This window comes from Vibrio sp. B1REV9 (assembly GCF_905175395.2).
GTDB lineage: Bacteria > Pseudomonadota > Gammaproteobacteria > Enterobacterales > Vibrionaceae > Vibrio > Vibrio alfacsensis.
The window spans coordinates 173,014-230,684 of the sequence record NZ_HG992746.1 but is presented as its reverse complement, the minus strand read 5'-3'; the positions used below and the strand labels follow the sequence as shown (position 1 = coordinate 230,684).

The following is a 57,671-nucleotide window of genomic DNA, read 5'->3' as shown; positions in this document are numbered from 1 at the left end:
CGTAAACGTCGTTGGTTGTGGTTATGCTTGGTGGTTTATGGCCCAGAAAAGCCGTCGTTTTTCATCTGGTCTTATTGAAGCTGAGAAAAAACAATGGCTAATGGACACTCTACTTAGTGTCGCTGTTACTGTAGGTTTTGTCGCGGCATGGTTAATATCACTTACGCCTTATGCGCACTACGCGGTCTACGCTGACCCAATGATGATGCTATTGATGGGCTTCTACTTTCTAAAAGTACCGTTTGATATGCTTGTGAGTGCACTACGTGAGCTACTGATGATGACGCCAAGCAAAGAGCTTTGTCAGAGCGTAGGTAACGATGTACTTGAAATAGAAAAAGTGACAGAACACCAATTAAAGTTGGCAGGTGTCACTAAAGTTGGTCAAGAGCTTCGAGTGAATGTCGATGTTCATGTGGATGACGATACGCTTCAATTAGATACACTCGAACAAACTCGTAAACAGCTAACTAAACGTCTATCGAAGCACAGGTTCAAACTTCAATTAAACTTAAACGTTGCTTACTAGAGTCCATCAAGCGCTGTGGGATGTTTAAGAGCCATAAGAAGCTCAAAAGCAGTAAGAACCCTAAGCTCAGAAAAGCCTCAAGATCAACGAAAACCTGAAGCTCAGCAAGAATCGACAAGCTCCGCAAACAACAAAGAAACAACGAGAAAATGAGAACTCAAATAAAAAGCGCCCTGCATCACTCATTAGCAGGGCGCTTTTTTGTATCGGCAAAACACAAAATCATTACTTCGATGGTTGACGTTTTTCTCTCGTGACTAACCAGCACATAAGAGAGCCAAGCGTCACCATAACTACCCCTTGCCAAAAACTGTGGCTTAACGTCACACCAAGAATGATTGAAGAAAACAGCGCAGAAAAAATAGGTGTGAAGTACGACAAGGTGGCAAGAAACACCATGTTCCCCCCAACAATCGCGATATTCCACAAGCCATAGCCGCCTGCCATTAATACTGCAGCAGAAAACAAGTAACCCATTGCAGCCCAACTAAACGTCATTGGAGGCTCATCGGCAAATGCATACTTGACCCATAGAGAAACCGCGGTAGCAATAAAGAACAAAGTAATCGCGTTGTGTTTGGATTGTTGCCTTTGCGTCAAATTACAATATACGGCCCAGATGACTGCTCCAGCAAAAGCCATAAAGTACACCAAAGGATTGCTGCTAACGTTATCTATTAACTGGCTGGGTGATAAACCACTATCGCCACTCACTGTCCAAGCGACCCCGACAAACGCGAGCGTAACGGCTGGATAAAGTAACCAATGAGGTTTCTTGTTACTTCCTAACACGGCAAACAATACCGTCAAGGCAGGCCACAAATAATTGACGATTGAAACTTCTATCGCTTGAGAGCGTGAGTGGGAATAGCCTAATGCAAGTGCGAGAAAAATTTCGTAACAGGCAAACATCGCTCCGCCAAGTAATAAGTACTTAGGCGAAAAATAAGAGAGCTTTGGAATACCCACGACAATCAACAAGAACAGAGAGCTAAGTGAGTAAAGTAAAGCGGCCCCACCAACAGGCCCTAAACTTTCCGTAACGAGCCTTGCGATGCCAAGTAAACAGCTCCAAAAAAGGATGGCTACACAGCCATAAAGAGTGAAACGAAACTGTACGGATTGCATTTTAGCTATGTGACCTACTACTCAAGGATACGATCGAGAGAGCAAGCTTACCTCAAAAATGATCAGCTTCAACGAAGTGTTTTTCCAAATTCGGTATAAAGGAGCCCCTATTGAGCGGTTGGAGTTGAATATGAAGCATTTTCTACCATCGAGCGTCATGCTGACACCTTTTGTTGTACGCTACTATGATGAAGACGACGAAAGTGAAAACCTTGAAACACATTCGGAACAACAAAACTTAGACAATAATGATCAATCTAAGGACAGCGCTGAGTAAGGGATTCAATCATGAAAAAAATCGCAGTTATACTAAGTGGCACTGGTGTTTATGACGGCACTGAAATTCACGAAGCCGTACTCGCCCTATATGCCATTGAAAGAGCAGGAGCAACATGGCACTGCTTTGCTCCTAACATAAACCAACTCCACGTTATCAACCATAAAACCGGCGAAGAAATGGATGAAACACGTAACGTTTTAGTCGAATCGGCACGTATTGCTCGTGGTAACATCGACGATGTTGCGAAGTTGAATGTCGACGAATACGATGCTCTGCTACTTCCTGGTGGCTTTGGGGTAGCCAAAAACCTTACCGACTTTGCCATCGCAGGCGCAGAGTGCTCAATCAATACTCACGTGGCTCAGGCATGCCGCGCATTTGCACAAGCCAACAAACCGGCTGGCTATTTGTGTATTGCACCGACCATTATCCCTATGATTTATGACCAAGGCGTAAAAGGCACCATAGGTAACGATGAAGCCACGGCCGCAGCATTTGATCGAATGGGTGGTGAACACATTGATTGCCAAGTTGATGAAGTCCACTTTGATGAGAATCATAAGGTCCTTTCCACTCCAGCTTATATGTTAGCGGAAAATATCTCACAAGCAGCGTCAGGCATCGATAAATTGGTCAATAAGTTGGTCGAAATAGCATAAAAAGAAAACGTTTGCTTACAACACATTACACCCATCCCCATTGATAGATAACATATTAATGGGGATTTTTTATACTTTAGTATAACTGAGACAAAAACCTCACAAATTCCGCCAATTTCTGCAATCGTTTACGTGTTAAATAAATTATTTGCGCTAAGTTAATTAGGTGTTGCACCAACTCATTGTGCAACAAGACTACCATCACACTTTCCGGCTTAACGCTACTCCTTAGGGGGTAAACTTGTTCTAGATCAAACAAAATCAAGAACAGGGTATGCGAGAGTTAATGACAGATTAAGAAAGATTATTAAAAATAACGACGGAGCAATCCAATATGACAAGTGCATTTTTTATCCCTACTGTAAACCTAATGGGCGCTGGTTGTTTGAAAGACGCAACAGACAGCATCCAATCTCAAGGCTTTAAAAAAGGTTTGATTGTTACGGATAAGATTCTTAACCAAATCGGCGTAGTAAAACAGGTTCAAGATCTCCTCACAGAACGCGGCGTAGCAACCGTTGTGTTCGATGGCACTCAACCAAACCCAACGATCAGTAACGTAAATGACGGTTTAGCACTGCTTAAAGATAACGGCTGTGACTTCGTGATCTCGCTAGGCGGCGGTTCTCCACACGACTGTGCAAAAGGCATCGCGCTTGTTGCTTCTAACGGCGGTAAAATCGGTGATTACGAGGGCGTAGATCAGTCTGCCAAACCAATGATGCCACTTATCGCAATCAACACGACTGCAGGTACAGCATCTGAAATGACTCGTTTCTGCATCATCACTGACGAAGAGCGTCACATTAAGATGGCTATCGTGGATAAGCACACAACGCCACTTATCTCTGTAAACGACCCTGAGCTTATGCTTGCAAAACCTGCTTCACTAACAGCAGCAACAGGTATGGATGCACTGACGCACGCCGTGGAAGCATACGTATCTATCGCGGCAACGCCAATCACTGATGCCGTTGCAATCAAAGCGATTGAACTTATCCAAGCACACCTACGCACAGCAGTGAAAAACGGTGAAGATCTAGAAGCTCGTGAGCAAATGGCATACGCGCAGTTCATGGCTGGTATGGCGTTCAACAACGCATCTCTAGGTTACGTACACGCAATGGCGCACCAACTCGGTGGGTTTTACGACCTGCCACACGGTGTTTGTAACGCGATTCTTCTGCCTCACGTGCAACGTTACAACGCACAAGTATGCCCTGAGCGTCTACGCGACGTAGCGAAAGCGATGGGCGTAAACGTTGAGGGAATGTCAGCAGAAGACGGCGCAGCTGCGGCTATCGACGCTATCGTCGAACTAGCAAAAGATGTAGGTATCCCATCAGGCATCAAAGAGCTTGGTGCGAAGCTAGAAGACATCCCAACACTAGCAGACAACGCACTAAAAGATGCTTGTGGTTTCACTAACCCTAAACAAGCAACGCACGAAGAAATCTCGAAGATTTTCGAAGAAGCAATGTAAGCTCACTGAGCCAATACTTCTCTATTGCTTAAATTCAATCCCCGATCTCGTATCGGGGATTTTTTACATTCTTATACAAGTGATACCCTGCCAAACGTCCTCCTTTAGTGTAGCTTTTAGGCATTAACACGATTCATATTGGAAGGAACCATGAGAACGATTGCTGCTGCGCTACTCGCTTGTTTATCCCTTTCTGCTAATGCCGCCGAATACCGAGCGATTGAAGTGGCAAACGGATTTCAAATACCTTGGGGAATCGAGTTCATCGATGATCAACGTGTTATCGTGAATGAAAAAAATGGCACTGTGTCATTGCTCGATATCACGTCAGGAAAAGCCAAAAAACTATTTAACGTGCCGGATGTGAATAGCGGCGGGCAAGCGGGCTTATTGGATGTTGCACTCGCCCCCAATCCCGATACGCAAAAGCCACAACTCTTCTTTACCTACAGTAAACGCACCAATAAAGGCAACACTGTTGCACTAGCGACGGCGCAATTGCAAAACAATCAGCTAGTGGGTTGGAAAGACTTATTTGTTGCTGACGCTATCACGGAAACAGGTCGTCACTACGGCAGTCGTATTGCATTTGTTGACGACAAAGTCTACTTCTCTATTGGTGATCGTGGAGAGCGTGACAACGGCCAAGACACCCAAACCCATGCCGGTAGCATTCTTCGTCTTAACCTTGATGGATCTGTACCAACAGATAACCCATTCAAAGACTCGCAAGCCCGCCCTGAAATTTGGAGCTTTGGGCATCGAAACCCTCAAGGGATGTTCTATGATCAACCAACCAACCAACTTTGGTCTATTGAGCATGGACCGCGCGGTGGCGATGAAATTAACCTAATTAAGAAAGGCGCAAACTACGGATGGGCAAAAGCCTCCCATGGCAAAGAATATTGGGGGCCACTTGATGTAGGAGAAGCAAAATCTTTACCAGGAATGGTCGATCCAAAACTGGTGTATATCCCCTCTATCGCTCCTAGTAACATGATTTTATACCGAGGCGATAAATACCCTGAACTGAATGGGAAGATCTTGGCAGGCGCACTGAAGCTTGCGCACATTAATGTGGTCTCGATTGAGAATGGAAAACTCACTGAATCGAAACGCTTGATGGAAAACCTCGGGGAACGTGTCAGAGATATTACGGTGAGTCCGGATGGTTATATATATTTTTCGACAGATAGTGGAAAGATCTTTCAGCTTGGGGTCATTGAAAGCACTTCTGACAAAAAATCGTGACTTAAACCCCTTTCAAACTTTGTGATACGTGATTGATTTATTTTCGTACAAAGCAACCAAGGAGTTCTAAACTAAATTTAATTAACTTTTTGTTTTTAAAAAGATAGTTAAGTTAGATTAGAAGCTAAATTGATTACCGTTTCGATTATGTTGTACGAGGTCATTATGGTTCCATTCCGTTTGCAGCTCAAAGAAATTAAAGCTGTCGTGTTTGATTTAGACAACACCTTGGTGAGCTCTGATATGAATTTCACCGATTTACGCCACCAACTCGGTTGCCCACCAAGCGAGGACTTATTGGATTTTGTCGATGCACTCGATCATCCGCATCTCAGGGAGCATGCACATAACGTCATTTTTGACCATGAAATCTCTGATGCCGAACACTCCTCCCCTATGATTGGGTGCCATGAACTCTTAGCGCATTTGCATCAAAAAGCGATCAAGACCGCCATCGTTACACGTAATTGTCAAATCGCAACGCAACGAAAACTTGAACACAACCACATCACCGTAGAGCGTGTTATCACTCGAGAATGTTTCCCTCCAAAGCCAAACCCATTATCGCTACAAGTACTGGCTAAAGAGTGGCGCTTACTACCGCATGAAGTTCTTTATGTGGGAGATTACTTGTACGACTTGCAGACCGCATATAACGCACAAATGCCCTCTTGTCTCATTCATCATGGTCACGATTTGACATTCAATAACTCAGCTTCTTTATCGCTCGGGGAGTTAAGCGATTTGCTTGGTCATTTTCTCTCTTTAGAGCCCACATAGCAGACATACTAAAAGGGGCACCAACGTACCCCTCTGACTTATTCCCGATTGATTCGCGCTTTCCCAAACGCGCTTCTTACTTTCAACTTAACTCTGTAGGTAAGCGTTCAGCATCCACATTAGTTTTTCTTGCTCACGGATGTAATCACTCATCAATGCCGCCGTGCCCTCATCACCAGCATCACCCGCATTTTGTAAAATGTCACGCTGCTTAATGAGCAGTACGCTAAAGCCATCGACTAAGCCTTGCACACATTCCTGACCGGAAGTTGCATTTTGATGTTCTTTGATTTCACTCGATTCTAAGTATTGACTGAATGCATGCGCAGGGGTGTAACCTAACGTCAAAATACGTTCAGCAAGTTCATCAATTTTTAATTGTAGATCGGTATAAATTTCTTCAAATTTCACATGAAGTTCAAAGAACTGTTTGCCTTTAATGTTCCAGTGATAACCGCGTGTATTCATATAAAACACTTGGTAATGCGCAAGAAGTTGATTCAGTTGTTGTACAAGTTGTTCTGATTGTTGGCTGTCTAAACCAATTAGGCTTGCTTGTTTACTCATGATCTTGCTCCTAAGAGAATAAAGTTTGAATTCTTTTGCAGTGTTTGCTGCCGATGAAGTGATATTACGACTCAGCGAGAATGATGAAAATTTGGTTTTATCTATGATTAAAATAGCCAAATACAATGAGCAAAATGTAGAATATAGGAGTACAATCCAGCAAAAAGCCCAGCACTTTGTCTCAACTGTGCTGGGCTTTTGCTATTTTTCGTGCATTTATGTGGTTTTAAACGTCGCCATTTGTTGATTGAGTTCTGTCACTTGTTGCTTCACCTGTAACGATGTATCAGAGGCATGTTGACTATTGTTAGACACTTCATCAACAGATTGAGTAATGTCAGACATTAAATCGGTTATCGAATTTGTAGCATGAGATTGCTGCTCGGCGGCGGCGGCAAGTTCAGACATTTGCCCATTCAGTGAGCCGATCTCTTCTGTGGTAGACACCAAACGCGTTACGGCTTTCTCAATGTGACCCGAACCTTGCTCAGCCAATAATTGGCTCTGCTCTATTTCTTGAACCACAGAGTTTGTTGAACGCTGAATGGCATGAACAATACCGTTAATCTCAGTGGTTGATTCTGTCGTTCTGGTTGCAAGCATACGTACTTCATCAGCCACAACAGAAAAACCACGACCTTGCTCTCCAGCCCTTGCAGCTTCTATGGCCGCATTCAAAGCCAATAGATTCGTTTGTTCTGCCAGCCCCTCAATGACCTCTGTTACTCGGCCGATGGCTTCGCTTTCCCGACTTAACTGTGAAACTTGTGTATTAGCTGATTCTATTCGTCCATTCAAATCTTCCATCGTGACCTTGTTTTGCTCTAGCGCATTTCTTCCGTGTTCAAGTTCCTCTTTAGAATCCGACAACTTCTTCACCGATTGATGCGCTTGATCCAATGTGTTTCGTGCAGCCATAGCAATCTCATCCAACTGCTCACCCATTTGCACGATGCGCGCTTGTTGGTGCTCAACGTTCGATGTAGTCGCTTGGGCAGAGTCGAGCAACTCACCCATGCTGGCATCCACTTGGCGTGCTTTATCGCTTACTCCGGAGACAATGCTTGCCAATGACTCGTTCATGCGATTAATAGAAACTGTCAGATCGGCCAATTCATCAGTTCCAACGACAGCTAAAGGCGATTGAGATACATCACCTGAAGCGATCGTGCTTGCTCGCTCAGATAAATTCTTCACACGACGACCGATGGTATTACCCATGTATTTTGAAATCACAGTCGCAGATAAAAGTACCAAGCCTGCTGCAATCAACATGGTTGTGAGCACGTTCTTAATCGACTGATTGATCCCCTGACCGCTTAGGTCAGCACGATGTTGTTGTGTCGCGACTATGGTTTCTAAACTCTGCTCCAGCAAACTTGCTGCTGGCAGCAACTCATTGGCCATTAACACGTTCGATTTGTTCCATTCTGGTGACTGTCGCAATGCAATCACCTGCTCCGCGAGGGGAAAGTAGAGCTGTTGCATCTCTTTAAACAGTGACCACAACGATTTATCATTGTCCGAAAGCCTATCCAGTTTACTGTCAATTTCCGCTACAGATTGATTATGGTATTTGATGAAGTCTTGGTACTTTTCTAAATGATCTTGCTGCCCGTACAGTAAAAAATCTCGCAATGCAGAAAGCGCATTGGCTAGCGAGGTATAGCTGTCAGCATAAACTTTAAAAAGACGCTTTCTGTCACCACCAAATGGGTTCCCTGACTCCTCATTGATCAAACTTTGCAGCTGATCCAACGCCACCTCAGCAATCGGAGCCGCTTCGTTTATGAATAAATTGTGCGCGGGTAAATTCTCGTCACTGTGGCTAAATTCAAGCAACTGATTTAACGACTCTTTCACCTCATTCCATTGGCTTTGAGTCGTTTGAAAATCCTGTTCTGAGATCAAAGTCTTTAACGTAGGAAGAGATTCGTCCGTTGATGCCATAATATTACGTACATCTTTACTTAGACGAGCATTTGCCTCTTCATCGCCCCCTAGCAGCATGTAGGCTCGAATAGAAGAAAGCGAGGCTTGAACGGACTGTTGAATACCTCGACTGGTATCCACTGTCGGTAGATCAGATTTAAGTAACGAAGAGGCGTATTGCTCAACGGAGGCGACGTTGCGATACGTGAATACCGCTGATGCCATAAAAAGTACGGCTAGCAGCACAAAACTGAGCTGCAACTTCCCTGATATCGTAAGGTTCATCCATAAACTCCTAACAACGATGAGCTTCTAATATAACGACATCTGAGCAAATGTTAAGGGTATGTAGCGTGCAATGTTTAAAAACAACGAATTACTCACTTAGTCACCGCTCTTTTGTGTAATGCTCAACCTCGTAATGCCTGAGCACAATCACAGTCACAGTCAATAAGCGAACAGACTTAAGACAGAGAAAAGCTTGAAAACTTTGCTTCGATTGGTATGAAGTTCATATTGAGCTAGAAGCTGTATTTAATATTGGCAAAAACTAAAGTGGTTGGATCCTCACCAAATAAGCTATCGTCACCGCCACCAAACGCTTGAATAACCGTAAGGAGTTGCCAGTCATTCGCCAAAGAGTACGTACTCGATGCGCCTAAAAAGTAAGAATGATCATCATAATGGCTCGCAGATAACGTTAGCCGATTTAATGAAGTAAGGTCAAAACTCACATCACCATACCAAGTATGACGTGTGAAGCTTAAGGTTTTTGCATCTAATGGGAGATTTAAATAGGCCAACCCGCTATTCACATCTTGAGGTGCAGAAATATACAACCATGCCGTTCTGCCTAACCAATTCCGCTCTCCACCAAAGCTGTAATCCATTTCAAGACTTGCCACTGTCGTTTGCTTGGTGCTTTTAGTTTGTGGGGGGCTTTTGGTTTGCGGGGGGCTTTGGTTTTGAATAGTACTTTTACTTTGCGTAACGCTTTTTCCTTGATAAGTTGTGTTAACAGGGTCGAACCAACTCACTTCCCCGCGAACACCAGCTTCATATAAATCTGTCGAAAATCCCGCTCCAATTACGTAATCCAAGCGTGAACGTCCTACTAGCAATTGATAATCCCATCCTGCCTGATTTGCCAAATAACGCAGTGCTGTACTGTCTTGTCCGGAATCCTTAGCAGGAGCAAAAATTACATCAACTCCATCGGCAAAACCAAGCGATTTCGAGATGGAAACGGCATCTGTCCCTGCTCGTTCTTCATAATCGAAATCATATATGGAATAAGCGTTATAAATATCGTTGGGGTTCCAAATCGTATTCATGGACCAGTTGACACGAAAGCGCCCTGCTCTCACCCTCCATGTATCTTTGTTCCACGTCACATTCAATCGATCGAATTGCGTGTTAAGAATCACATCACCTTCTCGCCAATTTTTGCTCAAGTCGAAATATCCATTATCCAACGCTACAAGCTCTGCATACCCCGGCAAATCTAAGGCATCTCCCCATAGTGCTCGATTTCGCATTCCTACGTTTACTCGCCATTCATTAGAAAAGCGATATTCAAAATTCATGCGATTGTGAATCAGATGATCAAGCGTTTTGGACTGAGTTTTTGGCATCGCATACGTCGCCATGTATTTAACGTATCCATCGAGTTGCCAACTTTTTTTAGGCTCTAATCCCGGCACAGCAGAACGTACATTGAAAGAGAGAATCACGAGAAATAACAACACTAACGCTGTCCTAAACAGCCCAAATATTCTCAACATATTGTACGTACCCGTTGGGCTAGGCATGGTTTTTTTCAAAAGTGCTGTCAATATTCGCGAAGTCCCTCACTAATCGTCCATCCTCGAAAACGATAATACGATGAGCGCGCTTGATAACTCTCGTATCATGAGTAGAGAAAATGAAAGTAGTCCCTTCCTGTTCACTGAGCCGCTCCATAATATCGAGTAGCTCTGTCGTACTTTTAGCATCCAAGTTTGCCGTCGGCTCATCCGCCATGACAAAGCGAGGCTTTGGTGCAAGAGCCCGAGCAACAGCGACTCTTTGTTGTTGCCCTCCGGACATTTTTCCTGGCACTTTATTCATCTGCGCAGAAAGCCCAACTTGCTCCAATAATGAACTAGCACGATCGTAACACTCTCTTTCCGTTTTACCCTGTAACTGCATGACAAACTCAACGTTTTCTAATGCCGTCAATACAGGCAACAAGCTGTAGTCTTGAAAGATAAAGCCGATGTTGTCACGCCGGTAGGCTATGAGTTCTTTCTCTGACATATCAGAGACAAGGCAGCCATCTATCTCTACACTTCCAGAGCTTGGAACATCAATGCCACCAATCATGTTGAGTAAGGTCGTTTTGCCTGAGCCTGATGGCCCCATAATAGCGACAAATTCCCCTTGTTTGATTTCTAGATCGACGGACTTAACAGCATGAACGGGAAAATCACTGTCTGGATTATAGGTTTTGGTTAATTTTTCTAACTTTATTGTCATCAGATTTTCTCCGCCATGGCGTCTACGGGTTGATGCTTTAATATTTGTTGCGCTGGGTACAATGCCGCGAGCAGGCTCGCCACGATGATCGCCAGAAAAATCATCTGATATTCTGAAAGAGAGACTCGCGGGTAAAGTAACGTATCCACACCATACATACCAAGACCATCAGCAAGACCACCTAATGACAGCCCCGTAACGCCTAACACGTTGAGTAACACAACACTGCAAAGTAACCCTAACGCACAACCGGTGAGTCCCAGCAGCAACGTTTCTAAAACAATCAACATCCTTATTTTGTGTTTTTGCATTCCGACGGCCATTAAAACGCCAAATTCACGAGTACGCTCGAACACTGACATCAACATAATATTGATGATGCCCAACGTCATCGCGAGGACAAAAACCACCAGCGTGATCTGGTTTGACACTTTCATGGCATCCATCATGGTGGATAACAAGGGTTGTATTTCTGGCCATGTTCTTACAATAAGAGTATTGGAATGCTGAGATGGGAGCGCGTCTTCAACAAAGACTTTCGCTATATCTAGGGAATCACTATCGTTTGTAGTGAGAAGCATCGCGATTTCATGTGCCCCTTTGATGCCCGCAAGTTTTTCCAAATCCCCTTTTCGAACATACACATTTCCCTCATCAAAAACCGTTGATGGGGTACTGAATACACCGCGAACACGAAATGCTGCGCCCGTTACGTCACCATGAATATCAGATAAGGTGATCACCACTTTTGACCCTACTTTTAGCTTAAGGCGGTCCATGATTTTTTGAGAGACTAAAATAGGATTACGCCCCTCTTCATTTAGCCATTCACCATCCGTAATATGATCAACTAACGGCGTAATTCGTTGCTCTTGAGAAAGGTTGATGCCATTAATTCTTACCCCCCTAGAACTTCGTGCCGATGCAATCATTCCGTCAGCTAAAAACCGTGCTGACACTGCGGCGACGCCCGGCTGAACAATAAGATCATCAGATAATTCACTTGCGTTTGGAATCACCGCTTTTATCTCCGGGTTAACCAAAAACGTTTTTGATGAACTTGCAAATAACTGGTTTGCCATGCAATGGCGTTTTTAATCATGCTGTCAACTAGGCCGTTCATGAAACCCATCATTACAACCACCCCAACCAAACCAAAGACCATCGCCCCAAGCATGATTGACGTGCGCAATTTATTTCGCCATAAGTTTCGCCAAGCGAGTTTAACCAGCATGCATTCCTCCTTTTAACCCATCAACGATAGGCAAACGAAGCAGCCGTGAAATGGGGTAAAGCAGACACAACATCATAATGAATAAAACGACGAGTATTTGATCCAACAATAACACTGGGTCAACAGAGACCGGAACGATAGGATCAAAACCACTCTCCAGCATCAATTTTGCCGCATCACCCGTGATCTCAATAGGATGGAAATAGAAGTAACTTAAGACAGGAATACTTAATGCGACGCCTAACACGATTCCAATGATGGATATCAACAGAGATTCAATCGCCAATAACGTGACCAATTTCGATCTCAACATGCCTGTTGCCAACATAACGGCAAATTCTCTTTGGCGCTCCAGCGTCGTCATAAGAATGGTCGCAAACAAACCAAAACCGACCATGCCATACAAAATATATATTAGGAAAATACCGCCCGCTTTATCTAAGGCGATTTGCTGCGCCATTTCCGGAGACAAATCTTGCCAATCTCTAACCGCAACACCCTCCCCATAACTGCGCTGCAATTGATATACCGTTTCTGGCAGTGTTCGTAAACTCTCCGCATTGAGTACCCACGCGGTCACTTGATTATCGAGAGAATATAGCTGTTGGGCGATATCAATTGGCATGTACACCAACTGAGCATCCAGCTGCTGCAATGGAAATTTCATAACGCCTGCGACAAGATACAAGCCTGCCGCAGTTTGCCCGTGATATCCAACCCCATAAAGTATCAGTTCATCACCCACATCGAGTTGCAAATATTGAGCTAAACCACTTCCTATGACTACCGATGGCTTTCCCCTAACAATAAAGTTGCCTTTAATGATTTTACTGCTGATTTGGGAGTAATGGTCTTCTGCGCCAGGATCGACACCCAGCACCATGACGCCTTTTGAACGCTCACTTTTTGCCGCCAACGCGAATGACTCGATCCGCGGCAGAACATTATCAATATTGGCGTTACTTCGCGCATGGGATATAAACGCATCACTTTGCGGTAATACGTCATCAATACTTGAAGACTCATCAAAATCAGGATGCTGAAGTTGGATTAGTCCACTATAAAACTTGGCTGCGTTTTTTATGTTGGCCGTATAACTGCCCTCTTGAAAAGAGCGAGTAACCAAAGAGAGGAACAAGACCAATGCCAAAGCAGAAGCGGTCAGCAACGTACGACGTTTCTGACGCCATAAATTCCGCCAAGCCAATGTCATCAGCATCGTTATTCCTCCTATCAGCCCTGCTGTTGGCAAACTGAAAAACTGAGTTTAATCGCGTAGTGCCTGCATTTGCTGCTGACGAAAAAAAACGGTCCTCAATATCAAAATCAAACTCTGCCTCATGCGTTGTTAGTACCGTTTTATTTCCTGGCTCATCCAATGGGTACATCTCCATCCGAGTTGCCAATGCCCTGCCACCCAGTATTTTTACGTCGTATGTCGTCAGTTCATTAACGAGCTCATCGAACTCATCATAAAAATGCACTTTCCTTTGCAGATAATTAGACTTCGAAATCCAAAGCGTCACCTTACTCCAAACAACAGGGGCATCTGGCTTCGCTACGGCTTCAATTACCCACATACTACTTCCATCAAACGGCTCTTCACCGATAAGCGAGTGCTGATAATCCACAACAATAGAGGACTGATTGATCAAGTCATCATTGGTGAAGTCAGAGCCCATCCAAGATTGGCTGAGCATGGATGGTGCTATTTTTATCACCCGTTCAATGCTAGGCACCCAATTCCACATTTCTCTGTGGCGTTTCAGTGAAGCCGACCCTTTATCTTTGGCCGGTGCAGTAACCAAAACTAACGACAGTTCTGTCCCTTTAGTCCAACTTTTCATGCTCATTGAACGAGTCCAACTCGGTCGCACAATCTCCATGGTTGATTCGCTATAACTGGATTCGCCTCTCATCGCGAGGTCCGATTTTTTCACAATATCGAATGCACTCTCTGCAATTGACGAACAAGAGAACAGTGCACACAGTAAAAATGCCATTGGGGTTCGCATGGTTTTCCTTAGGCCTGGCGCCGTTGACTCGTGAAAACAACAACAAAAACATCAAGTTCATGTGAGTATAGCAATAGAGCAACAAAGCGATGGGGACTCGATCAACTTTTGACCAAGTTGAGATTGGACACCTAAGCAACCTCAGCTTGTTTCTGCGAGAATATTTTGATTTACAAGATGCGCCGCGATTTGAAGTCCTAGCGATTCTAAGTCAAATAATCGGCAACAATGCATGCGAAGAAAGACTACTTGCCCTTTGGGAACTTTCCATTTTCTTAAAACCAAAATTGAATTGTTCATTCTTAATTGTATTAATTCACATTTATGATACGACTTGTTGATACATCAAAAAATAATAAGTCCTCGCGTATATTTATGTCATAAGAATTAAAACTGGGCGTTTAATAGTCACTAAATTCTGCGTTTCACTAAAGGTAAATCCATTCAACACTTACTTAGTTCACGTAAATAAAGAGACGATATCTACTCATTTTCTCGTTCTATACAATGGTCTTACCAGCAAGCTACCAAACTGAAAATGCTAGTCAAAACCATTGAAAAACGGACAGTTTTTACTTGAATAATTCACAAACTCGTCATTTAATTGCAATTTCATCTAAAGCACACGGCTTAAAAAGTGACAATATACAAATATTTGTTCTTTGGCTGGCAATATCAGTTGACTCTGACTGTATTTAACCTAGACTCAATCTCGGCTAGAAAGAAAGTTCTTTGTTTGCACATTTCGTTGGATTACTTGTGATTCCGCCGTCCTGTGGTACGCAATAGCAATTTATTTTTCCACGCTATAAGCGCCGATAAAGGCGAAAGATTACACAAATATTAGATATTTAGGATATTAGACATGTCTAACACAGCTACTGGTACAGTTAAGTGGTTCAACGAAACTAAAGGCTTCGGTTTCATCCAACAAGAAAACGGTCCTGATGTATTCGCTCACTTCTCTGCAATCACTGGTGACGGTTTCCGTACGCTTGTTGAAGGTCAGAAAGTAGAATTCGTGATCTCTCAAGGCCAAAAAGGTCCTCAAGCAGAGCAAATCAAAGTACTTTAATTTTTAAAGAATTTGATATGATAGCCGGCTTACTAGCTGGCTATTTTTTTGCCTACAATTTACTGATATTTCTATGGCCCTTAAACCAACAATATATAAGTTTCGGATTGCTATATCCGATATGAACAACGATTACTACGATTCTAAAAATCTAACCATCGCTCAGCATCCATCCGAAAAACTGCAACGTATGCTGGCGCGTATTTTTGCATTTTGCCTTAATGCTCAACGTGATTTGGAATTCACTAAAGGTCTCTCGACGATAGAAGAACCTGACCTTTGGCACATCGAACACGATCAGAGCATTCGCGATTGGATTGAAATTGGTGAACCAGACCCGGAGCGAGTAAAAAAAGCCACACGTCTTGCGAAAAACGTTCATGTGTACGCATACAACAGCAAAGCAACCGTTTGGTGGGATAAATTTTCGACCAAATTCGCGGGACTTCCTGTTTCGGTTTCAAGCTTTGACTATGATGCGATTGATGAAATTTCAAACCACATCGATCGCGGCACGAGTTTGTCCGTGATGATAACCGGGACATCACTATTTGTTGATGTTAACGATCAACATATTGAAATCAACGTTAAGGAACTTAAAAGTCATGACTTCGCTTAGTGAACTTATCCAACAAATGGGGGTTAAGGACATTGCTTTTGTTAAGAAACATCAAGCAGCAAGGCGTCGTTGGACAAAAGAACATACTCCGTTGTTTGCCCGTGTATGTGAAAACAAGCCAGAGAAAGCCCCTGCTCTACATTTATTGGGCTTACTAACTAAATCCCATATTGAAGCTACCGCAAACTACGAGCAGAGTGCATCTTCTACTCAGCAGATGCAGCAAGTCTTGAATGAAACGTTGGGTAATGAACATGCCGATAAGTTTACTAACCAGTCTGCTGAAGATTTAATTTTCATTACACACTTATGGTTGTTCACGCAGGGCTACTTGCACATGGATTATAGTTTGGCGCATGATCATGCAGAGCAAACACAATCCACATTGAATCATGAGCTCATCATTAAGCGCATGGATATCGATGCATTCAGAACTGAATTGATGCAAAGTTTTTATATGGGCAAAGAAGCAAACCCAACAAAGAAAGTCAGCCTACTTAGCTGGTTTAAACGCTTATTTTCCTTATAAAAATCAGGGTTTTGTTCACACACAACTACTGATAGACTGAAGCAACAATGTAACAACTCGCGCCAGTCGTTACAATTTGAGGACACACTGACACATACAGTACATCAAGGGATCATTATGAAGTTTATCCGTTGGACTTTGGGAAAGATAATATTACTTCTCAACGCCATTTTTTCACCTCGTGGCATCAAACGCACCGAAGAAGCACAAAGACTAATTGATAAAAAAGCTGAACACTATTCACTTTACCAATTCGAAGCCTGCCCGTTCTGTGTCAAAGTACGTCGTGCTATGAAACGACAATCTGTAAATATTGAGCTGCGAGACGCTAAGAATGACCCAACCCACCGTGAAGCACTAGAACAAGGCGGTGGTCGAATCAAAGTCCCTTGTTTACGTATTGAAAAAGACGGTGAAGTTCAGTGGATGTATGAATCAGCAGATATCATTGGTTACATCGAAAAAGAATTTGCTTAGTCCATCGTTCTGTTTACTTGTTCGTTAGTCTAATCGCTTATCAATTAAAGCAATGAAACGTAAAGAGGCACATAATGTGCCTCTTTTTCAATCTTATTGACCTACTATCAAGGTTAGTTCCACCCGGCGGTTGCAGGCTTTGCCCGTGGATGTTGCATTCGTGCACTGCGGCATATGCTCACCAAATCCTCGAGAAAAAATACGTTGTTTCGGCAGGTTCGTTGCTAAAAGCTGTTTTTCAACCTCTTTTGCCCGATATTCTGAGAGGTTATCGTTAAAATTAGCATCACCCGTATTATCTGCATGCCCATCAATAACAACATCAACATCGGTTCGCCCAGCTAGATAATGGCCAAGGCTTCTTAGCCAACCTTGAGATTGAGGTGACAATTGAGCCGATCCCGTTTGAAAGTGCATTTGTTCTTTTAAACGAATCATTAAATGCTCACCTCTTACCGATTCATAAGCAATGTTATTTCTGCTTAAAAACATTTCTAGCGAAGTGATGCCTTGCGTCGACTCCGATGATGCGGTTGGCCTATTTACGACTCGCTTTGTGGATGGAACATATGGCGTGGTTACGTAACCCCATTCCGGGTGTCTCAACTCTGAGCTAGAACGTGGTGCGGTGTCTAACATATCCCCTACTGGAACCATATCTGAGGGAACGCTGCTACAGCCCGCTAAAATACCACATATCACCAATAACCAATGCTTCATAAGAATACCAACGTAAGCCAAATTACTACTTAAATCTCTAAACTAGTATCGGCCGCTCATGTGATTACTTTAGATCTAACGGCCAACACAATGTCACTTAAGTACTGATTTAAGCACTAATCATGCCAATTAATGTAAAGCATACTGTCTATGAGTTAAGCATAGCTAAGTCAGCTTAGGTGAAATATCACTCTAAAGCCTTAATATGTTGTCTAAACTTTCCTCTATTTGGTTACTTAAATGTAACAAGCCTTTTTAAAGGTTTTCGTTAGGTACGTTAACCGATAAACTAGGTATAAACTTTATATTCAGAGCGTTATTTATGTTCAAATCCATTTTAAAAGGTTGTGTCCTTATTGCCGCTACTATCGCCCTGTCTGCGTGTGACAACGGCAATTCTCAGCCACAACAAGGTAAACAATACGAGGTCTTGCCTGTATCTCTTCAAGAGTACAACGTTGCTCCCCTTACAGAAGCTTTCTCATTTAATTGTGGCCATTGTCGTTCAATGGAAGAGTTTGTACCTAAAATCGAATCTTTAACTGACCAAAAAGTAGAGAAACTGCACGTAACCTTTAATGAAAGCGCTCAAGTTAGTGCGATTATTTTTTATACAGCAGTCATGCAACTGGATGGCACGCCAGATAAAGCATTTATGGCCGACTTATTTGCCGCGGTTCAAATGGGTTCAGATGCGACAGAAGAAGAGCGTTTGGCCGCAGTGAATAACGCATTTAGTTCACGTAATCTTAAAAGCCCATACCAGCTAGAAAAAGATCAACAAACGAAGTTATTCGATTACCTCGACAAAGCGGAACAAATCACGACTAAAGGCCAAATCAACTCGGTACCTGCTTTCATCGTGAACGGTAAATACCAAGTGATTACTGGTGGTCATGACACGGTAGAAGCAATGGCAGACACCATTAATTATCTGCTAACACAACCAAAATAAGACAAGGAGTAATTGTGTCTAAATTTCTGTTTCCTATCATTATTTTTATTCTTGCGGGCTTTTTCATTTACCGTACTTGGACAAATCACAAAGTCGCAGATGAAAACTTTTCAAAAGGCCAACAATTCTTACTAGAAAACGGTAAAAAAGAGGGCGTAGTCACCACAGAAAGCGGTCTCCAATACTTGGTGTTAGAAAAAGGGACTGGTGATGTACACCCTACGGCAACGAGCAAAGTGAAAGTTCATTACCACGGCACACTGATCGATGGCACAGTTTTCGATAGCTCTGTAAATCGCGGTGAGCCAATCACTTTTGGCTTAAACCAAGTGATTAAAGGTTGGCAAGAAGGCCTGCAATACATGGTTGTTGGCGAGAAAATTCGTCTATTCGTTCCAAGCACACTGGGCTACGGAAAAAATGGCACAGGCCCAATCCCACCAGCAAGCGTACTGATCTTTGATGTGGAACTGTTGGATATCCAATAAACGTTGAGAAGTCCAAAGAAAAACGCCGCATCAATTGCGGCGTTTTTTGTTGTCAGCTTATATAGCGCAATGATTTACTGCCGTTGTACAGGTCCTAGTAGGCGATCAAACTTATCGTCATCTCATCTTCATACTGGCCCGCAGCAGCACCAGGCACCGCTTGGTTTTGAAAGGCCATATTGAATCGAGTCTGTTTACCTTTTCGTGTATTTAGTATCATCGGCGTATCCAGCTCTAGTTTTCGACCTTGCAAAAACGTCGAGTATGGAATTTTATGACTCGCTTTTTGAGTGTTCACCAAATGCCCATTGTTTATTGAATCTACTTCCAATCGAACTGTCGCGTTACTCAATACATAAACGTCTATCTTGCGTGTGTTCTGTTTAGTTAGATTGCCCATATCAACCGACACGCTTGTTCCCGAGACAGAAATCCAGGCATTATTAGGCGCTTCTATGCGGGCTCGAACAAATGCAGGTAAAGTGTAATCTAATGATTGAAAATGATTACGTTCAGAGGTGAGATCACCATTAGCAATGAATTCAAAATCACCTTTGTAAAAACCTGGATCCATGACTTTTCCCTGAGGAACATGAATCCAAAATGGCACTCTTTGCGAACCACGAACTGGTAAAACAAAATTACCGCTCGCATTTCGATTTAAGCTTTTCTTTTGTTCATTAAGCACAGTCGAAGTGACTTTTCCGTTTGGCCCATTGAGTACATGCTGCCAGCCATTTTTCGCGCTGATCTCAACATGCCGAACACACGTGATGAGATCTCTATCTAATGTAACATGTCCTTGAAACCAAAGAGCGTTAGGCTTGCTCGCTAATGGTTTTTGAGGCGTATTGTCGATCTCAACGCTATACGTTCCATCACAACTCTTATCAGGGTTTGGTTCAGCATTCACAAAGCCAGAAAAGCTCAATGCAATTGCTGAAATCACTGAGGCAATGGCATAAATGTTCATTCTACTTTTCATCATATCTCCCCCATCTATATTCCTAAACAAAGCTCGAATCTTCACCTTGCTATTTAGCTAATACAGATAACTTTCCGAGATTAATCAAACTCTCTTTAGAAGCAGGAATCGTCACGCTGATTGCTGGTATTCCGCTCTGAGAAATTTCCATTCGATATGTGCCAGGACGAACACCTTGAATATAGAAACGTCCTTGCTTATTCGTAAAGAAAGCGACGTCTAATTCCTCAAGAATCATTCGACCTTGAACATAGGCTAAAGGTTCACCATCGCCATCTTCAATAAATCCTGTTGCCGTATAAAATGCATCAGACCCAATATTTAAAATATGCCCTGTCGCTGAACCTGGAGATACCTCAATCTTACCGGTACCCCAGTCATACCCCAAAGGCGCATCTTCAACGTTATAATCCATCGCGTTACGAACAAACGGTTGAGAGACAGAAACAATACCATTGAACTGCGATGTGGCATTCGCCGTTGCTTTACCCTCCGAGTTTACGTCAAGGTTCGCGGTGGCTCCTTCCAGGCTTGAATGCACATTTGCCAAAACAAATGGCCCAGAGGTCACTCTTCCCCAGCCCCACTGACCATCAACCATTCCAACGGCGGTCGCTAATCGTACCGACCCTTGATACTGTTCATCATTACTCGAACGGAGCTTGTTACGAGAAACTTCGACTTCGGTTCTTAATCTGCTCGCGGTATAACTCATTTGCGCTTGTTGATTATCAATGTTCTTGTCCCTCTCTGCATCGACTCGAACACCGACATCCCCAACGTAGTTATTTGCCTCATTACTAAAATAGGCTCGACTACGCTCATCCTTGCTGTTGTAAGATAAACCTAAACGATTCGAGCTGTCTGTTGAATACCAGTTATATTCAAACGTAAACAAAAACCGCGTGTCACCATTCTCATATTGAGACGATTCTTCATATTCAGAGCCCACACCGATAGTGATTCCCCCACGACGCCAATTGAATAGTCCCGTACCACGCTTTTCGCTACTGTCTTCTTCTGTTACCCCATAACGGCCAGATAAAGATAAGTCGAGTTCACTGGTGATTTGCCAAAAGTAACTGGCTAGGATTTGAGTATGATCACTGTCTGGTTCGGATTCACCCCAAGGTTTACTGTTAAAATTATCGGAGCGCTCGATGGCAAGTCTCAAGTTAGGAGCCTGACTGTCACCACTGCCTATGATACTGTTCTCATAATCTAGTGAGGCAATCCATCCATCGCCATAATCAGAGCCACCACTCCACGAGTACCTGCCCGTCACATTTCCTACTGGCGTTCTAACGGTTGACAACGCACCCAACACCACACCATCATCCGCAACCAATCCGTTGCCGCCAATGGTTAACCAGTCGATCAGACCGTACTCAAGGTACCCTGTTCCGATCCAAGCATCCTCATAACCAACCGCTCGATCACCATATTCAATCGGGCGACCAAAGGAGACTGAATAGTCAACAAGCCCTTTTTCTAATAATGTGGCGTTATAAAATTGGGTAAACTGCAGCACTTCTTGTTTACCGGAGACATAGTTGACCACGACAGTAATATCATTGGCACCGTTATCTAAGATTAAGTTTTGTAAGTTATAACGCCCTGGATCTAACCGTCCTCCCGAAACTCTTTCACCGTTGACATACAGTTCAACTTCAGCAGACTCGAGTAATACCAATTGTTGACTACTTTGAGGGCTAATTTCTCTATCGGGTTGCAAGTCAGAGTAACGACTGCCTATTGAGATCCCACCAAGTGACAAGCTATACAGGTGACCGGATTCACCGCTCAGTACATCCCCTGCAGAAAAGCGCACCGGGACATTTGGTCGATCATGAAAAGCGACCCACTCACCTCGATAAAACTCTGTACTTTCTTCTGTTGCTTCAAGGTAATTCGCTAAAAGGAAATTTACGCCCTCGGCTCCACCGATATTTGCTTGAGATAGCCAATCTAAAGAGGAGTTCCAACTTTCACTGTCATCTTCCCAATAGTGATTGTAGGTGAGATTAAAGCTATTTAACCAACTTACATAGCCACTTTCCGTTGGTTTAAAAAGCGGGTAACCTGATGATAAATTGATATTTCTTTCATTGATAATTTCAGAGTCTAAGCTCGCTTGCAGGATCAATAACTCAGGGTTAAGTGTTATATCTACCCCTTTCGTCTTCAATGCTTCAACAGTGACAAAGTCCACCCCATTTTTTGGCGTATTTTCCTGCCACCACTTCGCGGTGATTCGTTCACCTAATACGCTATTCAATCCAGAGATAGAAACGCCAACCAGTGACATGCCATTAATTTCAACTGGCAAGTCTCCAAGTTGTGTCTCTCCATAGACCAAAGGAAGGGAGAGTCTATAAACACTCCCCCAAGCCGAAATGGAGAATAAAATCGTAATGACAATAAATACTGACCGCCACATAATCGACCTACGTTATTGAAAGGTGTGACGTTATTGAGTAAGAAGAGACTCTGCGTTGACTTTCACTTGCTGGTTTGGAACCAGATACTGCATTGGAAGCACCGATTCTAATTGCTCCCAATTCCAAACTTTCTTTTGACCATTCCATTCAACTGAGTAACTGTGTTTACTCAACTCGATGATACTTGTTCCGGTATTACTGATTAATAATTCAGGCGTATTGTCGCTATTCGTTTTCACCACACTAGTAAAGTCATCTTTTGCGCTTTGAGGTGAGACAAACACCAATGCCCCAATTCGAAATAGCATTTGAATCGCATCTTTCTCTGACTCGGATTTGAGTGGTAATTGCGTCACGATCAAACGATAAGACTCGGCGAACTGCTTCGGTGCACCAATGTATTGCACTTTAATTGTTTGGGACTTGCCTGGTGGAATTAAAATCTGAGGTGGAAAAACCATTAGGTCCTCAGTCTCAAGCAGAGTCTCTTCATTATTAAATTGGACACTACGTTTGCTGGTTGTTATCTCTAGTGGCAAAGGAACCAAAGATGTATTGGTCACTTTAAAAAACGTTGAAGTACCTCGGCCGAGATCATCAACACCTTGCACCATTGGGAAAAGCTCAAAAGCAACACTTGGATTGGCATTAAGATAATGGAGATAACGAGCAGTCTCATGATTCTCATACAGCACCTCAGATTGGGGAGACTGCTCTCCCCAATACCTTTAACGATTACATGTGGAATAGTGATACATACATTGCACCGTTGTATTCACCCCAGCGTGCGCCCGCTTGAGGGTTAGATTCAATTGTCAGTGTATGTTCACGGTTCATTTTCTTATTAATCTTATTACTAATCTTAACTTCTTTAACAATACGGGCATCTACTGTAGATACGCCTTTTTTCTTCGTTGATGTTGTTCCTTTAAAGGTGTACTTCATTGGGATTTCGTCGCCATTTGAATTCACGAAATCAAATGGGTCAACATACATTGTGCCTTTGTTACCGTACGAGTTACACCATGCTTTAAATTTGAAAGTGTGAGTATCTTTATCCTGAGCAAGGTCAAACGTAAGCTCTTTCATACTATTGTCAGCTACCATTTCACAACGTTGTGGAACTTCGCCTTTAAATTTCACATAAAAGTCAGCACGACCATCATCAGAACCTACGGTCCAATCATTTGCTACTGCACCTGCTGAAAATAGCACTGCCATTGCTGCGATACTTGCTAAACGTTTCATAATTGTTCTCCTTTACATTCGTTCCATCGGCTTCAGCCAAAGCTTAAATAAAATCTACGCTTTAAATTTAAGCGAATTTTCATTTTTGCCCATCAGTCAGGTGACTAAAGAAGCGAGGAAAAAAGGATGAGGAAAGAACATCTAAATAGTAAGTTTGAACTAGATCAAAAATATTACTCAATCATGAGTGAACTAAGCTGTGCTCGACTCTGTTTTCCTGTTTTTGATAAAATATGTGATACATGTGTTTTTACTGTACTGAGGCTAACATTAAGCTGCTCAGCAATTTCTTTATTAGAAAATCCCTGTACTAAGTACATAAAGACTTTTTGTTCTTTACTAGAAAGTTCGTACTTCAAGCCTAATACTTCCATCGAGCATGAACCTTGAATTTGATTACGAACAATATTTCTCAAAGAGTGAGACATGTCTTCTCGACTAAACCACAACTGACCAGAAGCGACCATTCTTACGGCTTTGTGTAATCGTTCAAAGGTAAAATCTGATTCCAGAATGCCGCACCACCCTAGAGATATCAATGCCTGCGCACCTTCAGAATCGATTTGCGTTGCGTTAGCGAGAATCCACCCACCGTTGCGAGACATGGGCGACACTAAATGAATAGATGGGTTTCCAAGCGTTTGTCTATCATAGATAACGATGTCATCGCTATGAAGACTCCATAAGCTATTTACGCTATTGTTAATAACAAATGAGTACTGTTTAAATGAATGCGATAAACCCGCAATAACAAGATTCGACCACTCCGTGTCTGTGGATACAACATAAACTTTATTCGTAACCATCAACCTTCCTTGTAATTTGAAAGAACAAAGGAATATAGACTATAACGAACGAGCGTTATTAATACTTTACTACTATCGAATTTTTTTTAGAATTATTTGCAATAGTGTGATCTAGCCTATCTTACGCGTAAGGATAGCCATCCTAGACCCAAATTACGTCAACTTCTTACATCAAGCACTATCCCTTTTTATATACCGTTATTTACAATTACGAATATAAAAAGCAGCAAATATAAAATTAAAAAAAGTGCCGTATTATTCACACGACACTTTATTGATAATTTTAAAATTCACGATATTGTAATGAATACGTCTACAGTGGATAGAGCACTAATTTTCCATTTTCAACCATAATACAATCCATACCCGCTGCATTAGCCGCTTGTTTACCTAATTCAGTATCTTCAAATACGACGCATTGCTCTGCACTCAAGCCTATTTGTTCAGCAGCCATTAAAAAGGTATCAGGAGATGGTTTATGGTTTTCTACATCACTGGCTGTCACTAGAGCATCTAATTTACGTAAAAGTCCAGCCTTAGCAAGTAAACGCAATGCCGTATCTCTTTGGCTTCCCGTACCTACTGCAATCTTTTTACTGCCAAGAAACTCATTTAACACATTGCCAGTACAAGGAATGATCTCTCCGTGGTGCTCCATTTCAGAGAACGTGTCCATTTTGTAACGTGACACCGTTTTCGGATCAAGAGACAGTCCATGTTCACGATTGACTTCGGTAACAATTCTAAAGCTTGGCATACCGCCAAGACTATGCAGCCAATTTTGATTAAAAGGAAAATTGAAACGCTCTGCTGTTGCATGCCATGCAGCCAAATGTGCAGGCATGGTATCAATTAACGTCCCATCCATATCAAAAATCAGGCCTTTATAGGGACTAAAATCTATCGTATTCATGTCTATTCTTCTATTTATTCAGTTCTGATGGTAATTTAGCAGCCATCGCAACAATCCTTATTGGCACTTAGTACCTATGCTCAAAATCTCGAACTCCGTCACAATTCAAGATTGGGAAATACAATTAACGCCTATCCGAGCTCAAGGAAATGGTGGACAAAACGTTAATAAGGTATCGTCTGCGATACATTTGCGCTTTGACATACATCATTCCACACTGCCGGAATTCTATAAAGAGCGTCTACTTGCACTTTCTGATAGCAGAATTACCAAAGATGGCGTGATCATTATTAAAGCACAACAGTTCAGGACACAAGAGCAAAACAAGGAAGACGCGCTCATTCGCTTACAAGCGCTAATCCAATTTGCCATCCGACAAGAAAAAGCACGCATAAAAACAAAACCAACGCGCGCTTCACAACGTCGCAGACTTGATAATAAAACTAAGCACGCGACAAAAAAACAGCAACGCCAAAAGCCGCTGTATTAGCAAACGTCAGAGCTAGTCATTGGATTCCTTATTGGGATCTCATCTCAGTCAATTATTCAGGACGCACTTATGACTATTAGGAAAAAGCTCTACTTCTTGGGAGCGATCGCTATCTTTGGCATCGTTGCCCTGTTGGGTACATCCTCACATTTTGCCAATCAAAGCCAAGAGCTAAACCATGCCATCAAGCTTGTTGGTGATTTAGAAATTCGTCTCTTAAATTTACGCCGCAATGAAAAAGACTTTTTGCTGCGCGGTGACGATAAGTACCTCGGAAAATTTGACGATAATGTCGACAAATTTCTTACCATTGAAAATGAATTAGCCGGCATACTCAATCATTATGAACTCCCTTCTAGTCGTCAATTCAAGCAAGACCTCGTTGCCTACCAAGTAGGTTTTCAAAACCTTGTTGCTGCCTATCAGCATTATGGCCTCGATAGCAAAAGTGGCCTTCAACGAGATTATGAGCAAGCCCTATCGCATGCGATAGACAATGCCAACCAGCAGCAACTACTAGCACTGGATAAGTTTGATGAACAAACAAAAGCCGGTTATGCGGATGAGAACCTAATCGAAAGCCTGAATGCACCAGCTTTGATAGCGCATGGAAAACAACTTGCCGCGCAGAAACAGCTTATTGGCATTTCATATAAGAAAGGCTTATTGGGTGAGACTCGTTCGCTTTCCCACACGGTTGAAGAACAATTTAAGTCGTTTTCTGATGCACTAAACACCGCAGCTAACGCACGCGATAAACAAAATACACTTGTTAAGCAAGGAATCACCGGAACCGTATTGCTCACTATCTTTGCTCTCATCACGCAGATCTCTCGTTCAATTAACCAAAGAGTGACGAGTTTACTGATCACCATTAAGACGATCAGCGAAAGCAACAATATGGGGCTACGTGCGGAACTAGAAGGTAAAGATGAACTGGTAGATATTGGTCACCACTTAAATGACCTATTGAATAAACTTGAGAACCTTATTCACGATACACAAGAGAAGTCATCACAACTTTCAGCGAGTACAGATAATATGCACCGTGAACTTGAGGGAGTAATGGTGCAATTTCACACGCAAGCTGATCACACATCCTCGATGGCAACGGCTGTACAACAAATGGTAGCGACCATCGGTGAGATTTCTGAAAGTACCTCTGTCGCAGTTGAAGGGGTACACCAAGCGGCAAACAACGCAGAACAAGGTCGTGCGGTTGTAGAGACCACCGTAACCAATGTGAGTCAGTTAACTGGCATTCTATCAAACAGCCAGCAATCCATTGGTTCTTTGAACGAGCATGTCGACAAGATTGGTGGGGCGGTAAACATCATCCAAGAGATTGCTGAACAAACCAACCTACTTGCATTAAACGCAGCCATTGAAGCCGCTCGAGCTGGTGAGCAAGGTCGAGGTTTTGCCGTAGTGGCTGATGAAGTTCGAGCTCTGGCAAGCAGAACCCATCAATCAACAGAAGAGATCACGCGCGTGGTGTCCGACATTCAATCACAAATGTCGATGGTCGTGTCTGATATTGACCAATGTAACAATCAAGGCCAACAAACGTTAGATGCATCTGAAAAGCTAGATGCGAGTTTGCAACAAATCATTGCTGACATGCAGACTATTCAGGGCAATTCTGAACGCATCGCCTCTGCAATTGAAGAACAAGGCATTGTGATGAATCAAGTGAGCGATTCTATTACTGAGTTAAACGTCATTTCAGAAGGCAATATGCACTCTGCTCAAGAGTGTTTACAAGAGGTGAATGCGGTCTCTGCGCAGGCTCATCAAATGGATGATGCGGTCGCTGAGTTCAAAACTCGCGACGTGTAGAACAAGTATTCACCATCGCTCAGCACCAATACAAACCTCTGAGCCCAAGTAGATAAAAGCCCGAAGCTATTATGCTTCGGGCTTTCCTTTATCTTAGGCAATACCTTTACTTAGCCAATATTTATCACTAACAAGCAGTATTTATCTCTAAAAACAGTACCTATCGTAAAAGCGATATAACACCAATAAACTGGCATTTATTCGTCATCAAGAGGAATCAGTTTCGTGCTGCCGCCATGAATTTTTTCACGCTGTCTTTGAACCAATGCATAGAAGCCTGGTATCAAGAAAGTACCCGCTAAAAGCACACACAATAAGCCGCCAATCAAAGAGATACCTAATGAGTTTTGACTGACGTGACCTGCACCGGCAGCAAAAATCAATGGGAAGATACCCAAGATGAATGACCAAGAAGTCATGTTTACCGCACGGAAACGAAGTCTACCGCCCTGTACTGCCGCACTATCAATATCAACCTCTTTCTCTTCACGCTCTTGTTTAGCGAACTCCACAATTAGGATTGCGTTTTTCGCCGCGAGCGCGATGAGTAGCACGAGACCTATCTGCGCATACAAGTTAAGCGGAGTACCTGTTAGATTCAGTGCGAGGAATGAGCCTAACGTTGCCACTGGTACAACAAGAATAATCGCGAGAGGAATACTCCAACTCTCATACTGCGCGACCATAAACAAGTAGATGAAGATCAGCGCCAATGCAAACGCATAAATAGCTTGGTTACCTGCTAACACCTCTTGGTAAGCCATGCCTGTCCACTCATAGGTGTAGCCCTGCGGTAGCACTTCTGCTGCAACTCGTTCCATTGCAGCGATCGCATCACCACTTGAGTATCCCGGGGCTGGCTGACCCTGGATGATTGCACTGCGATACATGTTGTAACGCCACGCAACATCCGGTTCGAACACTTGCTCATAACTCACTAGCGTGCTTAGTGGCACCATCTCGCCGCCAGAAGAACGAACGTGGAAACGCTCAAGATCTTCCATGCTGCTGCGGTGCTCACTGTCTGCTTGCATCGTTACTCGGAAGTTCTTACCAAACATAGTGAAGTCATTCACATACAGCGAACCAAGGTTACCCTGTAGCGTTTGGAAGATCGACGACAATGGAATACCAAGCTGTTGTGCTTTTTCACGATCGATGTCGACATAGTAGTGAGGCACATTTGCACGGAACGTACTGAATGTATAGGCAATTTCTGGTGCTTGGTTAGCGGCCTGGATCATTTCTCCCATCACCATTGACAGATCAGTACGGCTGCGACCTAACGTATCTTCTAATACAAATTCAAAGCCTGATGCTGCACCCATACCCGGAACTGCAGGTGGTCCCATAGCAAAGACGATTGCTTGTGGCAACTCCATTGCAGCACGACCATTGATACGGTTCGCAATTGCGTTAGCAGAGTGTTCCCCCGATAAACCATTACGCGTGTCCCAGTCATGAAGCTTAATAAACAAAGACGCGCCATTGGATGCCGCTGCACCTGTCATGAATGAGTAACCATTGGCAACTGTAACGCCATCGACACCCGGCTCTTGCTCAACCATCTTCATCAAGTCATTCGTCACTTCCTCTGTACGAGAAAGCGATGCAGAGTCTGGAAGTTGAACGTTAACTAACAGAATGCCTTTATCTTCTTGAGGTACAAACGCCGTTGACGTCGTCTTTGCAAAAAACGCAACGGCTGCCACCGCAACGAAGAAGAACGTGATCAGCAGTAACGACTTCTTCACCAAGAAACCCGCGATTTGACCATAGCGAGTTGTCACGCGCTCAAGGCCACGGTTAAACGCTTGGAACCAGTTCGCAGTATTACCACCACCTTGCTTCAACACCAGTGAACATAAGGCAGGAGAAAGCGTTAACGCGTTAATCGACGAGATCACGACCGAGATACAGATCGTCAATGCGAACTGACGATACATAATCCCCGTAATACCCGGCAGCATGGCAACTGGCAAGAATACCGCGAGAAGAACCAAGGTCGACGTAATGATTGGACCGGTTACTTCCTTCATCGCCAACAACGTCGCTTTTCGCGGTGAAATCGTCGGATCTTTTGCCATTGTGGTATCGACGTTTTCGATAACCAAAATTGCATCATCTACAACAATACCGATGGCTAAGATCAAGCCAAACAAAGTCACCGTGTTTATGGTAAATCCGGTTGCCTGCATGATCGCAAACGTACCAATCAAAGACACCGGAATCGCAACCACTGGGATCAAAGTGGCACGCGCGCTACCAAGGAACAAATACGTCACGGCAATAACCAGTAAAATCGCCTCAATCAGCGTCTTCACTACTCCCTTAATCGACTCAGCAACGAAGACCGTCGTATCGTAACTGGTTTCGTAGGCCATTCCCTCTGGGAAGTTGACGCTCAAGCGATCAAGTAAATCCATCACCGCTTGGCCACTTTCTAGTGCGTTCGCATCAGATTGAAGTGAGAGCGCTACGATCGAAGCATCTTGACCACGGAACTTACCGTTGCCGTCGTAGAACTTCTTACCAAGCTCGACACGAGCCACATCTTTCAAGTACACCGTAGAGCCATCTGAATTCGCACGAAGAACCACATCTTCGAACTCACTGACACTCTCTAGACGACCTTTAGTCACCAAGTTGAACTGGACTTCTTGTGGATTATTGTATGGCGCAGCACCAACACGGCCCGCCGCTACCTGAACGTTTTGCTCCGCCAATGCCGCATAGACATCTGTTGTCGTTAAGTTTAGATTGGCCATTTTTTCAGGGTCCAACCAAACTCGCATTGCGTATTCACCACCACCGATAACGTTAACTTCACTGATGCCTTTCACACGAGCAAGCTGATCTTTCACATTAAGATTGATGTAGTTAATCAAGAACTTGTCGTCGTACTTACCATCTGGTGAATAAAAGTTCAGTACCATCAACAAATCAGGCGAGCGCTTTTTCACCGTGACACCGACCATGCGCACTTCTTGAGGCAGTTTCGACTCAATCTGCGATACTCGGTTTTGTACGTTCACCTGAGCCATATCAGGGTCTGTACCAACATCAAAGGTCACGTTTAGGCTGTAAGAACCATCGTTCGCACTCTTTGAAGACATGTAGATCATATCCTCAACGCCGTTTACAGAGGTTTCTATGGGGTCGGCTATCGCCTGTTCAACTACCTCAGCACTTGCGCCCGTATAGAATGCCGTCACACTCACTGATGGAGGACTAATTTTGGGATATTCTGCTACTGGTAAGATCGCGAGAGAGATGGCACCAGCCAACGTCAAAATAATCGAGATAACCAGAGCAAACTTTGGTCTTTGGATAAAGAAACGACTTAACATTCCGCCTCCTACTGTTTATCTTCAGCAGGCGCTTGAACACGCACTTCTACACCATTTCTTACACGTTGCAAACCTTGTGTAATAACGGTATCACCCGGCTCTAAACCTTCCGTGATAATGATGCCCTGCTCTACTTGTGCACCAAGTGACACATTTCTTCGCTCTGCGATATTGCCCTCCGTCATGATCATAACGAAGTTACCCTCAAGGTCGGTTTGTACTGCACGGCGGGGAACCACTGTCACATCTTGTGCATTTTTATCACGCAGGTTTACTTTGATGTGCTGACCCGGTAAAAGCTGCTGCTCAGGGTTAGGCACCAATGCACGCATCGCTATCGTACCGGTTTGGGTGTTGATTCGATTTCCTAAAAAATCCAACTTGCCAAGATGTTGGTAATATTCACCATTTTCAAGCTCTAACTGAACTTCGACACCATTGGACTCAGTACTTCCATCGCCCTTTATGCGATCCATTCCGAGTGAGAGGCGTTCGCGTTCACTGACACTAAATGATGTATGAACAGGGTCCAAACTCACCAATGTGGTTAAAACACCGGAAGACGGTGAAACAAGATCACCAGTACTCACTTTACTATCACTAATTCGTCCACTAAATGGCGCTCGAATTTGCGTATAAGAAAGATTGACTTCGGCAAGTTTCAATTGAGCATTTGCAGCCTCGAGCTCCGCGCGTCCACCTAATAGCGTTGCGGTAAGTGCGTCAAATTCAGATTGAGAAATACTACCACGTGGTAATAGATTCTTCCCTCGCTCATGGTCAAGTTCTGCTTTCTTCAATGCGGCTTTTGCTTGGGCTAACGCTGCTTTAGCACTTGCCACTTGCGCTTCAAAAGACGAGGGCTCTATTGAGTACAATAGTTGCCCTTCTTCAACCATTTGCCCTTCTTCAAAATGACGAGCTTCAAGATAGCCTGAGATTTGAGCAGTAATATTGGTGTCTTCGACTGCGCCAATACGACCAATGTATGACTTACTAGGTTGATAATCGATGATTGCGACATCCTGAGTCACAACAAGAGGCGCTTGACCTCCCTTTTGAGCATTGGTTGCTTCTCCGCATCCTGCGAGGATAGCCGTAGCCGCCATGAATGCGACAAGTGGTTTCTTTTGCATGTATATACCGTCTTTATAGAACAGGATTTATTAAAAAATACCCTAACCTTACCGTGTGCTTTGTCCGAAAACTTCAAGGTAAACAAAGGAAAGTGTTTCAAAGTGTAATATGATGAAACCACTCGCAAATATTGCGTAAATACAGATGAATTAATGATGATTGACCGAAAAATTAATAATGAAAACATGAAAATTATCATTGTTATGAATGCTTTTTTTAAGAGATTGATGGAACCGATATTGGTCAATAAGGCCTCTTTTATCTCTGCAATTATTCTGCGTTAATTTAGCTAAAACAGATTAAAACTCTCGCTTAAACACGTGAATAAACAATTTGCCTATTCTTTTAAAAAAAATGCGTTATGATGCAAATCATTTACAGCTTTCGACCGAGAGGAAAATATGACTTCTAAATGGGCGAAACGTTTTAACCAAATGGCAGAATTGGTTGCGTCTTGGAGCAAAGACCCATCAACTCAAGTTGGCGCGGTAATTACCAAGCAAAACCGTATTGTATCTGTTGGTTTTAACGGTTATCCACATGGCGTATCAGACAGTGTCGATACAGATGAGCGCGAACTCAAGTACCTAAAAACACTGCATGCGGAAGAGAACGCGATTTTGTTCTCGAAGCGTGATTTAGATGGATGTGATATTTGGGTAACACATTTTCCATGCCCAAACTGTGCAGCCAAAATCATTCAAACGGGAATATCAAGAGTTCATTGCCCAGAGCAAAGTGAAGATTTTTTATCTCGTTGGGGTGACAAAATTCAAGTTAGCCAAGATATGTTTGATCAAGCAGGTGTTGAAGTCGATTGGCTACCTATTGATGAATTGAAAGATCAAAACGCTCGCTAGCATTCGCTTTGTGATCTTCGCAAGGCGATAACAGCAAGTAAGAAAATAGCCCTAAAAAGGGCTATTTTTGTTTAGATTGAATGATGGATTAACGGTATTTATGTGCCGTCAACTCTGCAATTTTCACAATAACTTGAACTGACTTTTCCATCATTTCAACAGAAATAAATTCATGAATCCCATGGAAATTGTAGCCACCAGTAAAGATATTTGGGCAAGGTAAGCCCATAAACGACAATCGAGCCCCATCCGTACCTCCGCGAATTGGCTTGATAATCGGCTCAACATCACACTGCTCCATCGCACATTTCGCCAAATCGATAATATGGGGATATGGCTCGACCATTTCGCGCATATTGTAGTAACTGTCACTCAACTTCAACTCTACCGAGCCGTGCTTAAGATCTGCATTCATTTCATCAACCAACTTCTGCATGAATGCTTTACGACTCTCTAAACCCTCGCGGTCAAAGTCGCGAATGATGTAACCAAGCTCACTGTAAGCCACGCCTAACTCACCAGATTTAAGATGGAAAAAGCCCTCGTAGCCCTCTGTGGTTTCTGGTGTTTGGTCTTGAGGCATTTGTACTTGGAATTTTGCAGCTAAATTCATTGCATTTACGAGCTTTCCTTTCGCCGTTCCTGGATGAACACTAACGCCATGGAAAATAACATCAGCGCTTGCCGCATTGAAGTTTTCGTACTCAAGTTCACCCTGCGGCCCACCGTCAACGGTATAGGCCCACTGCGCACCAAATTTTTCTACATCGAACAGATCTGCACCACGGCCAATCTCTTCATCTGGCGTAAACCCAATGCAAATATCTCCATGCGGTATCTCTGGGTTTTCAATTAACATCGCTACAGCAGAAAGAATCTCAGCAATGCCTGCCTTGTTATCCGCACCAAGAAGCGTTGTGCCATCTGTCGTGATAAGGTTGTGTCCGTGAAGCTCATGCAAATCTGGGTATTGAACAGGAGAAAGCACTTCCTCACCTAACCCTAAAGCAATATCACCACCTTGATAGTCTTCAATAAACTGTGGGTTTACGTCTTTTCCGGAGGCATCTGGTGCAGTATCCATGTGTGCAATAAAGCCAATAGCAGGCACCGCATAATCGACATTAGACGGCAGTTTCGCCATCAGGTAACCATTATCACTCAACGTTACCTGACTTAAGCCTAGCTCAATCATTTCTTTTTTTAAGAACTCTGCAAATACACGCTGTCCTTTGCTACTAGGGCATGCCATTTCATGGGGATTAGATTGAGTGTCGAACGTGACATAGCGAAGAAATCGTTCTACTAAATGCTTCATAATTATTCTCATTACTTTGGGTGAAAGCGTAAACACGCCTCTTATTTAGAACGCGAGTCGCCTATCCAACATGGTTCGACGAATCATGTTACGCTCCTAGAGCAATAAGAATTTGCTTTGAATCATTTTTTTATTGAAAAGCAAAGAAAGGATGAGCTCCCTTTCAATTTGCGAGCTCTTCCGCCAATACTCGCCACTCCCTCACTTTGTGTTGGAAATGACGCCACTGTTTATCAGACATAGATTGTGCTATCTCGACGGTAAATTGGTCAGTAAGTCGCATATTCTGCTCAATATTTTTACTAAGTTGGTCACTATAATAGCTGTCCGGTTCAAAAAGAAGCTGCATAAATGATTGTTGGTAAAGCCTATTATTTGACTTATTGTCAAAAAGGGCGACCAATTCTTGATGAATGGTAGAGCGGTAGTCTCGCCAATATTCACTATTAATTACCACTTGCCCCGCTAGCAATTTTGCCCGTGCTTTTTGCTCTTTTGTAACGCTGCCAATCCAATCTTCCATCCATTCTTCGGTGTTTTCAAAGATCATCCCTCTAATTTCTTCATCAGACTTACCTAAGTATTTCTCATTACGTTCTTGGTAGCGCTCCTGTACATTATCAAGGAACTCTTTCTCCTGCTTTTCCGTAAGCAACATACTTAATGAAAACAACTCCGGAGCCGCTTTAGCAACTAGCCGCTCATAATGCGCTCTAATCTTTTCCCGATTTTGTTCGAGTGCTTCTATCGTGATGTCTTTCTCTTGTAAGTTTTCTAACTCTTTCAAGTGGCTGATATAATTAGGAAGTTCTTCTTTTTTGTGCCAATCCGCCAACAGCAACACACGTTCTTCTAATAGTGACTCTTGCTCACCATCAAGAGAAACATAATTATCCAAATACTCAATCACAACCCAATCAATATTGCTGTAAAGCAACTTCTTCGCACAGCCGCCAAGTAGTATGAGTATCAGAACCAAGAAACTGAGACGAAATACTCTGTTTGTGCCAATGTTAAACTTCATGACTCGCCATACTCCATGTTACAAATTTCACTTTACTCTCATTGCCTACCCGCAATGTTACCTATCAAAAATGGCGTCTATCAACAATGGCCCACGCTTACTACTTTGGGTTTATTACTACTTTGAGTTTATTGCCACTTTCAACTTGGTTTCCCCAATTCTATGGCTACCTTGCTACTTTAAGCTTTTTCTACTCAGTGACTTTACTCACTTAGCTAAGTTGGTTTGCCCTTTGCTCGATTCATTACTCAATTATTGCGGCAAACTTACGCCTAGCTGGCAATATCCGATTGCCGCTCTTATAGTATATAGAGTCTTAAATTAACTTTTTGATCACAACCATTCGCAAAAAGGTGAGTAACAACGCATTTTTTGACGACAAATCGAACAAAACACCATTCCATAAATGGTATAAAAATTGCATATTTGACATCAGGATAGTTTATGGAGGCGTAGCATGGCTGCTGCTGAGCAACTAGATACCAGTGTGGAATACGAGATTCTCTATTTCGAACAGGGAAAAATGCACAGTATGAAAGTCGTCGCGGAAAATAAAAAAGCGGCACATCAATACTTTTTGGCGTGTGGCAAATACAACAGTGATTTGTATTCAATCCGCCCTGACAATTAAAAAAACCGCCGATTGGCGGTTTTTTTATTCTGATACTATTTCAGCTCACCAAATCGCTCTAAATAGAGCACCGTCGCCGCTGTGCGTGACGGTACTTTTAGTTTCTTAAGCAGGCTTTTCATGTGTACTTTCACTGTTGATTCGGAGATAAACAGACGGTCAGCAATCTGTTTATTACGGAAACCACGAGCCACTTCTTGGAGAATTTGTGTCTCACGATCAGTCAACGTATCAAACACATCCTCTTGTCCAGTTCGTTCATCCAAATACTTTGCCACGGCTTGGCTATACGCTTTATCTCCCTTATGCGCTTGCTTAAGCAACTCAACGAGTTCATCTGGCTCAGTATCTTTTAACAGATAACCATCCGCCCCACTGCGTACAATAGCTTCGATATCTGATGGGCTATCAGATACCGTTAAAATCACAATTCGAGCCTCACAGCCATCTGCGCGCAAAGCTTTAAGCGTGTCTAAGCCAGACATGCCTTTCATATTAAGATCAAGAAGCACCAAATCCAGCTCAAGTTCATGCGCCTTTGCGACCGCATCTGCACCGCTGCTTGCTTCTGCGATAACTTCAAATTCTGGCTCAAAACTGAGAAGCTGCTGAATACCACGTCTCATGAGTGGGTGATCATCCACCAGCATAACTTTACACACTGTCAATGTTTACTTCCTTACTATGTTGGAATTCTAGTCTTACCGTACAACCACTATTTGTTGCAGCCTCAATTTTGAGGTCAGCATGCAACCGAGCCGCTCGCTCTTGCATAATGCTCATACCATAATGATTTAGTTTTTCGTCTTGCTGATCAAAGCCTATGCCATCGTCTACTACGGTCACTGTGACTTTCCCATCAAAATCAAGACATTGAATTTCAATATTCTTCGCTTTAGCGTGCTTGATCGCATTAATTGTCGCTTCTCTGATCAACTGTAGCAAGTGCACCTGTTGATGAGCGTCTAACTCTGTTGAAGAGAGTCTGTTATTCAACGAAATATTCGCTTCTGTTTGGTCATCTAATGTAGAAACCATTTCTTTGAGCGCTTGACCAAAACTGCCCTCTTTTATCGTGAGACGGAAAGTCGTCAACAGCTCACGTAGTTGAGTGTACGCAGCCGAAAGACCCGTATCGAGTTCAGCGATCACTTGATTGGTTTGTTCGATCGCTTTTTCATCTGGAATATTCCTCACACTACGCTTCAGCAACGACACCTGTATCTTCAGATAAGATAAGGCCTGTGCCAGAGAGTCATGCAACTCGCGGGCAATGGTTGCACGCTCTTCCATCAACAATAACTGCTCGGCTTGTCGCTGCGCTCGATTGTAATATACCGCACGAGATAAGATTTGAACAAAATTATCAATAAGCGATTCATTGGGGCAAGGCAACCCCACTTTCCAATGCAGATAGCCAAGATGTTGGCCGTCAAGCGTGAGCACTTTACTGTGACATTCACTATCGCATTCGTGGCAACAACTGTCCCCCTCAGTCAAAATCCAGTTGGGTTCGTCGATTTGGTCAATTTCGAGCTTGACTGCACGAATGCCTTCTAAACTGGCGATATGTTGCAATATCGCTTGAAAGTTATCTTGATTTATTCGTGAGGCCGTCAGTTCTTTCGATGAGTCATAAAGCACTTGAAGTGATTGATTCGCATGCTGCAATTTTCGTGTTTTTTCATCAACCGCTTGTTCTAAACCCCGGTACAACTTTCCTAAATCACTGGCCATTCGGTTGAAGGTTCGGGTCAATATCCCCATTTCGTTATCACTCGACACATTCAGCGATACATCAAATGAACGATCCTTTATCTGTTCACTAGCAAAGACTAAAGCACGTAATGGCTTTACAACTTCTAACCGAACAAAGTGCACCACAAACATGCTCACACATAGGATCCCCCCAAGACCTAAACCACCAATCCACGCCAAATTAATCAGCTTTTGCTCAGAATAATTTTGCAGCTTAAATACAAACCCATCGATTTGCTTTACAAAGCCAGCAACAAGTACCAAATATTGATCCCTGTCTTGACTCTTGAGTACCGACTTAAGTTCATGCCAACGAAGAATCAGTCGGTAATAGTCTTGGGTTATGTCATCTGGTACGGACCAATGTTGAAGTGCACGCATCGAGTGTGAATAGATAGACTCTTCAAATAAGTCAATATGTGCAGAATAATCAACAGATTCGCTCTGAATATCATGCGCTAAACGGTAACTCTGCATACGCATCGATCCTGAGACATTCACCGCTTCTGCATCATTCAAACTCGAGGCTAGGGTAAAAATTGCAAAGCCAGTTGTCGCCACGGAAAGAAGCAAAATTAACATCATGGCTGACGCGATCGTACGCGTTACCGACTTTTTCACATTTTTAAACAACTCAGAACTCCGCTCTTTTGATAACCATGTTTGGGGAATAGCCCGAACACATTATCTTTCAACTTTATCAATATGTGATCACCTGCGTCGGAATTTATTGATCCAAAACAAGATAGCATCCTAATTACCTCCTAAGAGGTATTTATAGATATATGTCAAAAACTACAATTTCATGAGCGTAAATGACAGATTGTTAATGACATTGTGGGCTATGCTTGATTTAAGTTTCAATTATTGAGGTGTGTAAGTGGTAGACCTTTCTAAACGAAGACTCTTTGCACGAAAATTGCGAACCGAGAATTCCGTTCGTCTCCCTTGGTTAGCAAAATCTTCTCAATTCACCGATGGCTGCACGCGCTGTGGTAAATGCATCGAGGCTTGTGAAACTAAGATCATAACCAAAAGCGATGGTGGGTTTCCTGCTGTCGATTTTTCTATTGATGAATGCACCTTTTGTTACCAATGTGCGGAGGCTTGTCCAGAGCCACTATTCCTAGCAGAGGCCGAGCAACCTTGGCAGGCAAAGGCGAACATCAACGATAACTGTTTAGCAAAACAAAATGTCGAATGCCGAAGTTGTGGGGATATGTGCGACCCGATGGCAATTCAGTTCAAGTTAGAACTTGGCAAAGTTGCACAACCAAATTTAGACCTTGATGAGTGTAACGGCTGCGGCGCCTGCGTTTCAGTGTGCCCGACTTCATCCATCAATGTGAGCAATATAACAGCCTAGCCGTCAGTGGTCGGCGCAAAAGGCAATAAAACGAGAGAGATGTATGTCACTAAACGAAGTGCACATTTCAAGTCTGGTAGTCCATGTTCTGCCTGAACATCTGGCTGAGATCAAAACCCAGATTGAAGCGTACGAAAACGCAGAAATCTACGGTGACAGCCCAGAAGGCAAAATTGTGGTGGTGCTAGAAACCGAGAATCAAGGTTTCATCACCGACACTATCGATGAGATTAATAATTTACCGAATGTCTTGAGCACAGTACTGGTTTATCACCAAATCGAAACTGGGCTAGAAGAAATGGACGAAAAAGACACTGGAACACAACATTCCCAAATCGAGGGTGAAGTATGAAAATGACAAGACGTGCGTTTGTGAAAGCAAACGCGGCTGCATCAGCTGCTGCTGTCGCAGGTATTACACTACCAGCTTCTGCAACCAATCTGATTGCAAGCTCTGATCAAACCAAAATCACATGGGACAAAGCGCCTTGTCGTTTTTGTGGTACAGGCTGTTCTGTTCTTGTTGGTACACAAAACGGCAAAGTGGTAGCAACTCAGGGTGACCCTGAAGCACCAGTAAACAAAGGCCTTAACTGTATCAAAGGTTACTTCCTTTCTAAGATCATGTACGGTCAAGACCGCCTAACTCAGCCTCTTCTGCGTATGAAAGACGGCAAATACAGCAAAGACGGCGACTTCGCTCCTGTATCTTGGGGTACCGCTTTCGACATCATGGCTGAAAAATGGAAAGCCTCTCTAGAGAAGAAAGGTCCAACAAGCATCGGTATGTTCGGTTCTGGTCAATGGACCGTAATGGAGGGTTACGCTGCTGCTAAAATGATGAAAGCGGGTTTCCGTTCTAACAACATTGACCCGAACGCACGTCACTGCATGGCGTCTGCGGTAGTAGGCTTCATGCGTGCATTTGGTATCGATGAGCCCATGGGCTGTTACGATGACTTCGAGAACGCAGATGCTTTCGTTCTTTGGGGTTCAAACATGGCAGAAATGCACCCTGTTCTTTGGACTCGTATTACTGACCGTCGTCTAAGTCACCCTCACGTAAAAGTGAACGTGCTTTCGACTTACTACCACCGTTCATTTGAATTGGCAGACCACGGCTACATTTTCAATCCTCAGTCTGACCTTGCGATTGCTAACTTCATCGCAAACTACATCATCGAAAACGATGCCGTGAACTGGGACTTCGTGAATAAGCACACCAACTTCACTCAAGCAGACACGGATATCGGTTACGGTCTACGAGATGATGATCCGCTACAAAAAGCGGCGAAGAACCCGAACTCTGGCAAACTGACTTCTATCTCATTCGAAGAATACAAAAAGTCAGTTGCGCCATACACGGTAGAGAAAGCATCTGAAATCTCTGGTGTAGAGAAAGAAAAACTGATTGAGCTTGCGAAGCAATATGCCGATCCAAATACGAAAGTGATGTCTCTATGGACGATGGGTATGAACCAACATACTCGTGGTGTATGGATGAACAACTTGGTTTACAACATCCACCTACTAACCGGTAAGATTGCGACTCCGGGTAACAGTCCATTCTCACTAACAGGTCAGCCATCAGCGTGTGGTACGGCTCGTGAGGTTGGTACGTTTGCGCACCGTCTACCAGCAGACATGGTGGTTGCTAACCCTAAACACCGTAAGATCGCAGAAGACATCTGGAAGCTACCGGAGGGGACTATCCCACCAAAACCTGGTTTCCACGCGGTACTGCAAGACCGTATGCTGCATGACGGCGTGCTGAACTGTTACTGGGTTCAATGTAACAACAATATGCAAGCAGGTCCGAATATCAACGCTGAACGTCTTCCTGGTTACCGTAACCCAGAAAACTTCATCGTTGTATCTGACCCATACCCTACAGCAACAGCGCAAGCGGCTGACCTTATCCTTCCGACTGCAATGTGGATTGAGAAAGAAGGTGCTTACGGTAATGCTGAGCGCCGTACTCAAGCGTGGTACCAACAAGTCGGCACTATTGGTGAGGCGAAGTCAGACCTATGGCAGGTAATGGAGTTCTCGAAACGCTTCAAGATGGAAGAAGTGTGGCCAGAAGAGCTACTTGCAAAAGCGCCAGAGTACCGCGGTAAGACTATGTACGACATGCTGTTCAAAAATGGTCAAGTCGACAAGTTCCCTATCGAAGAAGCGCGTGAGATGAACGACGATGCTCACCACTTCGGCTACTACGTACAGAAAGGTCTGTTCGAAGAATACGCGACATTTGGTCGTGGTCACGGTCACGATTTGGCACCTTACGATGTTTACCACACAGTACGTGGTCTACGCTGGCCAGTGGTTGATGGCAAAGAAACGCAATGGCGCTTTAAAGAAGGCTCAGACCCTTACGCGAAAGCGGGTTCAGGCTGGGACTTCTACGGTAATGCCGATGGCAAAGCGAAAATCATTTCTGCCCCATACGAAGCACCACCAGAAGTGCCGAACGAAGAATTCGACATGTGGTTATGTACAGGCCGTGTTTTAGAGCACTGGCACACTGGCACGATGACTCGTCGTGTACCAGAGCTTTACAAAGCCGTACCGGATGCCGTTGTATACATGCATCCTGCTGACGCGAAAAAACGTAATGTACGTCGTGGTGAAGAAGTTCTGCTTGCTAACAAGCGTGGCGAAGTACGTGTTCGCGTTGAAACTCGCGGCCGTAACCGTCCACCTGAAGGCTTGGTATTCGTACCATTCTTTGATGCCCGTATTTTGATTAACAAGTTGATCCTTGACGCGACGGACCCTCTGTCTAAACAGACAGACTTTAAGAAGTGTCCAGTCAAAATCACCAAAGTTGCTTAACCGTCAAATAACGAACGCAAAGGCCGTCTGCTCGGCGGCCTAAAAAAGAATTAAAGCCATAAGGCGGAGATGAAATGATGAAAAAATACCTTATCGCACTTTTATCTGTAGGTGCTTTATTGACTGGCGTTGCACAGGCTGAACTGGATAATCCAGGAGGCACTGGTGGTCTGAATTCACTGCGAGGCGCGACGCAACTTGAAGACACGCGTCCTGCCGATGATTTCAAAGACTTTCCAAAGGACCAAATCGTTGCGGATAGCTTTGTTTATCAACCGCCGTTGATCCCACATAGCATCCGTAACTACGAAGTGTCTTTAAACGCAAACAAATGCCTAGCCTGTCACAGCTGGAAAAATGCGAAAGATGCAGGCGCGACTAAGATCAGTGTTACACACTACGTAAACCGTGAAGACGCAGTACTGGCAGATATGTCGCCACGTCGTTACTTCTGTTTGCAATGTCACGTTCCACAAACAAGTGCTACTCCACTAGTGGAAAACGAGTTTAAGGCAGTCGATTCGCTTCAGTAATTGAAACGCGAGTACTAAGAGGTTACTTATGAAAATACTTAAAGCGTTTTGGAAGAGACTGTCGAGCCCGAGTAAAGCGGCCGCTGGTGTGGTTTTATTCTTAGGCTTTGCTGGTGGTCTTCTGTTTTGGGGCGCATTCAACACGGGTATGGAAGCGACCAACACAGAAGAATTCTGTTCTGGCTGTCACGCTCCAATCGTCGCTGAAATGCAAGAAACGATTCACTACTCGAACCGTTCCGGTGTTCGCGCTATTTGTTCAGATTGTCACGTACCACATGAATGGACGGATAAAATTGTTCGTAAAGTTCAAGCATCTAAAGAATTGTTTGCACACTACGTAACAAAGACCATCGATACGCCAGAGAAATTCCAAGCGCGTCGTGAACACTTAGCAGAACGTGAATGGGCACGTATGAAGAAAAACGACTCTCTTGAATGTCGTAACTGTCACCAGTTCGATTACATGGACTATTCACAACAAGGTAAACGAGCTGCAGCTCAACACTCAACCGCTTTGGCTTCAGGTGATAAAACATGTGTAGATTGTCATAAAGGTATCGCACACAAACTGCCGGACATGCATGGCGTTGAAGGCTGGCAATAAGGAGAAATACAGACAATGAGCAATCTTGAATCCTTTATCTGGCATTTCCTTGGTTACAGCGCAATGCCTTTCATTATTCTTTCCGGCTTTGTGGGGGTAGCAGCAATCTCTTTATGGCTACTCTCTCTAGGTAAGGATAAAGAGGTCTAAACACCTCAACTCAGTCAGCACTTTTGCCTATTTTGTTGACGAACAACGCCGAGCACTCGCTCGGCGTTTTTTATTTCTTTATTTATTTCTTTAGCGACAAAGCCTAATCATACCCATTACAGTAAGCAAGATAAGAGATAAGAGATAAGAGATAAGAGATAAGAGATAAAAGCTAGCGCAGACAATAAAAAAGCGGCCATTTATAGACCGCAATAACTACTTAAGGTGTAGGGAACTTTCACTATAAAACAGGTTACGAATCTTCTAGTGGTAACGTCTGTTTGACGTAATTGCCTGGCGCTTGACCAATGATTGGGTTGTTCTCTGAACCCACTGGAAATTGCTCAACCTGCTCTTTCGGATTAAATTGCTGAAGCCACTCGTTCCAATGTGTCCACCAAGAGCCCTCTTGATATTCAGCATTACCAAACCATTCATCAGCAGAGTCATCGAGCGTATCATTAAGCCAGTAACCATACTTATTCTTAGCCGGTGGGTTAACAATACCCGCAATATGACCAGATTGACCAAGCACAAACGTCTTGTTACCACCCGTATTTAGTGCGCCGCGATACGTTCCTTGCCAAAGGGCTATATGGTCTTCTTTCGTTGAAATAAAATAGCTTGGGATCTTGATCTTGTTTAGATCAATCCACACCCCACCAATTTTCACCCCTTTTTCTTGAACCAGTTTGTTTTCAAGATACAACTCTCTTAGCAAGAAGTTGTGGCTGGCAGCGCTCACGTTTGTGCTATCACTATTCCAGTACAACAGGTCAAAATCGACTGGGCTGCTGCCTTTGAGGTAGTTATCAACGTAATAGTTCCAATACAAGCTGTTTTCTCTCAGCAAGCTAAAGGTGACACTTAACGAACGTCCATCCATATATCCTTTGGCATTATTTTGCGCTTCAATAGCACTGATAATGGTGTCATTGATATACGCCCCTACTTCCCCTGGCTGGGAGAAATCCAGTAGCGTGGTAAAGAACGTTGCTGACTTAATACGCTTCTTCATTCGTTTAGCTGCGTAGTATGCCACCGTGCTCGCAAGCACTGTACCACCTATGCAGTATCCCGCAGCATTGATTTGTTCTTGCCCTGTGATGTCTTCAATTGCTGTAACAGCCTTTACAACCCCCTCTGTGACATAATCACCAAACTCTACGTTTGCCTGCATTTTGCCCGGATTTCGCCAAGACATCATGAATACACTGTGTCCTTGCTCGAGCAACCAGCGAACCATAGAGTTCTTAGCCGTTAGATCAAGGATGTAGTATTTGTTAATAAATGGAGGGACGATCAGAAGTGGCGTCGCATTCACTTTTTCGGTGAGAGGACGGTACTGAATGAGCTCAAACAAATCATTTTGGAAAACAATGTCACCCTCAGTTGTCGCAACATCTTCACCAAGTCGAAACGCGTTGTTGTTTGTCATGCGCACTTTCAAAATATCTGCGCTTGATTCAATGTCTTCACGCAACTGCTCTAATCCACTCAATAAGTTTTCACCATTTTGCTCTAACGTTAACTTAAGCAGCTCAGGGTTAGTGGCGATAAAATTGGATGGGGAAAGCGCATTAATGGCCTGACGAGAGAAGAATACGATACGTTCTTTGGTTTTTTCATCTAACCCATCTAAAGACTCTATCGTTTCTAGATAAGTCTTGCTAAACAAAAGGTAAGATTGCTTGATGAAGCTATACATGATCTCATTTTGCCACGCTTCATTTGAAAAACGTTTGTCGCCTTTTTCAGCTTCGATAATTTGTGATTGATTACCTGCTAAAGCCACGTTTTGCCAGATTTGAAGTTGCTGCTCCCACCATTGTGCTTGTAACTTTAAGATAGCAGCTGGCTGATTTGCGATCTGTTCAAACAGTTTAGCAGTGTCCTCGAGATTCACTTCTTGCATTGCCTTGTTCAAAGGAGAATTCACGACTGCCTTGTTGACTTCGAGATCATGCCACCACTGTTGATTGGTTTCTTGAAGCTTAACAAGATAGTCCGAAAAGAAGTGTTGAAACATAGTCTTACTCCTATATTCGGATAAAAAAACGCCGCCTCATACTCGGGCGGCGTAAAATGAACAATTACGCAGGAGTAACCGTCTTTAGATTGTCCGAAGTCATTTTTTCAACATCATCTTTAAACTCTTTTGCGATCGCTTGCAGCTTGTTGCTATCGTCCATCATTTGCTGAGAGAGCTTTGTTAGCACACCCAACTGCTGGCTATTAAATGCCGTCAATGAAGTGACATCTTTGATTTCAGATGCCGCTTTCATTTGGTTTAAGCCGACTTCACTGTAGGTACGAATTGCGTTCAATTGAAGCTCTGTCAACACTTCGACGTTCTTCGTCACCAACTTATTGAACTTTAGGTATGGTTCTAGATTTTTTTCTGTTTGATCGCTAAATGTCTTGAAGAAATCAGTGTACATAGTTTATCTCCTAATAAAATTTAAATGTCCGTTTAAATAATTACTTAACTGCTCTTACAATCATTGCAGTGCCCATACCGCCACCAACACAAAGTGAGGCAACACCGTATTGACCGTTCTGTTTTTGAAGTTCGTGTACTAACGTAACCAAAATGCGATTACCCGATGCACCTAAAGGATGGCCTAAAGCAATCGCGCCACCATTAGGATTTGCTTTGTCTTGAATAGAGTTCACTGAAACGTTATTCGTCGCTGCAAGTTGATGAATAACGCCAAGCGCCTGAGCTGCGAACGCTTCATTTAATTCGTAGATATCAATATCTGCAGTCGTGAGTTCTGCTTTGTTGAGTGCCTTATTGACCGATTCGACAGGCCCTAACCCCATCACTTTTGGATCCAAACCTGATTGTGCATAACTCACAATCTCTGCAATTGGGGTTAAACCTAACGCTTGTACTGCACTTTCAGAGGCAACAACCATCGCACTTGCGCCGTCATTGATACCAGACGCATTCCCCGCCGTCACCGTCCCCTCTCTATCGAAAGCGGGACGAAGCTTACTTAAGCCCTCTAACGTGGCGTTTGCTTTAGGGTACTCATCGGTATCAAACAATACGGTTTCTCGGCGCTGCTTTACTTCAACGGAAACAATTTCATCTTTAAATTTGCCCGCTTCAATAGCCGCTACCGCTTTTTGTTGACTAGAAAGAGCAAACTCATCTTGTTGCTGACGCGATAAACCGACCTCTTTCGCTACATTTTCAGCGGTAACCCCCATGTGGTATTGGTTATATACGTCTGTCAATCCGTCGCTAATAAGAAGATCTTTAAGCTCCATATTACCCATACGGTTACCATCCCGGATATTGCTTGGCACAATGAATGGAATTTGCGACATGACTTCAACGCCTGCTGCCACGACCACTTGCGCATCGCCACTTCGAATATGAGTCACCGCATCCATAACGGTTTTCATGCCACTTCCGCAAACCATATTGACACCATAGGCAGGGGCAGATTCTGGGATGCCTGCAAGCAATGCCGCTTGACGCCCGATTCCCATTCCTTGTCCTGCACCAATCACATTACCGACAATAACTTCATCTACGTGATTCACAGGGACCGCACCTGCCTCTAATGCGCCTTTAATCGCAACCGCAGCAAGTTCACCTGCGGATTTCTTTTTTAAACTGCCACCAAATGCACCAATTGGCGTGCGTTTTGCCGAAACGATATACACTTTTTCCATGTTACTTCTCCTTAGTTCATGTGTAGGCCGCCGTTCACTGACAATGTTTCGCCAGTGATATAAGCGCCCGCATCACTTACTAAGAAGCTAACCGATGCTGCAATTTCTTCAGGCGAAGCCAGTCGCTTCATAGGTATTTGACTGGTAATCGACTCCAACACTTCTGGGTTCATTTTTTCAACCATCGGCGTACCTGTGTAACCCGGTGCAATCACATTTACGGTCACCCCCGAACGCGCTCCCTCATAAGCCAGAGCTTTCGAGAAGCCGATCATCCCCGCTTTTGCCGCAGAGTAATTGGTTTGACCAAACTGCCCTTTCAATCCATTCACTGACGATATATTAATGATACGACCACCACTTTCTCACACATCGCTGAGAAGACGGGTTGGGTCACATTAAACAAGCTGTTTAGGTTGGTGTTTATGACATCATTCCATGCTTGTGCCGTCATTTTTTTAAACACACCATCACGGGTGATACCTGCGTTATTGACAACGACATCAATCGTCCCTTCTTCCTGAAGTAGTTGAATTAATTTATCTGCACATTCCTCAGTATCCGTCACATCTAACTCAAATAAACGAACCTGCTCTTTATCAAATGCTTTTTCGTGAAACCATTTTTGTGCTGATTCATAATTTCCTGTCGAGTATGTAGCGACTACTCGGAAACCATCATCAACTAATTGAGAAGTAATGGCTGAGCCAATTCCACCTTTTGATCCCGTGATCAACGCAACTTTCTTCATTGAAGACTCCATTCTTTACGGCTTTAATGATAGCGAACTAAGACTAAGGCAATTTTTTTGCCAACTAACGTGTTATTTATTATTTCAACAACAATTCCATTGCTGCCTTTATTTTAAATTAACGAAGAATTATTACATTTCAAATAAAAATCTAATTCATTTGCATAAGATTGATTTAGATCTCACTAACACTGAAATGTTACACCCTTGTTAATTCTTCGCAATGTGTTGTTTCATAAGAAAAAACAAAAATTACCGCTTATATTTAAGCTTAAAAAAGCCCGGATGATCATGCAGTTACAAAGAAATTAAGTGCTGTTACATTCATTATTGACTAAGGATCTTCGTCGCCAAAAATTTGGATGATTACTCTATTCGCCTGCACTTTATAACTACTCCAATATTCATATTCCAGTACAATATTTACCATAGTAAATTTTAAATGAATGCCTTATAAATATTTAATGAATTATATTTAAATTAAATTTATACATCCTTATTTACATCTTTCATTTGGACTATATCTCTGAAATATAGATTTTTCCTTTGCTTTGATTTAGTGCAGAAAGCACAACAATGAAGCAAAAAAAACGCCACTCAAATGAGTGGCGCATGCACTTTTCCCTTATACTTTCACCGCTATGGTGCGGTATCGATTTCCACCGGCAAATAATGCTTTGGTTCTAATTTTAACCATTCAGGTAAAACCGTACCAATTGATATTGATGACCACGTACCTGAAAGCACGCCAATGAACATCGCGGTAGAGAAGCCAGCTAATGCTGAGCCGCCCATAATCCATAACGCACCAACGGTGATTAACGTTGTACCTGATGTCACCATGGTACGAGAAAACGTTGCTAGTACCGCTTCATCGTTAATTTGCTCGGTTTTCCAATTCTGTTTAGCGACTAACAACTCACGAATTCGGTCTGCAATGATGATTGAGTCATTCAATGAGTAACCAAGGATAGCCAGAATTGCCGCGAATACGGTTAAGTTAAACTCCATCTGCGTTAGTGCGAAGAAGCCAAGCACAAGGATCACATCGTGAGCCAATGCAAACAGTGAACCGCTCGCTAAGCGCCATTCAAAACGGAAACACAAATAACCCAAAATCGTCAGTACTGAAACAAGCAGTGCTAAACCACCTTGTTCAAACAGATCTTGCCCTACTTGTGCCCCAACAATACTGTTGCTCACCACCTCAACTTGATGGGAAATCGGCTTTAGAACATCTGCAACGTTGGGTACTGACTGACCATCAGTTGGAGCAGAGTAACGGATCAGCCAACGACCATCTTCTCCTGAACGCGTCACCGACGTAGACTCACCTAGCTTTGGTTGCAAAGCATTCAATAAATCATGATTAGTCAATTGCTTATCAACTTTTACTTCGGTAACCATACCACCAGTAAAGTCTAGACCAAGGTTCAGCCCTTTTACTCCAAGTGCAACCAAAGCAATGATTGTCAGTACTACCGAGACAAAAGTAGTGAAATAACGAATTTTACGAATATTATGCTTTAACATTTCGACCATGATTAAACCCTCACATCACGACGGCCATCGCGGCCCCAAACTAAATTGATCATTGCACGAGAAGCAAACACACCAGTGAACATACTGGTCATCAGACCCAAGCCCAATGTGAGTGCAAAACCCTGAATTGGGCCGTTACCAATGGCATAAAGAATCACGGCCGTGATCATGGTTGTGATGTTGGCATCAAGGATGGTCGCAAATGCGCTGTCAAAGCCGAGGTCAATCGCTTGTGCGAAGCTACGACCTTCACGCATCTTGTCCTTAATACGTTCAAAAATAATGACGTTCGTATCAACCGCCATACCAACGGTCAATACCAGACCGGCAATACCAGGAAGTGTTAAAACCGCGCCAGGAAGCAAGGCGATTAGACCAAGTAAGCAAAGCATGTTTGCACATAGTGCTACGTTTGCAACCCAACCTAGGCGTCGGTACCAAACCGCCATAAACAATAGAGTCAGACCCATACCAAGCGCTAGAGCAGCGAAACCATTTTGAATGTTTTCCGCGCCTAATGAAGCACCAATCGTTCTTTCTTCAACAATAGTGACTGGCGCTGTTAATGAGCCTGCACGAAGCAATAGAGCAAGCTCTTGCGCTTCATCCATGCTACCCGCACCAGTAATGCGGAACTGACTGCCTAACTGAGATTGAATCGTAGCAACACTGATCACTCGTTCGCTGCGTTCTGTCATCCCACGTTCATTTGTTTTGTATTCGCGGTAAACCGTCGCCATTGGTTTGCCAATGTGTGTCGCAGAGAAGTCGCTCATTTTCTTACCACCAGCGTGGTCAAGAGAAATGTTAACTTCGGACATGCCCATCTGATCGATACCAGCACGCGCATTAACAATGTGCTCACCAGTCAATACAGGTCGTTTCGCTAGAATGACGGTGCGGCCATCATTATCTTGAAGAACAAGATCTTGGCTACTGCGTGCTTGACCCGCATCTTTTACTTCATAGAACGCAAGGCTTGCGGTTGCGCCTATCACGTTTTTCGCTTGCGCTGGATCTTGAACACCCGGTAATTCGATACGAATACTCTCTTTACCTTGGCGCTGAACTAATGCTTCTGTAATACCCAGTTCTTCGATACGACCGCGCATGATCTTCAAGTTTTGTTGAAGTGTCGTCGTTTGGAACTCTTGAATATTCTGTTCGCTAGGTTGAAGTTCAAAACCACGGTCAGAGCTTGTCATTTGCCAGCCAGGGTAGTTTTGACGAATGAACTGACTTGCAGCTTTCAAACCATCTTCGTTATCACTGTTTACGGCAATGTGATTATGCGCTTCTGCTCGAACTTGAACACCACGAATACGCTGCTCTCGCAAACTCGCTTTAATTTCATCGACTAAAGCATCGCGTTGCTCTTCAAAAGCTTTGTTCACATCGACGTTCAGTAAGAATTGCACACCGCCGCGAAGGTCAAGACCAAGCTTAATTGGGCTAAACCCCATCTCATTGAGCCATTCAGGCGCAACAGACACATAAGAAAATGTGATGCTGTCATCATCGTCCAACTGGTCGTTTAACAATGCACGAGCTTTACTTTGCGCATCTTCACCATCAAAAACGATGGTCGTTTTGCCATCTTTCTCAATGATCTTAGAGGCTGGAATGTGGTTTGTTTTTAGTAACTGGTCAAGCTGAACGACAGACATCGCGCTATTGCTATTATCAGCAAACGATACCTGAATGGATGGCTGCTCACCAAACCATGTTGGGATAGCACTCAGCGTTAAAACAAGGATTGTCGTAATGAGCACGACATACTTCCATGCTGAATAATGATTCAGCACTTTTCGATTCTTTTGAGATTTTGGTGTTTTCTTCATGTAAACATCATCCCTTCACTCATCAGTGAAGTTTCAATTAATTGATTCAAGACACGACAAAGTACCCACCTGCAGAATAAGCAGGCATTGAATGCACAGAGATCTTTATTTGCTCTGTAGAAAATCGTCGTGTTAAGAAAGCACTAGACGTGCAGATTGATGGTGTTTACGCAGAGTATTGACTGTTGAGCGCAACGTACATGGCATTGGTTTCTTTCCAGCCAGACAGTCGGTGCTCACTTGTAAAATGGTTAAAAACGGATTGGTTTTGACGCCAACTGATGTCCATTAAGCTATAGGCATAGCCCGCATCAGCATAGAAAGGGGTGGTTAAGTCGCCAATGAACTCTATATGTTCATCATCGACGTTCTCTCGTAAATGGGTAACCCAACGTTGAGAATTAAAAATAGCGAGTGAATCTTGAAACGCGTGACTTTCCGAAATCGGAGCCTGTGTGCTTTCTTCACTAAACTCAGTGAAGTCAACCAACGCGTTCGCTGCAACGTGACTGACAGTAAAAGGCTGCAGCTTAGAAAAGTGAGACAAATAGGATTTTTGTTCTGTTTGCGCAGCCGTTGCCTGCATTGGCGACAACGCCATTGCAAGAAGCAGCAAAAACAGTTTTCTAACGTAAATCCAAGGCATATAAGCTCACTTAAAACAAAACAAGCCGAGTACTTACGCTCAGCCTGCTGATAGTATTCCTAATGGTTATTGTTCACAACTAAAAATTATCAAATACTATTTCAGTGTTGCAATACCCGAGTAATCTCTCGATGCTTGGTTAACCGTTCTTGTTGCTACGCACGTGATTATCAGTACGCGGTGACTCAGTTGGTGCTGATCACTCCGTAAAAAAGCAAAAAATGAGTTAGCGATAGAATATCTCACCTTTATCGGCATCCAAATAGATTTTGTTCTCTTGCTCAAGACCGCCACAGTAGATGAAATATACGTTACGAGGCCTGTATGTCACCGAACGAACCCACCCTCCTAGCTCATCAAAATCACTCGGCCTGCATGTTTCATCGTCTAATAACAGCTGCGTCTTATTTCGGAACATGTCCAAATGTACTTTCAAGTCGTCTGATTTTTGTAAGTAGCCGTCTAATGTATCCAGACGTTCTTGCTCTTTGATTACCGGTTGTGCATCAGACAGACCTTTTGAATTGACCCATTCAGCGGTCTCTTCTCCACCCTCTTCATACACAATGTAATCAGATAGACGAAACCAACCATCGTTTTGTTCTAGGACGGCAACCTTTTCACCTTTGTAAAGGGTATCGACAACCAATGCGGTCTCTTTGGGGTGATTGTAAACGTCAATCCGACGCTCTATCACATAGTATTCACTTGGCTCTTGTAACACGGGATCAGCTAAGGTTGGCACCTGCTCACTTTCTTTTAAGTCAAGCACCGGCGTTGATGCTGCTGTCTCACTCGTGTCTTCTGATTGATCTTGCTGCATCACAAAGAAATAGTAGCCAGCGCCGATGCCTCCAAACAGGAGCAATATTCCTAATGCAACGAGTGCTTTCTTCATGTTCTTTTGATCCTTATGTAACTATACTCATGAGAAGTAAGGGAGTTTTCGAACCTATGATTAAACCCAAATGGATATTGGTAATAACGTTGCTCTCAAGTTCGGTCAACTCTGCGATCGAATGCAACCACATGTCGTGGCATCACAATCTTACCCAATTCAATCAGTTAGAGTCCATCTACAATATACATGTTGACTCGTACAATCTTCTACTCAAGCAGCACCAACAACGTAAACTGATATCTCATCACTTTTCATTATCAGAGCTAAACCTATTTTGGCAAACACCATCAAATCGAGAAATACTACTTGGGCAAATAGACGCCGCGGTTAAGTTTGGTGATGAACTCATAGAGCGTTCCGATCATTTACAAAGCCTGTCTATTCAATCACAACGTTTAGCAAGGCAATGGCAACACCTTAGTGACACTTGCGAAGCATCTGGCTCAGCTGAAAATGCGACGAATTCTGGACACTATTATCTCCATTCGAAGCAACTCGGGAATGACTATAGGCAACTTGCCAGTCAAGTGCGCAAGCTAGCCGAATTATATCACTCAGAAGCCAGTGCTCTCCTAGAAGCAAAAAACGCACCTCACTGAATCTGTTAACAATTGCTACATCTGCGATTTTACCCGATGTCAAAATGTTCAAATAAACATCATTTAAGAGATGTACGTCACAATAATGCTTTACTTTCGACCAGAATTTGGATACTTTACTCATTAACAAAATTTAATAAAAAGTCATATTTGGCCGGAGATGATGATACTCATATGGTTATCAATCGATTAAGTAACAGGGAATGTCCTAATGCTACTAAAGCCAAGTTCTTGTCAGTAGTTAGGCACGTTAAACAGTTCGGTTCTATCAGTGATTTGGAGTTGTGTAAAATCTTTGGAGAAACTATTTGGAATGATGGACGGGAATACCATTCAGCCGCTTTCTCATTTAAGGTTGATAGAAGCACAGGTAACTGTGAAATTTCAAAATACAAATACCAATAAGGCTTAAACAAATTCTTTAAACGGAGGCAGGAAACTGGCTCCGTTTTTTATTGTTTTTCTTCTATATTTCTATATCTCTATAGATTTCGGCATTACCGCAGTGAAGCCGTGCTCAGAGTATCCCTCGATCCGATAACTTTCCGGACTCAACAAGCGGATGTGCTGATTAATAAATAGATAAGCTGATCAGTAAATAGGTAAACTACCATTTCCTTTTACTTGCCTTATTGCAAGATGTGAGTGGATGTCTTTGACATTGTTAAGCCGCTGAATTTTTCGCATAAACGCTTCATAGCCTTGCAGATCGTTCGTCACCACTTCAAGTAAATAATCGTATGCACCGGATACGACATGACACGATATGATCTCTTCAATTTGAGTGATTTCTGACTCAAAATCATCAATGGATGATGCTTGGTGATTATTCAAACTGACTTCAACAAATACTGTCATTGATATCCCAATCTTACCCCGTGAAAGCACGGCTTGATAACCAGAAATGACGCCACTTTGCTCCAAACGTTTGATACGTCGAGCGCAAGGAGAGGCTGATAGTCCAACGATATCAGCTAACTCTGAGGTGGTTAATGTTGCATTGTTTTGAATTAAATTAAGCAGCATCTTATCTATCTTATCCATTCGGCCTCCTGCCAAATTTCATCAATATTTTACAGTCTCACGCTAGAATTCACTAAAAGGCTTAGATATTGAGAGCTATTTTGCCACCGATAAGCGACGCATTCACGTCATAATTAACATATCGTTTACACTGAAAACGTGATAAGGAAAATGGCAATGGGATACGCTGCAATCATCACTACCGTACTACTGTGGTCAGGTTTTTTTCTTTCACTCAAAGAGGGGGCAATGTCAGCCTTACAGCCCGCTGATATTGCACTGACACGTTTCTTATTGCCAGCTCTCGTCATGCTGCCTTTCGTCATCAAGCATAAGACCAATATCGCGGTCATTCCATCACGTTACTTGTTCGGCATGGTCGTGGGGAGCGGCCTTCCCTACCTCTTAATTGCGAGCACGGCGATGCTATACGCGCCAGTCTCACACGGTAGTGCGCTGATCCCAGGGACCTTACCGTTGTTTGTCTCATGCATTGCCATTGTTTGCTATCAGCAGCCCTTAAGTACAATGAGGCAGTTTGGGCTAACTATGTTATTGATTGGCATCATCGTTTTTTTACTATCGAATCTTGGTTCTCAATATCATTGGAAGCAACTCTATGGGCACTCTTTGCTGTTGTTAGGCAGTTTAATGTGGGCGGTATTTACCATCAGTGCACGGGTGGCGAATCTTAGCGCCCATGTAGCAGCTGGATTCGTCGCACTGATTTCCTTAGGTTTACTCATTATTAGCATCAGTATTGGCTTGCTAGACAGTCACCTCGTTCAAACCCCTTTGAGTGAATGGCCGTGGAAAACATTATTCGGACATATACTACTCCAAGGGGTTGGAGCAGGATTAATCGCTTCGTATACTTTTCTTTATGCAGTTCGAACAATTGGGGCGGAAGCTAGCGCCGCATTTGGCTCTCTCACGCCAATGGTTGCCACATTACTTGCGACTCCCATTTTTAATGAGGCTCCCGACACTTCAACATGGATAGCCCTCACTTTCATTACTTTTGGAGGCATTACCGCCAGTAATATCTTTAATAGAGAACCTATTAACCAACAATATTGCCCACCTAAACACAAGTAGTTAACTAAACCTAGCTAACTGAACACAAGCCGCTTACTAAACAAAGATCGTTGACTAAATACAAGCAGGTATACAAGCATTGTTATGTTGTTTTCATGAGACTGAACTCTTTTCATGAAACTAATCTTTTTTCATGAGACTAAGCTTTTTCCATAAAAAATCGCTGCTTAAAGTCAACAAAGGCTTCGTGCAAAGCTTTTTCTTTAATCGGCTTTAATAACACATAGTTTGCACCAGCGGCCATAAATGCATCTCCGGTTTCTTTTGCGGTATCGGCGGTACATGCATAAATAGGGGTACCTAAACGTAAATTGAGCCTGATTTCCTTGGTTGTCTCAATACCGCCTAAATGAGGCAACTGATTATCCATCAGAATCAGATCGTAGCTGTATTCTTGTAAGTTTTCGATCGCTTCTAAGCCATCTTTTGCCCAATCAACGTTCATCTTATATTTGTGGCAAAAGGCTTTTAAAATAAAGGCGTTAGTATGGTTATCTTCAACTAACAACACTTTCAGAGATTCATCAAATAACTGACCCGCAGGCATTCTATGATCAGCGTCCTGTGCATCAAATACTCTTTCTCGCTCCTTGACAGGTAACGTCACGATAAATGTTGTGCCGTATCCTTTGCGACTGCGAACCTGAACATCCCCATCAAGCATATCAACCAAGTTTTTCACTATGGTTAATCCCAAACCACTGCCACCATACTCTCGTGTTGTCGAGGCTTCTTCCTGCACAAAAGGCTCAAACATTTGCTCAAGCTTACTCGCCTCGATCCCGATTCCGGTATCTTCCACTTCAACGATTAAGGCACCACTCTCTTTGGCGTAATACTGTTCTAACTTGGCCGTTAAGCGTATTTGTCCTGATGGTGTGAATTTAACAGCGTTGCTCACCAGGTTAAACAAAATCTGATTCAACCGAATTTGATCAGTAAAAATCTCGACGCTTGGATCAAGTTGGTTCTCAATCACAAGCTTGACCCCCTTGTTAACACAAATCGGGCGATAGATATTTTCTATGGTTCGTACCGTGTCTACAAAAGCAAAAGTGTGCTTTTGAATATTGAATTTCCCTTGCTCAATTTTTGAGAAATCTAAAATATCATTCAGTACCGCAAGGAGGTGTTCACCACTGTGACTTAAAACATCAATTTGGCTTTTCTGTTCTGGCGTTTCCAGTGAATCTCGCATCAACTGTGCAGCACCAAGTATACCGTTGATTGGAGTACGGATTTCATGACTCATTTTAGCTAAAAAGTCTGCCCGAGATTGTGCTGACTTTTCAGCTTCTCGGCGCGCTAAATTACTCTGTTTTTCTGCTTCAATCAGTGTCGTAATATCTAACCCTTGGACGATAATCCCGCTGATGTCTCCTTCCACGCGAATTGGGGACAAATTCCAACGATAAACTTTATCGCCAATCGGCACGTTAACCCCAGTTAACGTCGCTCCTTGAGCCGCCATTCTAAGATGGGGAGCTAACTTCTCCTTAAACTCAGTGAAGACTGGAAGAATTACTCGCTGATGCTCATCAATCGATAGCTCTTTTTCCGCCGCAGGATTGATCTGAATAAGTACACCGTCAGCAGACCAAACCATAATTGGGGATAACGCAAATTTAAACAGATCTCGAAATGATTTTTTCTGAGCTTCTAGCTCTTCAAATGTATTTTCGAGCGTCGAACCAATATCATCAAATTCCTCAATATCTGAACCATTAAAACGTTCGAATCCTTTTTCTTCTCTGGCAGACCGCGTGTATGACATTAGCGACTCAAGCTGTTCAGAAACTTTACTCTCTATCCATTCTTTCGTAAGTAATGCGATCATGATCATACCGATGATCGAGGCAAACATTGCCAGTATGTGCTGGATCTGCAACGTCACAACACTTTGATTATCTTGAACCGAAAGCAAACACAAATCTGTCTCAACCGAATTTACTTTGATTGGCGTATCAATGATCAGCAGATTTTCGAGCGTTCGTTGCTTACCTTTATCTTTAACGACATCGCCTAATGTATAACTTTCACTTCCAGTC

Annotated in this window: 53 protein-coding genes and 3 pseudogenes (2 of these 56 only partly in view); 25 read left to right on the top strand and 31 right to left on the bottom strand. The window is 43.3% G+C overall.

Annotated elements, in window-relative coordinates; genetic code table 11:
* Positions 1-529: the 3' portion of a cation diffusion facilitator family transporter gene (locus tag KHN78_RS15225; protein WP_211916870.1), read on the top strand. Its footprint begins 365 nt before the window's first position; only the last 529 of its 894 coding nucleotides appear in the window; the start codon falls outside the window, past its left edge; it ends in the stop codon at positions 527-529.
* A 225-nt stretch (positions 530-754) separates the two neighbouring features.
* Here the strand turns inward: KHN78_RS15225 and yddG are convergent, their stop codons facing one another.
* Positions 755-1,657 carry an aromatic amino acid DMT transporter YddG gene (gene yddG / locus KHN78_RS15220; protein WP_211916868.1) on the bottom strand — a complete coding sequence of 301 codons (903 nt, stop codon included), beginning with the start codon at positions 1,655-1,657 and terminating at the stop codon, positions 755-757.
* A gap of 130 nt (positions 1,658-1,787) precedes the next feature.
* On the opposite strand from yddG, the gene KHN78_RS15215 reads away from it, so the two are divergent.
* The 5 genes from KHN78_RS15215 (at position 1,788) to KHN78_RS15195 (ending at position 6,110) form a co-directional block, all read left to right on the top strand.
* On the top strand, positions 1,788-1,934 hold the full coding sequence (locus KHN78_RS15215; protein ID WP_211916866.1) for a hypothetical protein: 147 nt from the start codon (positions 1,788-1,790) through the stop codon (positions 1,932-1,934).
* Between the two features lie 11 nt (positions 1,935-1,945).
* Positions 1,946-2,596, top strand: coding sequence for an isoprenoid biosynthesis glyoxalase ElbB (elbB, locus tag KHN78_RS15210; RefSeq protein ID WP_211916864.1), 651 nt, complete (start codon positions 1,946-1,948; stop codon positions 2,594-2,596).
* 334 nt (positions 2,597-2,930) lie between these two features.
* Positions 2,931-4,079: an L-threonine dehydrogenase gene (gene yiaY / locus KHN78_RS15205; protein ID WP_211916862.1), complete on the top strand. Its 1,149-nt coding sequence runs from the start codon at positions 2,931-2,933 to the stop codon at positions 4,077-4,079.
* A gap of 150 nt (positions 4,080-4,229) precedes the next feature.
* Positions 4,230-5,330, top strand: a complete 1,101-nt coding sequence (locus KHN78_RS15200) for a PQQ-dependent sugar dehydrogenase (RefSeq protein ID WP_211916859.1) — start codon at positions 4,230-4,232, stop codon at positions 5,328-5,330.
* A 165-nt stretch (positions 5,331-5,495) separates the two neighbouring features.
* Positions 5,496-6,110: an HAD family hydrolase gene (locus KHN78_RS15195; RefSeq protein WP_211916857.1), complete on the top strand. Its 615-nt coding sequence runs from the start codon at positions 5,496-5,498 to the stop codon at positions 6,108-6,110.
* An 87-nt stretch (positions 6,111-6,197) separates the two neighbouring features.
* On the opposite strand, the gene KHN78_RS15190 is transcribed toward KHN78_RS15195, so the two are convergent.
* The 7 genes and pseudogenes from KHN78_RS15190 to KHN78_RS15160 all read right to left on the bottom strand — a co-directional run bounded on the left by KHN78_RS15190 (position 6,198) and on the right by KHN78_RS15160 (position 14,375).
* Complete coding sequence (locus tag KHN78_RS15190) at positions 6,198-6,677, bottom strand: Dps family protein (protein WP_211916855.1); 480 nt, start codon at positions 6,675-6,677, stop codon at positions 6,198-6,200.
* A gap of 216 nt (positions 6,678-6,893) precedes the next feature.
* Positions 6,894-8,894, bottom strand: a complete 2,001-nt coding sequence (locus KHN78_RS15185; RefSeq protein ID WP_211916853.1) for a methyl-accepting chemotaxis protein — start codon at positions 8,892-8,894, stop codon at positions 6,894-6,896.
* 236 nt (positions 8,895-9,130) lie between these two features.
* On the bottom strand, positions 9,131-10,393 hold the full coding sequence (locus KHN78_RS15180) for a hypothetical protein (protein WP_223917822.1): 1,263 nt from the start codon (positions 10,391-10,393) through the stop codon (positions 9,131-9,133).
* A 19-nt stretch (positions 10,394-10,412) separates the two neighbouring features.
* A complete protein-coding gene (locus KHN78_RS15175) occupies positions 10,413-11,126 on the bottom strand; it encodes an ABC transporter ATP-binding protein (protein ID WP_128813093.1) in 714 nt (237 codons plus the stop codon).
* Positions 11,126-12,360 (bottom strand): annotated as a pseudogene (locus KHN78_RS15170) (ABC transporter permease). Before KHN78_RS15170 ends, KHN78_RS15175 begins: the two are co-directional and overlap by 1 nt.
* Positions 12,350-13,579, bottom strand: coding sequence for an ABC transporter permease (locus tag KHN78_RS15165; RefSeq protein WP_211916851.1), 1,230 nt, complete (start codon positions 13,577-13,579; stop codon positions 12,350-12,352). Before KHN78_RS15165 ends, KHN78_RS15170 begins: the two are co-directional and overlap by 11 nt.
* Positions 13,580-13,627: 48 nt before the next feature.
* Positions 13,628-14,375 (bottom strand): annotated as a pseudogene (locus tag KHN78_RS15160) (outer membrane lipoprotein-sorting protein).
* An 865-nt stretch (positions 14,376-15,240) separates the two neighbouring features.
* Between KHN78_RS15160 and KHN78_RS15155 the strand changes: the two are divergent.
* The 4 genes from KHN78_RS15155 (at position 15,241) to KHN78_RS15140 (ending at position 17,075) form a co-directional block, all read left to right on the top strand.
* A complete protein-coding gene (locus KHN78_RS15155; protein WP_005375625.1) occupies positions 15,241-15,450 on the top strand; it encodes a cold-shock protein in 210 nt (69 codons plus the stop codon).
* Positions 15,451-15,523: 73 nt separating this feature from the next.
* Entirely contained in the window at positions 15,524-16,069 is a 546-nt protein-coding gene (locus KHN78_RS15150; RefSeq protein WP_128813096.1) for a YaeQ family protein, read from the top strand.
* Positions 16,056-16,598, top strand: a complete 543-nt coding sequence (locus tag KHN78_RS15145) for a hypothetical protein (RefSeq protein ID WP_211916849.1) — start codon at positions 16,056-16,058, stop codon at positions 16,596-16,598. Before KHN78_RS15150 ends, KHN78_RS15145 begins: the two co-directional genes overlap by 14 nt.
* Positions 16,599-16,715: 117 nt before the next feature.
* Complete coding sequence (locus KHN78_RS15140; RefSeq protein WP_128813098.1) at positions 16,716-17,075, top strand: glutaredoxin family protein; 360 nt, start codon at positions 16,716-16,718, stop codon at positions 17,073-17,075.
* Between the two features lie 93 nt (positions 17,076-17,168).
* On the opposite strand, the gene KHN78_RS15135 is transcribed toward KHN78_RS15140, so the two are convergent.
* Positions 17,169-17,795, bottom strand: a complete 627-nt coding sequence (locus tag KHN78_RS15135) for an OmpA family protein (RefSeq protein WP_128813099.1) — start codon at positions 17,793-17,795, stop codon at positions 17,169-17,171.
* Between the two features lie 322 nt (positions 17,796-18,117).
* On the opposite strand from KHN78_RS15135, the gene KHN78_RS15130 reads away from it, so the two are divergent.
* Both KHN78_RS15130 and KHN78_RS15125 read left to right on the top strand, forming a co-directional pair.
* Positions 18,118-18,750: a thiol:disulfide interchange protein DsbA/DsbL gene (locus tag KHN78_RS15130; RefSeq protein WP_211916847.1), complete on the top strand. Its 633-nt coding sequence runs from the start codon at positions 18,118-18,120 to the stop codon at positions 18,748-18,750.
* A gap of 14 nt (positions 18,751-18,764) precedes the next feature.
* Positions 18,765-19,238 (top strand): FKBP-type peptidyl-prolyl cis-trans isomerase, encoded by a 474-nt coding sequence (locus tag KHN78_RS15125; RefSeq protein WP_211916845.1) that lies wholly within the window; start codon positions 18,765-18,767, stop codon positions 19,236-19,238.
* Between the two features lie 94 nt (positions 19,239-19,332).
* Here KHN78_RS15125 and KHN78_RS15120 read toward each other — a convergent pair whose 3' ends face one another.
* From KHN78_RS15120 to KHN78_RS15095, 6 genes are all read right to left on the bottom strand, one after another.
* Complete coding sequence (locus KHN78_RS15120) at positions 19,333-20,226, bottom strand: hypothetical protein (protein ID WP_223917808.1); 894 nt, start codon at positions 20,224-20,226, stop codon at positions 19,333-19,335.
* Positions 20,227-20,272: 46 nt separating this feature from the next.
* Complete coding sequence (locus KHN78_RS15115; RefSeq protein WP_211916843.1) at positions 20,273-22,663, bottom strand: pilus assembly protein PapC; 2,391 nt, start codon at positions 22,661-22,663, stop codon at positions 20,273-20,275.
* Positions 22,664-22,693: 30 nt separating this feature from the next.
* Positions 22,694-23,278 carry a fimbria/pilus periplasmic chaperone gene (locus KHN78_RS15110; RefSeq protein WP_211916841.1) on the bottom strand — a complete coding sequence of 195 codons (585 nt, stop codon included), beginning with the start codon at positions 23,276-23,278 and terminating at the stop codon, positions 22,694-22,696.
* A 121-nt stretch (positions 23,279-23,399) separates the two neighbouring features.
* Positions 23,400-23,912 carry a hypothetical protein gene (locus KHN78_RS15105; RefSeq protein WP_211916839.1) on the bottom strand — a complete coding sequence of 171 codons (513 nt, stop codon included), beginning with the start codon at positions 23,910-23,912 and terminating at the stop codon, positions 23,400-23,402.
* Between the two features lie 173 nt (positions 23,913-24,085).
* A complete protein-coding gene (locus KHN78_RS15100; RefSeq protein ID WP_128813106.1) occupies positions 24,086-24,718 on the bottom strand; it encodes a helix-turn-helix transcriptional regulator in 633 nt (210 codons plus the stop codon).
* Positions 24,719-25,031: 313 nt separating this feature from the next.
* Positions 25,032-25,631, bottom strand: coding sequence for a beta-phosphoglucomutase family hydrolase (locus tag KHN78_RS15095; protein WP_211916837.1), 600 nt, complete (start codon positions 25,629-25,631; stop codon positions 25,032-25,034).
* A gap of 76 nt (positions 25,632-25,707) precedes the next feature.
* Here KHN78_RS15095 and arfB point away from each other — a divergent pair, with 76 nt between their 5' ends.
* Both arfB and KHN78_RS15085 read left to right on the top strand, forming a co-directional pair.
* The gene (arfB, locus tag KHN78_RS15090) at positions 25,708-26,121 is read left to right on the top strand and encodes an alternative ribosome rescue aminoacyl-tRNA hydrolase ArfB (protein WP_211916835.1); all 414 of its coding nucleotides are present in this window, start codon (positions 25,708-25,710) and stop codon (positions 26,119-26,121) included.
* Positions 26,122-26,190: 69 nt separating this feature from the next.
* Positions 26,191-27,960 carry a methyl-accepting chemotaxis protein gene (locus tag KHN78_RS15085; protein ID WP_211916833.1) on the top strand — a complete coding sequence of 590 codons (1,770 nt, stop codon included), beginning with the start codon at positions 26,191-26,193 and terminating at the stop codon, positions 27,958-27,960.
* Positions 27,961-28,157: 197 nt separating this feature from the next.
* Here the strand turns inward: KHN78_RS15085 and vmeZ are convergent, their stop codons facing one another.
* A complete protein-coding gene (gene vmeZ, locus KHN78_RS15080; protein ID WP_211916831.1) occupies positions 28,158-31,310 on the bottom strand; it encodes a multidrug efflux RND transporter permease subunit VmeZ in 3,153 nt (1,050 codons plus the stop codon).
* An 8-nt stretch (positions 31,311-31,318) separates the two neighbouring features.
* The gene (gene vmeY / locus KHN78_RS15075) at positions 31,319-32,446 is read right to left on the bottom strand and encodes a multidrug efflux RND transporter periplasmic adaptor subunit VmeY (protein ID WP_211916828.1); all 1,128 of its coding nucleotides are present in this window, start codon (positions 32,444-32,446) and stop codon (positions 31,319-31,321) included.
* Between the two features lie 402 nt (positions 32,447-32,848).
* Between vmeY and KHN78_RS15070 the strand changes: the two genes are divergently transcribed.
* Positions 32,849-33,307 (top strand): dCMP deaminase family protein, encoded by a 459-nt coding sequence (locus KHN78_RS15070; protein ID WP_128813112.1) that lies wholly within the window; start codon positions 32,849-32,851, stop codon positions 33,305-33,307.
* An 88-nt stretch (positions 33,308-33,395) separates the two neighbouring features.
* Here KHN78_RS15070 and pepT read toward each other — a convergent pair whose 3' ends face one another.
* Together pepT and KHN78_RS15060 are read right to left on the bottom strand one after the other, a co-directional pair.
* Positions 33,396-34,625, bottom strand: coding sequence for a peptidase T (gene pepT / locus KHN78_RS15065; protein ID WP_211916826.1), 1,230 nt, complete (start codon positions 34,623-34,625; stop codon positions 33,396-33,398).
* Positions 34,626-34,788: 163 nt separating this feature from the next.
* Entirely contained in the window at positions 34,789-35,649 is an 861-nt protein-coding gene (locus KHN78_RS15060; protein ID WP_211916824.1) for a DUF6279 family lipoprotein, read from the bottom strand.
* A gap of 457 nt (positions 35,650-36,106) precedes the next feature.
* Between KHN78_RS15060 and KHN78_RS15055 the strand changes: the two genes are divergently transcribed.
* Entirely contained in the window at positions 36,107-36,280 is a 174-nt protein-coding gene (locus tag KHN78_RS15055) for an RNA helicase (protein ID WP_128813114.1), read from the top strand.
* Positions 36,281-36,315: 35 nt separating this feature from the next.
* On the opposite strand, the gene KHN78_RS15050 is transcribed toward KHN78_RS15055, so the two are convergent.
* Both KHN78_RS15050 and narQ read right to left on the bottom strand, forming a co-directional pair.
* Positions 36,316-36,948, bottom strand: a complete 633-nt coding sequence (locus KHN78_RS15050; RefSeq protein WP_223917807.1) for a response regulator — start codon at positions 36,946-36,948, stop codon at positions 36,316-36,318.
* A complete protein-coding gene (gene narQ / locus KHN78_RS15045) occupies positions 36,935-38,671 on the bottom strand; it encodes a nitrate/nitrite two-component system sensor histidine kinase NarQ (protein WP_211916822.1) in 1,737 nt (578 codons plus the stop codon). The genes KHN78_RS15050 and narQ overlap by 14 nt, the downstream gene beginning before the upstream one ends.
* 247 nt (positions 38,672-38,918) lie before the next feature.
* On the opposite strand from narQ, the gene napF reads away from it, so the two are divergent.
* The 6 genes from napF to KHN78_RS15015 all read left to right on the top strand — a co-directional run bounded on the left by napF (position 38,919) and on the right by KHN78_RS15015 (position 43,532).
* Positions 38,919-39,404, top strand: coding sequence for a ferredoxin-type protein NapF (gene napF / locus KHN78_RS15040; RefSeq protein WP_211916820.1), 486 nt, complete (start codon positions 38,919-38,921; stop codon positions 39,402-39,404).
* Between the two features lie 43 nt (positions 39,405-39,447).
* Positions 39,448-39,756, top strand: a complete 309-nt coding sequence (locus tag KHN78_RS15035; protein WP_211916818.1) for a chaperone NapD — start codon at positions 39,448-39,450, stop codon at positions 39,754-39,756.
* The gene (gene napA / locus KHN78_RS15030) at positions 39,753-42,242 is read left to right on the top strand and encodes a periplasmic nitrate reductase subunit alpha (RefSeq protein WP_211916816.1); all 2,490 of its coding nucleotides are present in this window, start codon (positions 39,753-39,755) and stop codon (positions 42,240-42,242) included. Before KHN78_RS15035 ends, napA begins: the two co-directional genes overlap by 4 nt.
* A 77-nt stretch (positions 42,243-42,319) precedes the next feature.
* Positions 42,320-42,775, top strand: coding sequence for a nitrate reductase cytochrome c-type subunit (locus KHN78_RS15025; RefSeq protein ID WP_211918813.1), 456 nt, complete (start codon positions 42,320-42,322; stop codon positions 42,773-42,775).
* 28 nt (positions 42,776-42,803) lie between these two features.
* A complete protein-coding gene (locus KHN78_RS15020) occupies positions 42,804-43,382 on the top strand; it encodes a NapC/NirT family cytochrome c (RefSeq protein WP_128813120.1) in 579 nt (192 codons plus the stop codon).
* A 15-nt stretch (positions 43,383-43,397) separates the two neighbouring features.
* Positions 43,398-43,532, top strand: a complete 135-nt coding sequence (locus KHN78_RS15015) for a TIGR02808 family protein (RefSeq protein ID WP_082038710.1) — start codon at positions 43,398-43,400, stop codon at positions 43,530-43,532.
* Positions 43,533-43,785: 253 nt separating this feature from the next.
* Here the strand turns inward: KHN78_RS15015 and phaC are convergent, their stop codons facing one another.
* The 8 genes and pseudogenes from phaC to KHN78_RS14975 all read right to left on the bottom strand — a co-directional run bounded on the left by phaC (position 43,786) and on the right by KHN78_RS14975 (position 52,900).
* Complete coding sequence (phaC, locus tag KHN78_RS15010; RefSeq protein WP_211916814.1) at positions 43,786-45,561, bottom strand: class I poly(R)-hydroxyalkanoic acid synthase; 1,776 nt, start codon at positions 45,559-45,561, stop codon at positions 43,786-43,788.
* A gap of 64 nt (positions 45,562-45,625) precedes the next feature.
* On the bottom strand, positions 45,626-45,973 hold the full coding sequence (locus KHN78_RS15005) for a phasin family protein (protein ID WP_128813122.1): 348 nt from the start codon (positions 45,971-45,973) through the stop codon (positions 45,626-45,628).
* 40 nt (positions 45,974-46,013) lie between these two features.
* Positions 46,014-47,222 (bottom strand): acetyl-CoA C-acetyltransferase, encoded by a 1,209-nt coding sequence (locus KHN78_RS15000; RefSeq protein WP_211916812.1) that lies wholly within the window; start codon positions 47,220-47,222, stop codon positions 46,014-46,016.
* Between the two features lie 11 nt (positions 47,223-47,233).
* Positions 47,234-47,973, bottom strand: a pseudogene (locus tag KHN78_RS14995) (SDR family oxidoreductase).
* Between the two features lie 639 nt (positions 47,974-48,612).
* Entirely contained in the window at positions 48,613-49,515 is a 903-nt protein-coding gene (secF, locus tag KHN78_RS14990; RefSeq protein ID WP_128813125.1) for a protein translocase subunit SecF, read from the bottom strand.
* 2 nt (positions 49,516-49,517) lie between these two features.
* On the bottom strand, positions 49,518-51,356 hold the full coding sequence (secD, locus tag KHN78_RS14985) for a protein translocase subunit SecD (RefSeq protein ID WP_211916810.1): 1,839 nt from the start codon (positions 51,354-51,356) through the stop codon (positions 49,518-49,520).
* Positions 51,357-51,522: 166 nt separating this feature from the next.
* Positions 51,523-52,002 carry a hypothetical protein gene (locus KHN78_RS14980; RefSeq protein ID WP_211916808.1) on the bottom strand — a complete coding sequence of 160 codons (480 nt, stop codon included), beginning with the start codon at positions 52,000-52,002 and terminating at the stop codon, positions 51,523-51,525.
* Between the two features lie 226 nt (positions 52,003-52,228).
* The gene (locus KHN78_RS14975; protein WP_211916806.1) at positions 52,229-52,900 is read right to left on the bottom strand and encodes an SH3 domain-containing protein; all 672 of its coding nucleotides are present in this window, start codon (positions 52,898-52,900) and stop codon (positions 52,229-52,231) included.
* Between the two features lie 131 nt (positions 52,901-53,031).
* Between KHN78_RS14975 and KHN78_RS14970 the strand changes: the two genes are divergently transcribed.
* Entirely contained in the window at positions 53,032-53,502 is a 471-nt protein-coding gene (locus KHN78_RS14970) for an ATPase (protein WP_223917806.1), read from the top strand.
* 174 nt (positions 53,503-53,676) lie between these two features.
* Positions 53,677-53,907 (top strand): hypothetical protein, encoded by a 231-nt coding sequence (locus KHN78_RS21995; RefSeq protein WP_128813520.1) that lies wholly within the window; start codon positions 53,677-53,679, stop codon positions 53,905-53,907.
* 186 nt (positions 53,908-54,093) lie between these two features.
* On the opposite strand, the gene KHN78_RS14965 is transcribed toward KHN78_RS21995, so the two are convergent.
* Positions 54,094-54,546 carry an Lrp/AsnC family transcriptional regulator gene (locus tag KHN78_RS14965; RefSeq protein WP_211916802.1) on the bottom strand — a complete coding sequence of 151 codons (453 nt, stop codon included), beginning with the start codon at positions 54,544-54,546 and terminating at the stop codon, positions 54,094-54,096.
* A 150-nt stretch (positions 54,547-54,696) separates the two neighbouring features.
* Between KHN78_RS14965 and KHN78_RS14960 the strand changes: the two genes are divergently transcribed.
* Positions 54,697-55,623: a DMT family transporter gene (locus KHN78_RS14960; RefSeq protein ID WP_211916800.1), complete on the top strand. Its 927-nt coding sequence runs from the start codon at positions 54,697-54,699 to the stop codon at positions 55,621-55,623.
* A gap of 139 nt (positions 55,624-55,762) precedes the next feature.
* Here KHN78_RS14960 and luxQ read toward each other — a convergent pair whose 3' ends face one another.
* Positions 55,763-57,671 carry the 3' portion of a quorum-sensing autoinducer 2 sensor kinase/phosphatase LuxQ gene (gene luxQ / locus KHN78_RS14955; RefSeq protein WP_211916798.1) on the bottom strand. It continues 668 nt past the right edge of the window, so the window shows 1,909 of its 2,577 coding nt (coding positions 669-2,577); its start codon lies beyond the right edge, outside the window; it ends in the stop codon at positions 55,763-55,765.

Excerpts from the sequence above, each read along its gene's own strand:
- KHN78_RS15145 (WP_211916849.1), top strand. The coding sequence starts at position 16,056 with ATGACTTCGCTTAGTGAACTTATCCAACAAATGGGGGTTAAGGACATT.
- KHN78_RS15105 (WP_211916839.1), bottom strand. The coding sequence starts at position 23,912 with ATGAAACGTTTAGCAAGTATCGCAGCAATGGCAGTGCTATTTTCAGCA.
- KHN78_RS15155 (WP_005375625.1), top strand. The coding sequence starts at position 15,241 with ATGTCTAACACAGCTACTGGTACAGTTAAGTGGTTCAACGAAACTAAA.
- vmeZ (WP_211916831.1), bottom strand. The coding sequence starts at position 31,310 with ATGTTAAGTCGTTTCTTTATCCAAAGACCAAAGTTTGCTCTGGTTATC.
- secD (WP_211916810.1), bottom strand. The coding sequence starts at position 51,356 with ATGAAGAAAACACCAAAATCTCAAAAGAATCGAAAAGTGCTGAATCAT.
- yddG (WP_211916868.1), bottom strand. The coding sequence starts at position 1,657 with ATGCAATCCGTACAGTTTCGTTTCACTCTTTATGGCTGTGTAGCCATC.
- KHN78_RS15060 (WP_211916824.1), bottom strand. The coding sequence starts at position 35,649 with ATGAAGTTTAACATTGGCACAAACAGAGTATTTCGTCTCAGTTTCTTG.
- KHN78_RS15035 (WP_211916818.1), top strand. The coding sequence starts at position 39,448 with ATGTCACTAAACGAAGTGCACATTTCAAGTCTGGTAGTCCATGTTCTG.
- elbB (WP_211916864.1), top strand. The coding sequence starts at position 1,946 with ATGAAAAAAATCGCAGTTATACTAAGTGGCACTGGTGTTTATGACGGC.
- phaC (WP_211916814.1), bottom strand. The coding sequence starts at position 45,561 with ATGTTTCAACACTTCTTTTCGGACTATCTTGTTAAGCTTCAAGAAACC.
- arfB (WP_211916835.1), top strand. The coding sequence starts at position 25,708 with ATGCTCAAAATCTCGAACTCCGTCACAATTCAAGATTGGGAAATACAA.
- KHN78_RS14970 (WP_223917806.1), top strand. The coding sequence starts at position 53,032 with ATGTCGTGGCATCACAATCTTACCCAATTCAATCAGTTAGAGTCCATC.
- KHN78_RS15085 (WP_211916833.1), top strand. The coding sequence starts at position 26,191 with ATGACTATTAGGAAAAAGCTCTACTTCTTGGGAGCGATCGCTATCTTT.
- secF (WP_128813125.1), bottom strand. The coding sequence starts at position 49,515 with ATGGTCGAAATGTTAAAGCATAATATTCGTAAAATTCGTTATTTCACT.
- yiaY (WP_211916862.1), top strand. The coding sequence starts at position 2,931 with ATGACAAGTGCATTTTTTATCCCTACTGTAAACCTAATGGGCGCTGGT.
- KHN78_RS15025 (WP_211918813.1), top strand. The coding sequence starts at position 42,320 with ATGAAAAAATACCTTATCGCACTTTTATCTGTAGGTGCTTTATTGACT.
- KHN78_RS15110 (WP_211916841.1), bottom strand. The coding sequence starts at position 23,278 with ATGGTGCAAGGTGTTGATGATCTCGGCCGAGGTACTTCAACGTTTTTT.
- pepT (WP_211916826.1), bottom strand. The coding sequence starts at position 34,625 with ATGAAGCATTTAGTAGAACGATTTCTTCGCTATGTCACGTTCGACACT.
- KHN78_RS15005 (WP_128813122.1), bottom strand. The coding sequence starts at position 45,973 with ATGTACACTGATTTCTTCAAGACATTTAGCGATCAAACAGAAAAAAAT.
- vmeY (WP_211916828.1), bottom strand. The coding sequence starts at position 32,446 with ATGCAAAAGAAACCACTTGTCGCATTCATGGCGGCTACGGCTATCCTC.
- KHN78_RS15070 (WP_128813112.1), top strand. The coding sequence starts at position 32,849 with ATGACTTCTAAATGGGCGAAACGTTTTAACCAAATGGCAGAATTGGTT.
- KHN78_RS15185 (WP_211916853.1), bottom strand. The coding sequence starts at position 8,894 with ATGAACCTTACGATATCAGGGAAGTTGCAGCTCAGTTTTGTGCTGCTA.
- KHN78_RS15115 (WP_211916843.1), bottom strand. The coding sequence starts at position 22,663 with ATGTGGCGGTCAGTATTTATTGTCATTACGATTTTATTCTCCATTTCG.
- KHN78_RS15000 (WP_211916812.1), bottom strand. The coding sequence starts at position 47,222 with ATGGAAAAAGTGTATATCGTTTCGGCAAAACGCACGCCAATTGGTGCA.
- KHN78_RS15100 (WP_128813106.1), bottom strand. The coding sequence starts at position 24,718 with ATGGTTACGAATAAAGTTTATGTTGTATCCACAGACACGGAGTGGTCG.
- KHN78_RS21995 (WP_128813520.1), top strand. The coding sequence starts at position 53,677 with ATGGTTATCAATCGATTAAGTAACAGGGAATGTCCTAATGCTACTAAA.
- KHN78_RS15200 (WP_211916859.1), top strand. The coding sequence starts at position 4,230 with ATGAGAACGATTGCTGCTGCGCTACTCGCTTGTTTATCCCTTTCTGCT.
- KHN78_RS15140 (WP_128813098.1), top strand. The coding sequence starts at position 16,716 with ATGAAGTTTATCCGTTGGACTTTGGGAAAGATAATATTACTTCTCAAC.
- KHN78_RS15055 (WP_128813114.1), top strand. The coding sequence starts at position 36,107 with ATGGCTGCTGCTGAGCAACTAGATACCAGTGTGGAATACGAGATTCTC.
- KHN78_RS15175 (WP_128813093.1), bottom strand. The coding sequence starts at position 11,126 with ATGACAATAAAGTTAGAAAAATTAACCAAAACCTATAATCCAGACAGT.
- KHN78_RS15120 (WP_223917808.1), bottom strand. The coding sequence starts at position 20,226 with ATGATGAAAAGTAGAATGAACATTTATGCCATTGCCTCAGTGATTTCA.
- KHN78_RS15135 (WP_128813099.1), bottom strand. The coding sequence starts at position 17,795 with ATGAAGCATTGGTTATTGGTGATATGTGGTATTTTAGCGGGCTGTAGC.
- KHN78_RS15150 (WP_128813096.1), top strand. The coding sequence starts at position 15,524 with ATGGCCCTTAAACCAACAATATATAAGTTTCGGATTGCTATATCCGAT.
- KHN78_RS15015 (WP_082038710.1), top strand. The coding sequence starts at position 43,398 with ATGAGCAATCTTGAATCCTTTATCTGGCATTTCCTTGGTTACAGCGCA.
- KHN78_RS15020 (WP_128813120.1), top strand. The coding sequence starts at position 42,804 with ATGAAAATACTTAAAGCGTTTTGGAAGAGACTGTCGAGCCCGAGTAAA.
- napA (WP_211916816.1), top strand. The coding sequence starts at position 39,753 with ATGAAAATGACAAGACGTGCGTTTGTGAAAGCAAACGCGGCTGCATCA.
- KHN78_RS14960 (WP_211916800.1), top strand. The coding sequence starts at position 54,697 with ATGGCAATGGGATACGCTGCAATCATCACTACCGTACTACTGTGGTCA.
- KHN78_RS15180 (WP_223917822.1), bottom strand. The coding sequence starts at position 10,393 with ATGTTGAGAATATTTGGGCTGTTTAGGACAGCGTTAGTGTTGTTATTT.
- KHN78_RS14980 (WP_211916808.1), bottom strand. The coding sequence starts at position 52,002 with ATGCCTTGGATTTACGTTAGAAAACTGTTTTTGCTGCTTCTTGCAATG.
- KHN78_RS15095 (WP_211916837.1), bottom strand. The coding sequence starts at position 25,631 with ATGAATACGATAGATTTTAGTCCCTATAAAGGCCTGATTTTTGATATG.
- KHN78_RS15190 (WP_211916855.1), bottom strand. The coding sequence starts at position 6,677 with ATGAGTAAACAAGCAAGCCTAATTGGTTTAGACAGCCAACAATCAGAA.
- KHN78_RS14965 (WP_211916802.1), bottom strand. The coding sequence starts at position 54,546 with ATGGATAAGATAGATAAGATGCTGCTTAATTTAATTCAAAACAATGCA.
- KHN78_RS15195 (WP_211916857.1), top strand. The coding sequence starts at position 5,496 with ATGGTTCCATTCCGTTTGCAGCTCAAAGAAATTAAAGCTGTCGTGTTT.
- KHN78_RS15165 (WP_211916851.1), bottom strand. The coding sequence starts at position 13,579 with ATGCTGATGACATTGGCTTGGCGGAATTTATGGCGTCAGAAACGTCGT.
- KHN78_RS15215 (WP_211916866.1), top strand. The coding sequence starts at position 1,788 with ATGAAGCATTTTCTACCATCGAGCGTCATGCTGACACCTTTTGTTGTA.
- KHN78_RS14975 (WP_211916806.1), bottom strand. The coding sequence starts at position 52,900 with ATGAAGAAAGCACTCGTTGCATTAGGAATATTGCTCCTGTTTGGAGGC.
- KHN78_RS15130 (WP_211916847.1), top strand. The coding sequence starts at position 18,118 with ATGTTCAAATCCATTTTAAAAGGTTGTGTCCTTATTGCCGCTACTATC.